General features: G+C 55.1%; 47 protein-coding genes and 1 pseudogene. 24 read left to right on the forward strand and 24 right to left on the reverse strand.

Going from position 1 to position 48116, the window contains the following annotated elements; all coding sequences use genetic code 11:
• Positions 1–199: 199 nt before the first annotated feature.
• Entirely contained in the window at positions 200–1366 is a 1167-nt protein-coding gene (locus ACR0NJ_RS19490; RefSeq protein WP_480818762.1) for a hypothetical protein, read from the reverse strand.
• Here ACR0NJ_RS19490 and ACR0NJ_RS19495 point away from each other — a divergent pair.
• Positions 1328–1951 carry a hypothetical protein gene (locus ACR0NJ_RS19495; RefSeq protein ID WP_480818763.1) on the forward strand — a complete coding sequence of 208 codons (624 nt, stop codon included), beginning with the start codon at positions 1328–1330 and terminating at the stop codon, positions 1949–1951. The two genes, ACR0NJ_RS19490 and ACR0NJ_RS19495, sit on opposite strands and share 39 nt — an antisense overlap.
• On the opposite strand, the gene ACR0NJ_RS19500 is transcribed toward ACR0NJ_RS19495, so the two are convergent.
• The 4 genes and pseudogenes from ACR0NJ_RS19500 to ACR0NJ_RS19515 form a co-directional block, all read right to left on the reverse strand.
• Positions 1948–2622, reverse strand: coding sequence for a M35 family metalloendopeptidase (locus ACR0NJ_RS19500; RefSeq protein WP_480818764.1), 675 nt, complete (start codon positions 2620–2622; stop codon positions 1948–1950). The genes ACR0NJ_RS19495 and ACR0NJ_RS19500 overlap by 4 nt on opposite strands.
• 55 nt (positions 2623–2677) lie before the next feature.
• Positions 2678–3682: a hypothetical protein gene (locus tag ACR0NJ_RS19505; protein ID WP_480818765.1), complete on the reverse strand. Its 1005-nt coding sequence runs from the start codon at positions 3680–3682 to the stop codon at positions 2678–2680.
• A gap of 358 nt (positions 3683–4040) precedes the next feature.
• Positions 4041–4259, reverse strand: a pseudogene (locus ACR0NJ_RS19510) (c-type cytochrome); the annotation flags it as partial.
• Between the two features lie 279 nt (positions 4260–4538).
• Entirely contained in the window at positions 4539–5462 is a 924-nt protein-coding gene (locus ACR0NJ_RS19515; RefSeq protein ID WP_480818766.1) for a LysR substrate-binding domain-containing protein, read from the reverse strand.
• A 675-nt stretch (positions 5463–6137) separates the two neighbouring features.
• Between ACR0NJ_RS19515 and ACR0NJ_RS19520 the strand changes: the two genes are divergently transcribed.
• Positions 6138–6623: a helix-turn-helix domain-containing protein gene (locus ACR0NJ_RS19520; RefSeq protein ID WP_480818767.1), complete on the forward strand. Its 486-nt coding sequence runs from the start codon at positions 6138–6140 to the stop codon at positions 6621–6623.
• A gap of 334 nt (positions 6624–6957) precedes the next feature.
• Here ACR0NJ_RS19520 and ACR0NJ_RS19525 read toward each other — a convergent pair whose 3' ends face one another.
• Positions 6958–7725: an MEDS domain-containing protein gene (locus tag ACR0NJ_RS19525; RefSeq protein ID WP_480818768.1), complete on the reverse strand. Its 768-nt coding sequence runs from the start codon at positions 7723–7725 to the stop codon at positions 6958–6960.
• Between the two features lie 357 nt (positions 7726–8082).
• Here ACR0NJ_RS19525 and ACR0NJ_RS19530 point away from each other — a divergent pair, with 357 nt between their 5' ends.
• Positions 8083–8895 (forward strand): glutathione binding-like protein, encoded by an 813-nt coding sequence (locus ACR0NJ_RS19530; RefSeq protein ID WP_480818769.1) that lies wholly within the window; start codon positions 8083–8085, stop codon positions 8893–8895.
• Positions 8896–9045: 150 nt separating this feature from the next.
• On the opposite strand, the gene ACR0NJ_RS19535 is transcribed toward ACR0NJ_RS19530, so the two are convergent.
• The 4 genes from ACR0NJ_RS19535 to ACR0NJ_RS19550 form a co-directional block, all read right to left on the reverse strand.
• Positions 9046–9774: an SDR family NAD(P)-dependent oxidoreductase gene (locus ACR0NJ_RS19535; protein WP_480818770.1), complete on the reverse strand. Its 729-nt coding sequence runs from the start codon at positions 9772–9774 to the stop codon at positions 9046–9048.
• 29 nt (positions 9775–9803) lie between these two features.
• On the reverse strand, positions 9804–10790 hold the full coding sequence (locus ACR0NJ_RS19540; protein WP_480818771.1) for a CmcJ/NvfI family oxidoreductase: 987 nt from the start codon (positions 10788–10790) through the stop codon (positions 9804–9806).
• A 365-nt stretch (positions 10791–11155) separates the two neighbouring features.
• Complete coding sequence (locus tag ACR0NJ_RS19545; RefSeq protein ID WP_480818772.1) at positions 11156–12034, reverse strand: alpha/beta fold hydrolase; 879 nt, start codon at positions 12032–12034, stop codon at positions 11156–11158.
• Between the two features lie 22 nt (positions 12035–12056).
• Positions 12057–12731: a class I SAM-dependent methyltransferase gene (locus ACR0NJ_RS19550; RefSeq protein ID WP_480818773.1), complete on the reverse strand. Its 675-nt coding sequence runs from the start codon at positions 12729–12731 to the stop codon at positions 12057–12059.
• A 159-nt stretch (positions 12732–12890) separates the two neighbouring features.
• Here ACR0NJ_RS19550 and ACR0NJ_RS19555 point away from each other — a divergent pair, with 159 nt between their 5' ends.
• Complete coding sequence (locus ACR0NJ_RS19555) at positions 12891–13607, forward strand: alpha/beta hydrolase (RefSeq protein ID WP_480818774.1); 717 nt, start codon at positions 12891–12893, stop codon at positions 13605–13607.
• Positions 13608–13659: 52 nt separating this feature from the next.
• Here ACR0NJ_RS19555 and ACR0NJ_RS19560 read toward each other — a convergent pair whose 3' ends face one another.
• Entirely contained in the window at positions 13660–14367 is a 708-nt protein-coding gene (locus ACR0NJ_RS19560) for an IS6 family transposase (RefSeq protein ID WP_480818775.1), read from the reverse strand.
• Positions 14368–14487: 120 nt separating this feature from the next.
• Between ACR0NJ_RS19560 and ACR0NJ_RS19565 the strand changes: the two genes are divergently transcribed.
• From ACR0NJ_RS19565 to ACR0NJ_RS19575, 3 genes are all read left to right on the forward strand, one after another.
• Positions 14488–15066, forward strand: coding sequence for a sulfurtransferase (locus ACR0NJ_RS19565; protein ID WP_480818798.1), 579 nt, complete (start codon positions 14488–14490; stop codon positions 15064–15066).
• A 65-nt stretch (positions 15067–15131) separates the two neighbouring features.
• Positions 15132–15671, forward strand: coding sequence for a GNAT family N-acetyltransferase (locus ACR0NJ_RS19570; protein ID WP_480818776.1), 540 nt, complete (start codon positions 15132–15134; stop codon positions 15669–15671).
• 7 nt (positions 15672–15678) lie between these two features.
• On the forward strand, positions 15679–16422 hold the full coding sequence (locus tag ACR0NJ_RS19575; protein ID WP_480818777.1) for a CPBP family glutamic-type intramembrane protease: 744 nt from the start codon (positions 15679–15681) through the stop codon (positions 16420–16422).
• Positions 16423–16569: 147 nt separating this feature from the next.
• Here ACR0NJ_RS19575 and ACR0NJ_RS19580 read toward each other — a convergent pair whose 3' ends face one another.
• From ACR0NJ_RS19580 to ACR0NJ_RS19600, 5 genes are read right to left on the reverse strand one after another with little or no spacing between them, the layout of a single operon-like run.
• Positions 16570–16920, reverse strand: a complete 351-nt coding sequence (locus ACR0NJ_RS19580; protein ID WP_480698874.1) for a hypothetical protein — start codon at positions 16918–16920, stop codon at positions 16570–16572.
• Complete coding sequence (locus ACR0NJ_RS19585; protein ID WP_480818778.1) at positions 16896–17360, reverse strand: phosphate-starvation-inducible PsiE family protein; 465 nt, start codon at positions 17358–17360, stop codon at positions 16896–16898. The genes ACR0NJ_RS19580 and ACR0NJ_RS19585 overlap by 25 nt, the downstream gene beginning before the upstream one ends.
• Positions 17361–17409: 49 nt before the next feature.
• The gene (locus ACR0NJ_RS19590; protein WP_480818779.1) at positions 17410–18198 is read right to left on the reverse strand and encodes a transporter; all 789 of its coding nucleotides are present in this window, start codon (positions 18196–18198) and stop codon (positions 17410–17412) included.
• Between the two features lie 40 nt (positions 18199–18238).
• Complete coding sequence (locus tag ACR0NJ_RS19595; RefSeq protein WP_480698878.1) at positions 18239–19249, reverse strand: DUF1254 domain-containing protein; 1011 nt, start codon at positions 19247–19249, stop codon at positions 18239–18241.
• A gap of 17 nt (positions 19250–19266) precedes the next feature.
• Positions 19267–20322 (reverse strand): DUF1214 domain-containing protein, encoded by a 1056-nt coding sequence (locus ACR0NJ_RS19600; RefSeq protein WP_480818780.1) that lies wholly within the window; start codon positions 20320–20322, stop codon positions 19267–19269.
• Between the two features lie 478 nt (positions 20323–20800).
• Here ACR0NJ_RS19600 and ACR0NJ_RS19605 point away from each other — a divergent pair, with 478 nt between their 5' ends.
• From ACR0NJ_RS19605 to ACR0NJ_RS19615, 3 genes are all read left to right on the forward strand, one after another.
• Entirely contained in the window at positions 20801–21874 is a 1074-nt protein-coding gene (locus tag ACR0NJ_RS19605) for an AraC family transcriptional regulator (protein ID WP_480818781.1), read from the forward strand.
• Between the two features lie 68 nt (positions 21875–21942).
• On the forward strand, positions 21943–22689 hold the full coding sequence (locus ACR0NJ_RS19610; RefSeq protein ID WP_480818782.1) for an outer membrane protein: 747 nt from the start codon (positions 21943–21945) through the stop codon (positions 22687–22689).
• A gap of 26 nt (positions 22690–22715) precedes the next feature.
• Positions 22716–24119: an alpha/beta hydrolase gene (locus ACR0NJ_RS19615; protein WP_480818783.1), complete on the forward strand. Its 1404-nt coding sequence runs from the start codon at positions 22716–22718 to the stop codon at positions 24117–24119.
• A 209-nt stretch (positions 24120–24328) separates the two neighbouring features.
• On the opposite strand, the gene ACR0NJ_RS19620 is transcribed toward ACR0NJ_RS19615, so the two are convergent.
• The 3 genes from ACR0NJ_RS19620 to ACR0NJ_RS19630 form a co-directional block, all read right to left on the reverse strand.
• Positions 24329–24961: a tyrosine-type recombinase/integrase gene (locus tag ACR0NJ_RS19620; protein WP_480818799.1), complete on the reverse strand. Its 633-nt coding sequence runs from the start codon at positions 24959–24961 to the stop codon at positions 24329–24331.
• Positions 24962–25136: 175 nt separating this feature from the next.
• Positions 25137–25763, reverse strand: coding sequence for a LysE family translocator (locus tag ACR0NJ_RS19625; protein ID WP_480818784.1), 627 nt, complete (start codon positions 25761–25763; stop codon positions 25137–25139).
• 550 nt (positions 25764–26313) lie between these two features.
• Positions 26314–26868, reverse strand: coding sequence for a cupin domain-containing protein (locus ACR0NJ_RS19630; RefSeq protein WP_480818785.1), 555 nt, complete (start codon positions 26866–26868; stop codon positions 26314–26316).
• Between the two features lie 155 nt (positions 26869–27023).
• Between ACR0NJ_RS19630 and aptA the strand changes: the two genes are divergently transcribed.
• The 11 genes from aptA to ACR0NJ_RS19685 all read left to right on the forward strand — a co-directional run bounded on the left by aptA (position 27024) and on the right by ACR0NJ_RS19685 (position 37901).
• Positions 27024–28346 carry an omega-aminotransferase AptA gene (gene aptA, locus ACR0NJ_RS19635; RefSeq protein ID WP_480818786.1) on the forward strand — a complete coding sequence of 441 codons (1323 nt, stop codon included), beginning with the start codon at positions 27024–27026 and terminating at the stop codon, positions 28344–28346.
• A 34-nt stretch (positions 28347–28380) separates the two neighbouring features.
• A complete protein-coding gene (locus ACR0NJ_RS19640) occupies positions 28381–29892 on the forward strand; it encodes a CoA-acylating methylmalonate-semialdehyde dehydrogenase (RefSeq protein ID WP_480818787.1) in 1512 nt (503 codons plus the stop codon).
• A 25-nt stretch (positions 29893–29917) separates the two neighbouring features.
• Positions 29918–31027, forward strand: coding sequence for an alanine dehydrogenase (ald, locus tag ACR0NJ_RS19645; protein WP_480818788.1), 1110 nt, complete (start codon positions 29918–29920; stop codon positions 31025–31027).
• Between the two features lie 104 nt (positions 31028–31131).
• Positions 31132–32121: a TRAP transporter substrate-binding protein DctP gene (dctP, locus tag ACR0NJ_RS19650; RefSeq protein ID WP_480818800.1), complete on the forward strand. Its 990-nt coding sequence runs from the start codon at positions 31132–31134 to the stop codon at positions 32119–32121.
• 71 nt (positions 32122–32192) lie between these two features.
• Positions 32193–32807: a TRAP transporter small permease gene (locus ACR0NJ_RS19655; RefSeq protein ID WP_254429826.1), complete on the forward strand. Its 615-nt coding sequence runs from the start codon at positions 32193–32195 to the stop codon at positions 32805–32807.
• Positions 32804–34096: a TRAP transporter large permease gene (locus ACR0NJ_RS19660; protein WP_170511078.1), complete on the forward strand. Its 1293-nt coding sequence runs from the start codon at positions 32804–32806 to the stop codon at positions 34094–34096. Before ACR0NJ_RS19655 ends, ACR0NJ_RS19660 begins: the two co-directional genes overlap by 4 nt.
• 142 nt (positions 34097–34238) lie before the next feature.
• Positions 34239–34649 carry a universal stress protein gene (locus ACR0NJ_RS19665; protein ID WP_170511082.1) on the forward strand — a complete coding sequence of 137 codons (411 nt, stop codon included), beginning with the start codon at positions 34239–34241 and terminating at the stop codon, positions 34647–34649.
• A gap of 231 nt (positions 34650–34880) precedes the next feature.
• Entirely contained in the window at positions 34881–35513 is a 633-nt protein-coding gene (locus ACR0NJ_RS19670) for a tyrosine-type recombinase/integrase (RefSeq protein WP_480818789.1), read from the forward strand.
• Positions 35514–35749: 236 nt separating this feature from the next.
• Positions 35750–35905 (forward strand): DUF5993 family protein, encoded by a 156-nt coding sequence (locus ACR0NJ_RS19675; protein WP_480480247.1) that lies wholly within the window; start codon positions 35750–35752, stop codon positions 35903–35905.
• A gap of 9 nt (positions 35906–35914) precedes the next feature.
• On the forward strand, positions 35915–36496 hold the full coding sequence (locus tag ACR0NJ_RS19680) for a disulfide bond formation protein B (RefSeq protein ID WP_170687411.1): 582 nt from the start codon (positions 35915–35917) through the stop codon (positions 36494–36496).
• 79 nt (positions 36497–36575) lie between these two features.
• Positions 36576–37901 carry an amidase gene (locus ACR0NJ_RS19685; RefSeq protein WP_170689460.1) on the forward strand — a complete coding sequence of 442 codons (1326 nt, stop codon included), beginning with the start codon at positions 36576–36578 and terminating at the stop codon, positions 37899–37901.
• Positions 37902–38306: 405 nt separating this feature from the next.
• On the opposite strand, the gene ACR0NJ_RS19690 is transcribed toward ACR0NJ_RS19685, so the two are convergent.
• The 4 genes from ACR0NJ_RS19690 to ACR0NJ_RS19705 are packed head-to-tail and all read right to left on the reverse strand — an operon-like array spanning position 38307 to position 42929.
• Positions 38307–39827 carry a tripartite tricarboxylate transporter permease gene (locus ACR0NJ_RS19690; protein ID WP_480818790.1) on the reverse strand — a complete coding sequence of 507 codons (1521 nt, stop codon included), beginning with the start codon at positions 39825–39827 and terminating at the stop codon, positions 38307–38309.
• Positions 39828–39833: 6 nt separating this feature from the next.
• Positions 39834–40325 (reverse strand): tripartite tricarboxylate transporter TctB family protein, encoded by a 492-nt coding sequence (locus tag ACR0NJ_RS19695; protein ID WP_480818791.1) that lies wholly within the window; start codon positions 40323–40325, stop codon positions 39834–39836.
• 1 nt (position 40326) lies between these two features.
• Complete coding sequence (locus tag ACR0NJ_RS19700) at positions 40327–41319, reverse strand: Bug family tripartite tricarboxylate transporter substrate binding protein (RefSeq protein ID WP_480818792.1); 993 nt, start codon at positions 41317–41319, stop codon at positions 40327–40329.
• Positions 41316–42929, reverse strand: a complete 1614-nt coding sequence (locus tag ACR0NJ_RS19705; RefSeq protein ID WP_480818793.1) for a sulfatase — start codon at positions 42927–42929, stop codon at positions 41316–41318. The genes ACR0NJ_RS19700 and ACR0NJ_RS19705 overlap by 4 nt, the downstream gene beginning before the upstream one ends.
• Here ACR0NJ_RS19705 and ACR0NJ_RS19710 point away from each other — a divergent pair.
• Positions 42895–43923 (forward strand): LysR family transcriptional regulator, encoded by a 1029-nt coding sequence (locus ACR0NJ_RS19710; protein ID WP_480818794.1) that lies wholly within the window; start codon positions 42895–42897, stop codon positions 43921–43923. The genes ACR0NJ_RS19705 and ACR0NJ_RS19710 overlap by 35 nt on opposite strands.
• Before the next feature lie 72 nt (positions 43924–43995).
• On the opposite strand, the gene ACR0NJ_RS19715 is transcribed toward ACR0NJ_RS19710, so the two are convergent.
• Positions 43996–45213 (reverse strand): MFS transporter, encoded by a 1218-nt coding sequence (locus tag ACR0NJ_RS19715; RefSeq protein ID WP_480818795.1) that lies wholly within the window; start codon positions 45211–45213, stop codon positions 43996–43998.
• A gap of 378 nt (positions 45214–45591) precedes the next feature.
• Between ACR0NJ_RS19715 and ACR0NJ_RS19720 the strand changes: the two genes are divergently transcribed.
• Positions 45592–46509 carry a DMT family transporter gene (locus tag ACR0NJ_RS19720; protein WP_480818796.1) on the forward strand — a complete coding sequence of 306 codons (918 nt, stop codon included), beginning with the start codon at positions 45592–45594 and terminating at the stop codon, positions 46507–46509.
• A gap of 93 nt (positions 46510–46602) precedes the next feature.
• A complete protein-coding gene (locus ACR0NJ_RS19725) occupies positions 46603–47991 on the forward strand; it encodes an SLC5/6 family protein (protein ID WP_480818797.1) in 1389 nt (462 codons plus the stop codon).
• The last annotated feature ends 125 nt before the right edge of the window (positions 47992–48116 follow it).

The following is a 48116-nucleotide window of genomic DNA, read 5'->3' on the forward strand; positions in this document are numbered from 1 at the left end:
ACAATCTCTTCGGGCCTCGGTCGCTTGTTTGCCATTCGTAGTCCTCCGTCTCCTAAACATAACGGTGGACCCGTTCAGTTGGGGAGGCTCATGTTGCTGGAAATTTTCAGGCGTAATTTGTTGCCAATCAGCCCAAGAACCCCAACGTCTTTGAGCAAAGCCTGCATCTTCCAGTCAAATTCCAACAACGCATCAAATACTAACAACCAGTCCTGGCAGATTTTGAAAGGCGGTCAAATAGGTGAACGTAGTTTTGGGGGTTTTTGCGGGCTCTCCTGGGATGTTTTCGCGCCAGCGATATACAATCCGAAGGGGTTTTAGCACCGGCTTTCGTGCAGCGCACCCTGCCTGTCTTGGAATAGTGGCAAAAGCCGATTTCATGCACCATTTCGTGAATAATCGTACGCGCCATGCTCTCCGGACTCTTCAGAAGAAACTTCGTGCAAATATAAAGCTTTCTTATACCGCCTGCAGCACGGACAAAGGCCGAATTTCCCCGCTTGCATTGTTTGTCGTCGTACGCGGCTCTGACGAAACGGATTCTCCGCTTCCTGAGCGATCTTTCGATACGCTTGACCCGACGATGCATCCGCCGGATTTCACCTTGCGTTACGGCTTTTCTGCCGAAAAACATGTAAACGAAAGGCATTTTGAAATAGGCCGAGCGACGGCGTCTTGCCCGTTTTAACAAACCGCCGCGTTGCTTGGCGATTCGATCAAACACACATTTGGCTCGTTTCGCCTGTTTCTCGGCAATTCTCAATGCTTTGCGTATGTCATTCTTCTCTTTTGATGAAAAATATCCTTTCCAGACAGGCTCGCGCGCGTCCTGATCGTCATCCATCTCGACTTCGTCGAAATATTCAAAACCGCCGTCGTCAAAAGCCTCTTCATCGTCGACCGCCTCGGAATCGTCGGTCGCGAAGTCAAGGTGCCGGCTTTCATCCTCATGGTCATCGGCATCATCGATGTCGAAATCGTCTTCGGCAATCGACTCGAAATCCTCGCCCCAGCCATCGGCGTCATCAAGATCGTTATCTTCGAGGTCGCCCTCATCTGCGTCTTCGTCGTCGTAGGCGTCCTCCTCGGCGTCTTCGTCGTCCGAGCAGTCAGCCTCGAAGTCTTCGTCGTCGGCGTCCTCCATCAGGCATTGGGGACAGTTACAAGGCGCGTATCTGCGGCGCCTTCCGCGACGACCGCGCCGGGCGTCCAGATCCTCGTCGCCATCATCATCGTCGTCTAAGTCCTCGCCCGCCCAATCCAGTTCATCTAGATTTTCGTCATCGAAATCGTCGTCGTCATCGTCGTACTCGTCTTCGAACGCGTCGTGTTCGTCATCAAAATCTTCTCCCGCATCATCATCCATCAGGCATTGGGGGCAACTGCAGGGCGCGTATCTACGACGTCTTCTTTTCCTGCCGCGCCGCGCATCGTTATTCTCGTCTTCGTCGTCGTCAAGAATGTCGTCCCATTCACCGAGCGCGAAGTCTTCGCCATCGTCAAATTCGTCGTTATCTTCGAAGTCGTCTTCGCGATCTTTACACGCACAGTCACTATCGTCTTCGTCATCATCCATCAGACATTGCGGGCAGCTACAGGGGGCATATCTGCGGCGTCTCCGTCGGCGCCTGCCACGCCGGGCGTCCATGTCCTCGTCTTCATCATCGTCTTCGAAGGCGTCATCCCAACCGTCCAACGCAAGATCGTCATCGTCGTCGTCGTCAAATCCGTCTTCGTGTTCACCCTCGACAGTCACATCGTCAAAATCGCCATCGTCAAAATCTTCATCCGCATCGTCGTCATCCATCAAACATTGCGGGCAGCTACAAGGGGCATATCTGCGGTGTCTCCGTCGGTGGTGCCTACGCCGCCCGCGACGGGCGTCCATGGCCTCGTCTGCATCGTCGAGACCAAAGATGTCGTTCATGTCCTCCGCCACAAGGGCATTTAGTTCGTCGCGGTCCATGGCATCCTCTGAGCCAGATAAATTCCTCTTGCAAAATATACGTAGTTATCGTTGTTGCGCAGGGCCTTACGCAAGTTGCCCGCCCGCACCAACTTGCGTGCGCCGATGCGGTAGCACCGGGCGTCGGATCCCCGGTTACAAACGCGATCCCTCTGGTCGCCGATACTGAGCCGCTGGTGCAGCATCTCATGCAGGATCACCAATGCTCCTTCGTTCAGGGATTTGCGCAGCGTCCGAGGGCAAACCCGAATTGTCCCGTAGATCGAAGCATTGGCAAGCAACGAACTTCGGCACCGGCCCGTGGCCTCCATAAGGCAAGCGAATTTGACCGGACGTTTTTTGCCGCCAAAATCATAACCTTTTTCGAAACGGTCGGTGACACGTTTGAATGTTATACGAACAAATCGAAAGTTTGCCTCGGCGTAGCGCCCAAACCAGTGACTTGGCGCACCGCTGTATTCGTCGAAAATATCGTCGGTTCTAACTTTCTTCCGCTCGTTCCAAATGTGGCGACGGTCCGGTGCCGGGTACGAGGCGAGCCGGTTCATAAACAACTCGGCGGATTTTGCGTAAAGATAGGCGCAAGCATAAAAACCTTCCAGTTTCTTGCGCTTGAAAGAAGAGCAGCCTTTCAAGATGGCTGGACGGCGGGGCAACACCCCCCCTCCCCTGTCCGACGATATGTCAGCATGCTGATAGGACATTGCACGCCTACCCGTTTACATTCCAGTCGGCCAGTTCAATGAGGCCGTCATTCGTTTCCGAGACACAGGCCGCGAACAGGCGCGCCTGGTAGGCTCGAGTCGGATCAGCAGAATTCACCACGGCGGTAAACCGGATACCCGATGGCCGCCATACTACGCGCCCGCGCTTTTTGCCACGGCGGATCCTGACCCGCCGCCGTGGAATAATACCGTAGACGCCATTTTGTCCCCGCGTGAGGAAGAAGACCGACGTCGTGCCGTTGGTGCTGGTTGGGATGTGATCACTTCGTACAATCGGTACACCGTTATAGATTGCTATTCTCGAGCCGCGCAGCTTGCGGCTTTGGCGAATAATTGGCCGAAAACCGCTATCGCGTTGAAGCTGCAGCAGGCGTCGTACGGCGCGAGAGTTCATAACGATAAGGTCGCACCGTCCGGCCCGCGAGCGGATATCGAACATTGCTTCATCCAGCACATCCAATCGATCCCCGGGGGAGGCGTTGATCTGCCGTCCCATACCGATATCCACCAGCCGTCGCAGGCCATCGAATTCTTCCGGATTGGTCGCGCTGTTGCCGTTAATAAGCGCGTCTTCCAGCCGGTTGCAGATAGCAAATGCAGAAGCCCGTTTCATGAAGCGGGTAAAATTGATGTTACGCTGCAGCAGTTGCTGGCTGATCAGCCTGACATCGAAATGGGTGGCGATTTCCTTGAGAGCATATTCCTGACTCGGCGCGTTTGGAGGCGCGGCGAATTCGTAAAGTGTCTCGGGGACCGGGTTGATCGTCGAACTTTCATGATTATAAAAATCAGCATTCACAGCCGATCTTGAACCCTCGTGGCCCAACACAAGGTAACGCTGGCCGTATCGAATTGGTTTCCATGGAAGAAACATCCGCAACTGACCGATTACCCGGTTGATATTCCCTGTATCTTCGCTGCTGTATCGGCGTGGGTTTGCATTGAGCGTAGGGTTCGCAATCAATGAAACGGAGGAGAGGCTCTCTGCCATAACAACTCATTCCAATGCTAAGATTGAGGCCAAAATTTTTGCGGCCAATGAGAAAAAATAATTCCAGATTGTAACACAGAGCTACATTTCAATCCAGTGGTGCGCCGTACCGATCAAATTCCTGGCGTTTCTGAGCGCGCCAAGTTTCAGTTTTCAGTACGTCTCATATGGCCGAAAAAACGGTCCTTTATCGGACTTATGTCGACTTACACAGGCTACCTGCCGACACCCCTAAATTGGTCGTTCGTGCGCTTGCAGCAATTTGCGTACACTTATTCGACAACCCGGTTTGTGAGTTAGGCAACCGCCCTGCCCGCCTCAAGCCAAGTTCTTCTGACAAGACCTCCACGACATTGCGTCACTGATGCGGCGGGTTGCGGCCCGCTTGAATTTCCTGCACACGTTCAGGCCAAGTTGAACGGATATAGGCGAGAATGTCCCAAATATCGTCGTTGGTGAGGGTATCCCCAAATCCGGGCATGCCACTCGCAAAGCCGTCGACGCCGCGCGCGGCCAACGCGGCCTCGCCACCTAGTTGGGTGTATTCGAATAAAAGCTGGTTGTCGTGGTGCCAGGTATCACGCAAGCTGACCTTCATGCATAGTGCAACATCGGTCAATGTGGGCTCGATGCAGACCTCCGAGCCAGTGCAGCATAAACACGTTCGCCGAGATAAAGATCTTCAGGTCGGCCCATACCGGCCATTCACCCGATGATAGCAACGCTGCGGTGCGGCCCGTCGAACCAGCCATTCGCTGCAAACGCGAAGTCTGAGTTCTGGCCAACTCACCCAATGCGGACAAAAGCCGCCTTTGAGGGCCATCGGTTAAATGACTGCTTTCGGTTTGCATGGACACTACCCATGCAAGAATTGTTCAGCAGCAGACCGGTCCGCCTCCGCAATCTCGTAGGCCCAAGATCGAAAAGCCTCAACCTTGGGAGAGTGCCATTTATGACGTCCGGCAAGGAGGCAGATGTCACCGTCAGACGATTTGCACACCATGTCCGGAAACGGGGCAACCAACGTTCCCGATTGCAATTCTTCGCGACACAGGACAAGGTCGGCCATCACAACTCCAACACCCATGACCGCCGCCTTGGTTGCGATGTCAATGTTGGGAAAATCCTGACCTTTAGCCGGGTCTACGCCTACGTTCCGGAAAGCACCGACCCATGTCTTCCAGTCGGAGTGACTTCTTGTTTCGTGCAGCAATTCACAGTCGGCAAGCGCCTCAGGAGATTTCAGCGACTTATTGCGACGATAGTCCGGCGTACAGGCCGGGGTGAGAATGATCGGAAAAAGTGTCTGCACCTCAAGATCATGCGAGCGGTTCGACAAGTTGGATATAGAGAAACCTATATCAGCATTGATTGGGTCGAAGCCGCCATCTGGATAAAAATCTGTTATCAGACTCACATTGAACTCTGGATGAGCTTCTCTGAAACCTTCCAATTTTGGCAGCAACCACCTGATTGACGTCCCCGGCGGGCAAACGATGCGCAACTCGTTGGCATCCGCGGAAACTTCTTCCGCTGCGCGCCCGATCATGCCAAAAGCTTCCGATATAGTGGGCAGAAACGCGGTGCCCGCTGGCGTCAACCGGACGCCCTGAGCCAGCCGCTCAAAGAGCTGAACGCCCAAATGGTCTTCCAGCAGCTTGACGTGCCGACTGATCGCGCCGCGCGTCACATTGAGCTCTTCGCTTGCACCCACAAAGCCGCAGTGACGTGCTGCGGCTTCAAAGGCCCTGAGGGCGTTAAGTGGTGGTAGTCTTGTCATGTATAAGGCTCATTTTTTCTAATCCTTTGGATGCAAAATCTTGGTTTGCTAGAAAGTCTCCACTCGCGGTATCCCTCAGTCAAGCTAGAAAGCATGAGGAAAATTCTATGTTAACCGGTCTGCTCGGGAATGGTTCGTCGATTAGGAAAGTCACGGATGTTTTAGCTGTGTGCAAAAAATGTATGCCTATGTCACGGGTAGAAACACCTGACTCGCGGCTACAAAAGCAACTGGAGCATCTTGCCCTGAGCGCCCCGCACATGCTGGCGGACATAGGGTTTGAGCGCGACGTCGAAGCGAGTTCCAGCGAAAAGGCAGTGTGGCGCCGGGGCGCTCACAGCGTGATCATCTTTAGCCCCATACATGCCTCCGCCTTCATTTGAAGTCTTTTCAAGCAAATTAACAGAAAGTTTTGCGCCAATGCCATCTCTTGGTTGACGTAAAGAACCAGACATTCGAACCGGTTGCAGGGTAATGTCAGAGGAATCACATTCTGCCGTCCTTCTTGGCACTCTCTTCGAACGAGAGCTCGCAAGAAACTAATCTGTAAAGAAAAAGACTTTGCAGAGCGGCGCGAAACAAAAGAACAGGCAACTTAAACGGTATCAGATCAATTTAATCTGACAAGACCGCGACGAGGCCAAGCAACTTGGGCCCAACTCCCGAGTTGTGGCCATGACGCCGCTTTTGGATGCATTGTTTGTTGCCGCAATGCCCGAGGTCACAAATACGCGCACGAACGATCACAACACTGCCCTGCACACCCTTCTAAGGCACGAGCTGCTCGCAGCGAAGGACGTACCGCTCAGTCTGGTTTTGCCGAAAGACGCGCGACTTCAGCGGCCTGCTCAAGCTGCCCTTGACGACCCTGGCAACGTTCGTTCGGTGGAAGCATGGTTGTCAGATGTGCCTGCCAGTCGAAAGACCATTGAACGCCTTTTTATTGCAGAAACGGGCATGCCGCCGTCAAAATGGTTGCGGCACGTGCGGGTTCTTCATGCTGTCTCGCTGCTTGCATCGGGTGCCAGCGTAACCTCGGTAGCGTTCGACATGGGATACGAGTCGACAAGCGCGTTCAGCTATATGTTCCGACAAACGCTTGGCGTAAGTCCAAGAGAGGTTCAAAAAGACAGAGTTCTCGTACCAAATACGGCTAGGTGATTGCGGCCCATACCGGTCATTGACCGTCGGCAACCGATGCTGCGACACGCCCATCAAGGAGACGTTCGCTGCAAGAGAGAGGCTGGAAGACGGACACTGGTCCGAAGAGCCCGGACAAAGTTGCCTCGCAACCTTCCCGCCGCGCTAAGGCGTTTCACTCACCCAAGAACACTCCAACCTGACTAGCAGCGCCGACTGCCACCCGATCTCAACACAGAAATTCAAACAGTGGTTCAGTCTCCAACCAGGCATCGAAACGAACCCAAGCCTAGGCAACTCGCAAGACTTTTGGTCTAGAAACGTCGTCCCAAGCTTAATCTCCCAAAACGCACATTCACGACGCTAGAAATCGCGACAATGGGAACTTAAATGTATCTTCATGGCATTTCAGCGCATTTAACACCGCGGGTCCGGTGAAATCGCGCGTGTCGTATTGGCAAACACTGACCAACGGGTGACGGTGACCGACCTCATGATTGAATTGCCGCTCGTAGGCAAACAAATCAGCATGGCTCATTCCCAAGTCCAAGCACCAACTCATGTCGCCCAGCAACCGAAAGCTTCGCCATCCAGCGCGCGTCGACGTAAATATATTGCGTTCGATATAGCGGCACATCTCTTCCCCATCGGGCAGACCGCTGCTCTGGACCAGCTGGCCGGTTTCAATCGCATTGGGCAACCCGTCCCAGGCCTGACCGATATGGCCGAGAATTTCAGCACGCACCTTTTCCGTTGCGATCAGAAAGCATCCGTCGCCATTGCGAAGACCATCGGCGAGAAACGGCACCGACCACTTCAGCCGCCCCAGATCGTTTTCATAAAGCGTGCAGATGTGGTTGCCATACTCAATGGCCACACCTTCCAGCAAAACCTCGCTCGGGCGACCAGTCTGAGAGGTGTCGCCATCCGCCATGGCGTTACCGTCCAGAAAGGCCATAAGGTCCTCGCGGCGAAAACGGCGCTCTTTCTTGATACCGATGCGCTGACAAACCAAACGACCTGAATTGGTCCAGCGGCGCAGCGATGCCTCGCTGACCTTCAGGATGGCGGCGGCTTCCTTGATGTTCAGAAGCTCAGAGCCTGGATCGGTTTGCGGTTTCACAGTCGCTCCTTCTGACATGTTTTCCGGTTCCGATACCGGACCGGGTTTTGCGCGGGCACGTCCCACAGTCTGTTGGACTCAAAGGCAATTTCTGCACGGCCACAGCCGTATTGGCCCCACTATATCCGAAGGGTCAAGGCGGACAAGACCTAACGACCCCAGATATACTTAATTGTACTTTTCTATCTTTTAATAGATTTTATTGACACATTGTCGCAGTCAACGCTAACGTTCAACACCAGTGAATTCCGAAGGAAGCCCATTTGTCTGATCTTCGTTCGGTAAACACGTCCGGCACCGATGCCCTGGCTGAACCGGGCCCGAAAAGCCGGACCTTCAACAGAGAGGACACACCAGGTGACAGATAAAGTCAGACTTTTGCACCATCCGGCGTCACAGCCCTGCCGCACGGCTCTGCAGTTCCTGATCGAAAACGACATCCCGCATGATGAAGAGGTCGTGGACATCACCACCAACATCAACGAACGGCAGGAGTTCAGGGATGAATACAACCCAACCGGTCAGGTGCCGATCTTGTGTGATGGCGACCTGCGGGTCTGGGAAAACGTCGCCATCGGACGCTATCTGAACGAGAAATACAACTGTGCCGATCACTGGTTCGGCGGATCGCTCCACGCGCGCACGCGGATCAACATGTTCGTGCAATGGTACGCCTACACGCTGCGTCTGGGCGGGGGCGCGTTCCACTGGACGATCTTCGCGCCGATGATCTACGGGGCGGACAAGGATTTCACCGCCGAAGTACGCAAAGGGAAGCACCTGTTGTACGAGGCCATGGACCTGCTGGAAAACTACTGGCTGAAGGACACCGAATATCTGTGCGGCGACCAGATCAGCTATGGCGATCTGGCCGCGTTCCACGAATTCGTCTCGCACGAGGCCGGCGGAATTATTCCCGACACCGTCTGGGCCAAGCACCCCAAGACGCGTGACTGGTTCGAGAAAATCTCGGAACGCCCCGCCGCACAGCAGGTCAGCGAATGGCAATATGAGACGATCCGCCAGGTTCTGGGCGGTGAACTGAAGGTGACGTTCACCCGGCGTACCGCGGTTCTGAAAGGCACCGAGGCCCATGGGGGTCACAACACCGGTCTGGTGCACACCGGCGACAAGCGCGACTATATCGCCGAGGTTGAATCAGCAGACTGATCCCCTGTCACGGGTTGGAATGCCGCCCCGAAGATCCCAGCGGCATTCCGCTCTGCCCCGCCATCCGGACATGCCTGTGCGGCGGGCAAACCTGTGGACGTGGCAAAGGGGAGCCCGAAGGCCCCAAACCCGACGGATGAGCGCGGATGCTCAGAACGTCCAGGTTTCCGAATAGGGGCGCAGTTCAATCTCGTTGCTCCAGGCCGAACGCGGCTGCAGATATGTGTGCCAATAGCTGAGCGCCACATCGTCCGGCTGCGCCAGTGTCTCGGGATCGTAGCGGTCGCCATAGCGGTCATGCATCACCGGAACATCCAGATCGCAGTCCAGTCGCACATGCACGATATGGACACCATCCTTCGCATAGGCGCGGGTCAGGCTTTGCGACAGCGCCCTTAAGCCGAATTTCCCGATCGCATAAAGCGGCATCTTGCCTGACCCCCGAAACGCGGCGGTCGAGCTTGAGAAAAACACGCTGCCCCGGCCTCTGTCCCGCATCGCGGGCAGAACCGCTTTTGCCGCGGCAAAGGCACCGACGACCTCGAGCCGTAAAACCGCTTCCAACGCGTCATAGCTCATGTCCAGCGGGTCGATGGCGGTGAAGGTGTCCCGCACGTTGTAAATCAGCACGTCGATCTGACCCAGTTCACTGGCGGCGTCCGACAAGGCCTGTTCGACCGTCGCGGGGTCGGTGGCGTCAGCGCGGTAATACTGCACCCGCGCGCCCGGTCGCGCCTGCAGAGCGGCGGCCTTTGCCGGCGCGCTGCCCTCTGCACTGCGCGAGATCAGGGCGATGTCCAGCCCTTCGCTGCAGAATTTACGCGCCAGCGAGGCGCCAAGACCTTCTCCGGCTCCGACGATTGCACAGACAGGCGGCATAGCATCCCTCAGGTCGAAGTTATCAACTGTTACGCGTCGTACAGGACGGCGCAGCGCACCTCGATACTCCACCGGTCCGGGGCGTCGTCTTCGACGGACGGGTCGGTAAAGGCGCTGTGAAAACTGAAGGTCGAGGCACCATCAGGCTGAGAACTGTCCGCCCTTGCCCCCCTGGAGCGGGACAGTTCACCGGCAGAGTCCCATTGTTTGATCAGCAGCGCCTCATCCCGCGTCATCTCGGGGTAAAAGAGCCACTGATGCTGATCCGAGTATTTGGCATAGTAGTTTTCGCCGACCCGGTCCGCATAGTGGATTTCAAACACCACTAGATCCTGCGGGCTGACAAGCGCGGCGTCACACAGGGCTAAAGGATCGGTCATGACCGGTTTGTGGTCGATGTTCCGCCACAAGTTGATTATGGCATAGCGCCCTGTGCTGATCGCCGCTTCCACCGCGTCGGGGTCAAGCAGCGCCATCCCCTCTGCCAAAACGGACCTGTAGGTGTCATTGCCGGTCGGCGACCGGGTCAGATCCCGCAACCGCTGGGGCGCGCTGGTCATAGTGTAGTCTCCGTGGACCATATGCAGCGGCGGCTGTACCTGCTGTCCACCAGCAATCCGCTGCCTGCTTCGATTACCCGAAACCGAACGGACATTGTGATCGAATGCCGCCACGACATTGGCACCGGTAACCTGGCGAATGATCTCCTGGCACTGCGGGTAGTAGCGTCGCACCACCTGCCGATTATCAAGAAAGTCAATGTCGGCACCGTCCAGAGACCGCTGCAATAGCTCGAAACCGTTGGGGTCTAGTCGGTGCCGCGCTACACCGTCAAATGCACGGGCATCGCTCACGCGTACCTCGCGCCTATCGAAGGTGGTGCCAACCCATTGATCATCCGACCCACTGTTGTCGCGCCGTGTGTACACTTTGCCGTTGCGCAGCAAAGACGTCTGGGTTGCGGCATCCAGATAAGTGAACTCTCCAACCAGCTCAGCTTGTGCAATCAAGCTCATTTGTACACCCTTTCAAATAACGGCCTTAAAGGCATCACAGCCGTATGCTTTATTGCCAGAGTATTAAGCTTGTGTTTCGATCAGATCGATATTCTTTATAGGCAAAACTGGAATAATTATACAGCAATGTACATCAAAATATATTAAAACTAAGAAACGGCATACCTTCTTGCGGAGTTCCTTGTCTACCGACATTAATGACGAGTTCGGTGTCCCGGCATAGATTTCGACAGTGCCGGGGAAAATCGCTGAAACCAATTAGATCTACGCTTAAGAGGGTTGCCCACACAGGCCGCCCTTAACTGATTTAAACGTTTTGCGTCATCGGAGTGATACGGGTCCAATGCTGTCACTCGACCCATATCTCAGATGCTGCGGTTGCAACTCGCATTGCCAACGTTCGCCTCGGTTGCAAAGTCTAGCATTTTTTTGGGACCCGGATGAAGCAGGCTGTCCAACCAGCACAGGAAAGTCATTGGGTCTTTTGCCGGCAAAATGTGATCGGCTTCGGGAATTGCATAACCGCACACATTCGTGAGTTGGGCCGCGGCCTTGCTTGGGATCGTCCAGGCATCGCCTGATTGCTCACCCCACGCCACGTGAATCGGCATCGATAGCGTTTCAAGTTCGGCGGCCGTCACCGAAGAAAACCGGTGCTTTGAACGGAGTAAGGGGATCAGCGTATGCGCGTTGTCTGAACAAATTTGGCGAAGGTTCGGCGGAAGCTTTCCGAATCTATCAGGCCCACCCACAGCGCCGATAAAGGCCTTCAAGACTGCAATCCCGCCGCCCGATGCGGCGGCCTCCGTGACAGGGAAGAAGGTTTCCTGCATGCTCAATTGATGCATTGCGATGCCCAAGGGAGTGCCTACAAGACTTGTAGAGCTGGGCTCATAAACCGCGACGCCCGAGATCAGGTCGGGTCTGTCGACGCTAAGGCGCAGTGCGACGTTTGCACCATAGGACCAACCCACAACAAAGACCGGGCCGCAATCGAGATTTTCGATGATGGAGGCAAGGTCAACCGCGTGGGTTTTTTCGTTGAACTCCAACGTACTTTCGGGCCAGTCGAACTGCCCGAACCAGCGTAAGGTCGGAGCAATGCATCTGTACCGCCGCGACAGGTTCTGTACGTGAGGTTCCCAGATCCGGTGATCGCAAGCCGCGCCGTGGATGAACAAAATGGGTGCTCCGGTTCCGCAATCAATGCAAGGAAAATGGTCGATTGATACATGTTTGGTCATGAAATTCACTCCGATTGAGGGATTAGATAGACAGACGAAGATCGGGGCCTGTCGGGCAGCGGTCAGGGCGCTCACCTGGCCTCAGGGGCCTTGCCTGACCGGTTGTTTGCCAAGCGATTGGGAATGGCACACCGCTCAACTTATGGGTGTCTGCATCGACACGGAACTTTGCGCGGCGAAGGGCAGTGGCCGCGCGGCGGTTCAACTGACATCCGCCAAGCAGTGAGGCCCAGGGACGCTGTACGATATCCTGCACACGTGACATCCAGGGCGTTGGCGCGTTGACATGCTCGCAAAACAGTACGTCTCCATTTGGATGCAACACACGCCGGACCTCGCTCAGCACCGCTGATACATCCTGAACCGTGCAGAGCGTGTATGTCAGCACCACCGTATCAATGCAGCCATCCGCAAGAGGGATGTCCTCGCCAAAGCCCTGTACGAATTCGACAGAAATGTTCGAACGATCAGCCAGCTTCTGCGCTATGTTGAGGCTGCTTTGGCAGGGGTCCAACCCTATGAGTTTGGTGACGCGGTCCACATCATAGAGCGGAATGTTCAACCCCGTGCCAATTCCCAAATCCAGAACGACGCCTTGCGCCTTGGGAACGATGCGTTTGCGTTGCCCTTCAAAGGCGCATCCGCCACAGCCACAATCGACAATTCGGGGAAGGATATGTTTATTATAGAAAGACATAGTTTTGCTTTCTCCCAAGTGAAGATGCAGAAACCATGTCCGGGATTGACGTTACACACTTGGTGGAGTTCTGGAGAAGCAATGAAGAAACGCTGGATATTGAGGTCTCTTGAACACTCTGCGGAGGGCTGCCCCACTGAAGTTTGAGGTTGAGAACCAGTGATCTACACCTTTTCCAACTGCATTCTGGACCTCGACCGCCGCACGCTGGTGCGCGATGAGGTTGAGCAGCATATCGAACCTCAGGTCTTTGATCTGCTGGTTCTTTTGGTACGGGCCGAAGGTCGGACCGTCACCAAAGACGAGATTGTCGCGCAGATCTGGGGTGGGCGCGCTATTTCGGACGATGCGATTACCAGCCGTATCAAGAGCGCGCGAAAGGCAATCGGCGACGATGGGCGTTCGCAGCGATTTATTCGCACGCTACCGAAGATCGGGTATCGCTTTGACGGGCAGATGGAGTCGCCGTCCGGCGATCCTCAACAGCCCACACCCATTGCTGTGCCCGCCCCCATTGATGCACAGGCTACCGAGATAGGTGCGCCTGAGATTGGCTATATAACAGATCGAAAAGGCCGCTCTATCGGATATGCGGTTCACGGCGACGGCCCGCTGGTCATAATCCCTCCATTTTGGGTCACCGCATCTGATCTGTGGCACGATTATCCGGATATTCAGGAGTTCTTCCTGACCCTGGGCAAAGGGTTGCGTATTTTGCGCTATGACCGGCCTGGCTCGGGCCTCAGCCGTGATGCGTATCCAAACGAGACGCTCGAGGACGAGGTCCAGCTACTGGAGGATATGGTTGCAGCGCTCGGTACTGATCGTTTTTCGCTTCTGGCGATCTCGGCGGCGGGGCCAGTAGCCATCCGATAGGTGCTGTCAGACGAATTCGAACCAGTCTCAGTTTGCCGTGGAAGCCGCGAACCTATCCCGAACAAAGCTGACGCCACTCGCTAAGAGCGGCGGTGCGGGTCAGCTTGAAGGTGTCTCGACTGGCTTGCGATCGTTCCTGGTTGAAGTGATTGTAGACGGAGGAATGGACGGACGCGAATTTCTGTAAACTTCGCATCCGTCTGAAACGCTGCATAGCGCGTTCTCTTCGTCGGAAAGGCAGGTGCGAATTCTCGGCGCGGTTGTTGAGCCAACGGCCCGTCTGTTGTTTTTCGAGCGCGCCCATTTCTCTAAGCGCAGCCTTGTAGGAAGCGAAGCGATCTGTGACGATCTCTTCGGCGCAACCGTGCCGCTTCATCAATTTCTTGAGGAATTTCAATGCTGCAGCTTTGTTTCGGCGTTTGGTGACAACGGCTTCCAGCACCTCGCCTTCGTGATCGACGGCCCGCCAGAGGTAGTGTCTCTTGCCATTCACCTTCACGAAAACCTCGTCCACATGCCACTTCCATTTGGAGAACGCGCGCAGCTGCTGAACACGCTTCCGCCTTATCTCAGCAGCAAACATCGGCCCGAACCTGTTCCACCAATACCGGACAGTTTCGTGACTCACGTCGATGCCTCGCTCGTGCAACAGATCTTCAACGTTCCGAAGCGATAGCGGGAATCGGATGTACAACATCACCGCAAGGCGGATGATCTCGGGGCTGGTTTTAAAGTATTTGAAGGAGGCAGGTCTGGTCATGGGCAAAAGCTACGCAACCACCCTGCCCCGCTCAAGCAAAGTTCTTCTGACAAGACCGTCGTCGCGCCCCACAGCCCGATCGACGGATCCCTTCGATCAGTCCAAGAGATCGAAGCCATTATTGGCAACCTTGGCATAGATGCAGACAGCATCGTTGTGGTTTACGATGATCGCGGCGGATTTCACGCCGCTCGCATGTTTTGGCTCCTTGAATATCTCGGGCATCAGAATGTCTCCATTCTGAATGGTGGGTGGACGGCGTGGCAAGTCGCTGGCGGACCGAATTCAACGAAAGCCTCAATACCGGAAAGTGTCATTTTCCAGGCTGCACCGAGCCCCCGGCGCCATGCAACCGCCGAAGATGTTTTAGAGCATCGCGGTGCACCGGATGCGGTACTTATCGATGTCCGTCCAACACATATGTTTGATGAGGGTCATATCCCTTGGGCTCTGAATGTGCCTTGGGCGAAGAACCTCGACGAGGATGGAAAGTTCCTGCCCGCCGATGCGCTGATGGCGCATTTCGAACGCCACGGTATTGCGCCTGAGAGCAATGTGATCATGCATTGCCAGAATGGCCTCGCTTCGTCGCACAGCTACGTTGCGCTGCGTCTTTTAGGGTTCCCACGAGTACGGGTGTACCATCGATCCTGGGCGGAGTGGGGCAGCGATCCCTCCTTGCCGAAAGCCACATCCTGACAAAGTGCGCGCCCATTCCAACGGGCGTGTACAACGGATAAATTCACGGCGGAGGAGTTTGCGCAGTGAAGACGGTATTGCCATGTGGATCAAACTGCCTACGTCCGGTAACAAAGGCGGATGCTGGGCAGGTACTGACCCTCTTGACGACGCCCGAAGTGCGACGATTTCTCTGTGATGACAGGATTCTGACGCCACCCGAAATCGCTGCATTCCTTGCAGACAGCAACCGTCGCGACCCGGAAGGTCTGGGACTGTGGGTGATTGAAACGGAGACGAAGGAGATCGCGGGCATCGTCGGCCTGATGCCAGTGACTGGCCCTCTTGAAGATATTCCAGAGCTGGCGGGTGGCATTGAGCCAACCATTGCGCTTGGCCCCCGATTTTGGGGGCAAGGGTTGGCCCACCGCGCCTTGGCCGCCGTGATCGACCATGCTCGCGATACCCTTTGCATTTCCAAGCTGGTTGCATCCGTTGATGTGCCAAATAAAGCGTCGCACCGTTTGCTTCAATCTTGTGGCTTCCAAAAGATCGGCAGGTCCAAGGGCGTCGCCTATGAGTTAATACTCTACGTGCTCCCATTGAAGCAGCCCGTGGCAGACTAAGCCCGCGATGACACCCGCAAGCCCCTTTGTGTTCTTCGTCCTAACCGGCGTCGTGAGCCTTCCTTTTTGGGCACTTGGCCCACTGACCGATATTCGGGTGTTACCTACGCTTCCGCTAAGTTCACTTATGGTGGTTGCTCCAGCCATGGCGGCCTCCGTTCTGGTTCTGCGTTTCGGCGGAGTTCAGGCGCTCAGACGATTCTGGAGAAGGTCGGTTGACGCCACTGCGATGCGGCCATGGGCATGGGTTGTCGCAGTTGGTACGATGCCATTGGTGATGGTCCTATCTGGCGTCTGGCTTCTCGCAACGGGGCAAGACCTGCCAGCCCTTCAGTTGGATCCGGGCAAACTACTAGTTTTGTTTGCACTGTTTCTGTTTGCGGCGACGGTCGAGGAACTCGGTTGGACGGGCTACGCCGCCCGCGCGCTTTATGTTTCGCATGGCTTGCTTGCTGCCGGTGCTATTCTTGGTGTCGCGACTGTCCTGTGGCACATCATTCCCCTGTCGCAGGCAGGGCGCACATGGGAATGGATCGCGTGGTGGACCGTCGGCACGATCTCCCGCAGAATCATCATCCTTTGGCTTTTCGTCCACGGCGGCCAGAGCGTGTTCGCAACCTCGCTGTTCCACGCCATGAGCAATCTGAGCTGGATGGCGTTCCCTGTCATGGGATCCCATTTCGATCCGCAGAGCGTCGCGGTAATAATGGTCTTGATCGCGACACTGATCTTGGTTTGTCACTGCGATTAGCAAGCCGCTGGCGGCTTGCTGACGGCCCAGAGCCGACCTTGAACACGACCTTTTGTTGCTGCAACAGCAGCCCGCATTGCCGACATTCGCGGCGACTGCTCAACCTCGAAGGCTCTTAATATCTTCAGGGCGGGACAAAGCCGCAGTTCACTTTCTGGACGGTGCTGACGCAGCATATTTTAGCAGTCGCGGCACACACCTTGCTGCGACGCAGCGCATGTCACCGAAGCAGTCGTTAACTGGCACCAATTTGGACCGAACCGGCACCTCGTTTTCGCTGCTGGTGGTACAGACGTTCGAGACGCGGACGAAGCGATCTTTCGTCGGACAAGTGCCAAGGTCTGCTTTCGGATTTTTGGGATTGTCGAACGTTTTTTCTTTGGCTGAATAAGTAGCAAATTGCAGCTTCAAAAAAACACCAATGTCGACGATTTCGCTTAGGCTAGCATCGATAAAGGCGTCCTTGGAAATTCCTACTTGCCACGCCACAACAACCAATACGTGACTCCAAACGCCAGACCGAGTCCAGAATACCCAACGAAATAAAGCGGCTCCAGGTCCGTCGTGTCGAGTGTGATGACCTTTCTGGCAACGGCCATCAGGGCAGTTGCAACTACCAGCTTCACATGTATGACATCGGCCGTCAGGTAAAGCGTGACATTCGTGTAAATCTCGATGGCGATCAGTACGACAAGCGCGGCCGCAAAAACCTCCAACAGATCACTGACGTCAAGAACCAGGACCGGCGGACTTATAAGCTTGATGTAGAACGAGTAGCCGGCGTCGATGACGGCAAATCCGATTACAACGACCATGAACAAAGACATCACACGAACGGCATGTCGAATGAGCCGATTGCAGCTTCTGACAATCAGATCCTCATGGTCTGGGTCAAGCTCGACATGCGCTTGCGCATTGCTTTGCATCTGATCGGCCATCAAGACCTCCCTATTTTCGACGTTTCATGAACAATCCTTCAGCCAAACGTCAGCGGCCTCTGGGCAAGACGACCTGAGCCTGCAATCGTAGGCGAATGCCCTCGGCACCCACCTCGGGCGCTTCCAGCCAGTAGCCCGCCCCCGCTTGCAGATTGACTGGCAGCGCCCCCCATTGGACCAGCTTGGAGATCGAAGCGTTTATAGGCACAGCCCAGGCTTCAGTTTCCCAGTCATAGGTGCTTTCGCTTTGCAGCGAATAGGTCCACGCGCCTTCGGTGGAATAAGCAAGAAAGGGCTGAAGAAAACTCACATTCGTAGGGGTGTCGGGGTTGCTTTCCAAGTCCCACAGATGATTGGCCAGCGCACCATAGGTCCACGGCCCCGTCTGCCGCAGGGCAATCCCGGTAATCCCAGCGGCCCATGTATCACTCGATACGTCGCTAAAGGTTGGAAAGCGCACAACGGGACCAACGCCCCACGTTACGTCCCCGGTTCCGATTGGCGAGAACCAGGCAGAGAACAGGATATCTCCTAACCCTTCCTGGCGTGTGCCCGGCACAACGTCTTCCTGCCAGATGTATGGAATGATAGTTCGTGTGATCAGGTTAAGGTCATCGTTCAGTTGAAAGGGCACGACTGGTTGAAAGTTCAGCGTGGTGCGCGAGCCCTGATCAGAGACGCCCAGATTTTCATCATAGTTCAATTGAAACGGAACCGAGACGATTGCCGCAAGTGGATTGGCTAGTTCCTGGGCCAGATCGGATGCCTCGTCTGCAACGGTTGTGGTTCCGGCACTGGCTGCAAAAAGCAGCCCCAAAAGAGTAGGGGATCGACGCATAGCCGTGTACTCCTTTTGAAATGCGGGTTGGGCGAGTGGCCTAGTTGATCGGCTCTAACTTCGGGAAGGCCCAATTACCGTTCAGGATTGCATCCTCCGGCTCATAGAGGCGGATCGCGTAGTTCCAGCCCGGAGTAATCGGTAGACAGTTCACGCGGCCATCGTCGCACCCGCCGAAATGCAACGTGACCGAGCCGTCCTCTGCCGCTTCGGCTGTGTAGCCGTTATAGCTGTTTACGCCCAGATCATTGGCTTCCAGAAAGCCGTCACCGTTATAGACAGTCACCGACCAGAACGCCCGAACCGGCACATCCTTGACCGTTACCGCATGTGGTGTCTCGCCGTCATTCTGATCGACCGCGTCCAACATGTAGATCGCGGCCTCAGGCGGAAGCCCGCCCCAGCCCGAGAACGCGCCGACCAGAAACTGAACCGGATCAATATCGTCTTTGGTTCTGCCAAAGGCCCGTGCTGTATCGGTGCCCAGCAAGGATAAGTCGTTTATCGCCTGACGCGCAGTGGCAAGCTGTTCGGTGTTCCAGTTGGGCGCATCAAACGGGCCCGTTCCACCGCCACTGACGATAATTCCATCCTGTGCCGCTTGCGCGGCGGCAATATCATCCGGGTCGGTCACATCGACGAATGTGCGAAACGCGATGAAACCAAATTGTGTGCCTAGGTCTTCTTCAGTGATCTGGTAGGTGCCGGGCTCTGCCTCGGCATACATGAAGTGGTCCTGATTGATGACATGCATCGAGATATAGCGGCCATCCGCCTCGGGGAGCGTCACTTCGACGGGTTTGCTCAAATCCAGCAAGATGCCGGAGTAGAGCGTGTCCTGATTCATGCGGATAACCGGCTGGTTGTCCGGTGTGGTGGCTTCGCGCATATGCCCTAACTCGCCAACAGCGAGGCCGAGATTGGCCATGTTGGTGCGAAACATGTGATCTGTCTCGGCACGCACAAGCGTGTCGACGGTCACATCGACCATGTCTTCGGCCCAAACGCCTGTCGGGAGTGTAAGCGCGACTGTCAGAAGAAGCTTTTTCATCGTAAGCATCCTGTTGTTCAGTTTGCGGGTTCTACGGAGGGGAAGACCCAGCTTCCGTCGATGACCTCTGGGCCCGGCTGATAAAGGCGCACGGCATAGTTCCAGCCATCCATGATCGGGAGACAGTTCACGCGTCCGTCGTCGCAACCGCCGAAATGCACGGTCACACTGCCATCATCATTCTTGGTGCCAGAGACCGAATTGACCACATACGAGTCGAGGGAATTGAGTTCAAAAAACCCGTCTGCATTATAGAGGCTCACGGACCAGAACGCGTTCACTGGCACATCCGCTGGGACCTGGATTTTGTATTCTCCAAGCGGCAGGCCGGGCTCGATATTGAGGTAAAAGGCCTCGTCTTCGGGCAGTCCACCAAAGCCGACTGCTGTGCCAAGGAAATGGCGTAATGGGTCTATATGATCTGCCGTGCCAAAAGTCCGGGCGCTGTCTGTGGCGAACCTGCCCAGCTCAACTGCGGCTTGGCGCAGGGCCTCAAAGCTATCCGCGTCGTAATTGGGCATCTCGAAGGGTGTCGCGGAGGCAGCATCAATGGTGAAACCGTCCTGAATTGCATTGACCGCCGCAACATCTTTGGGGCTCTCAGCATCCACCAGTATTCTCATGAAAACAAGCACGTAGGGGGTATGGAATGTACCCATGTCAAGCTGGAACACACCGCCACCGTCGAACACTTCATTAATAAAATGATCTTGATTGACCACCATCGTCGTCATGTATCGGTCGCCCACATCGGGCAGAGTCAAGGTTGCGCCTTTGCTGATATCAATTACCGCAACGCTGTAGAGCGTGTCGCGGTTCATCCGAATGGTGGGCTGATTGTCGATGGGGGTGGGTTCTTTGAAATGAAAGAACTGATTTACGCCTCCGGCCAGGCCATTGTACGTCTTCAGTTCGTTGTCTGTAGCAGCCCGAACAAAGTTGTTTATGGTAATGGGCACTTCGTATGTCTCTGCAAGTACATCGACCGTGGTATCAAAGCTCTGAGCGGTCGCTGTGCTTCCGATCAGAGCAGCTAAAGCAGCAAGTTTCCAGTGTTTGTGCGTGGGATTCATAGTTTGTCCGCTCCACTAGCCAATTACAGAAATGTATTGCTTGATGGTCCCGGCAGCTGATCAAATGCGCACTCTCGCGCCTCTCATTTTGTTGTTTTTGAAACGCTACAATTGAAGCCGTGGCCATCTCTCTCCAACAAACCACAAAGTTGGAATGTATGCCCTGACAGATTGGAGCGGCCACCTCCGAAAACTGGCCCAAAATGACAGGTAGCGGCAGCGCGCCGGCCAGCAACTAGATACTCTCTTTGTGTATTGACCCAGCGGCGGGCCTATTATTCATGTTGTGATGTCAGCCTGTTAGAGCGTACTCTCTGCGGGTAGCGTGGTTCCATTCGGTTGTGCCTCTACCAGCGGGCACCTGACCTTTTTACCTCAAAAAGTGACTTCAGCTTTGACGCAGGTCAGGGACACTGAGCCGCGCTGGTCTATGCTTGACCTGCCCGGCCTTTCAGTTGCGATACCTAAGGGAGTTATGATGACAGGGCAGGACGCGCATGCTCAACACAGAACACCACCGCTTACACGCGGGCGGGTCATCATCCCGCTTTTGCTTGCGTTTCAAGAATCCGGTCAATCTGTAGAAAATCTCCTTGCGGAATTCGATCTATCCTTCTCGGAGTTGAGCGCTCCGAGTTGTTTCATTCCGCACGACACTGTCTATGCCGTGTTTGAAGCCGTCGCACAAAAGACATCCCCAGACTTTCCAGCACTTGTTGGTCAAACTTCAGATCCGACGATTGCATCCCCATTCGGACAGGCCTTTCGCGTCGCAAAATCGCTGGCTGATTTCATTGCCAGGTTCTGCGTTCATGCGGGAAACAATACAAATGCGGTCACCATAACACTTGATGTCTCTGGCGAGTTCGCCGTGCTGTCCGCCAAACGCAGGTTCACGCCATGCTGTTCGCCCGCCTATATGGATGCGTTTCAGATCAGTCGATGGGCTACGTTGCTGCATGAAACCGCAGGCCAACGTTGGGAGGCGAATAAGGTTCTTGTGCGGGTGAACCGTCCTGATCTGCTCCCGTCTTACTTCTACGGTATCCGGGCGGTAGGCGCGGGCACAGACGGGTATTCCATCCGCTTCCCAAGTGCCTGGCTTTTGTTTGAACTGGTTAACCGAACTGCGACCGATTATGTGTCGACCACTCAGGACGACAAAAACCCTGTGCCTACAGACCTGTTGAGTTCGATCCAAAGCGTTGCCAATTCAATGGTCGGACGCACGGACTTGTCGGTTACAACCCTCTCCAAAGCATGCGGTTTTCGAGGCGCGGTTCTCAACCGACGGCTTGCTGCCTATGGAACATCACTGTCTCGCATCGTCATCGAAGCCAAATGTGACCAGGCAAAATACTTGCTTTCCAAGTCTGAATTGTCGGTGGGCGATATCGCTGCTCAGTTGGGGTATTCTGACGCTACCGCAATGACACGGGCCTTCAAGAAATGGACGGGTCAGACACCGTCGGAGTTTCGCGCCCGTGAAATGAACTTCGCTAAGGCATCTGTTCCGATACTCGACCCGGTCGAATGCAATTGTGAAACGTAACAGGAATACGACGCGGCTCATCTTTTTGCCGCGTTTCAAACTTGGGATTGAAATAAGGGGAGCAGGTCATGGAATTCACACAGGTAAGGAGTTTCTTGGGCAGCTTTCTGGTTGCGTCGACTACGCTGCTCTACGGATCTCCAGCAGTGGCTCAGGACTCTAGTTGGAGCTTCTACGGCAGCTTCTACATCTATGGCGCGGATACCGAGACAACCATTGGCCCCTTGGAATCGGAACTGAGCTTCAGCGACGCACTTGAGAATCTGGACCTCGCCTTTATGGGCACAGTTGAGGCGCGACACGGTCGATGGTCACTGATCGCAGACTATATGCGCACATATCTGACATTTAAAGGCGACACCCCTGGCCCGGTGTTCAGCGGCGCAGAAACCAGCCTGAAGACACAGTTCTTCAGCGGGTATGCGGCGTACACGGTCTATCAGGACCAAGCTCTGGGTGTGGATCTCGGGGGTGGGTTTCGTTGGTTTGATACCAGCAGCACAATCACTCTAGTTGGTGGCCCGACCACGGCACTAAGTTCAAAATCCAGCGGCGATTGGGTCGACCCCCTGATTGCAGCCCGTATCCGGTATCAGATCAATGACCGCTGGTCGGCAATTGCCTTGGCTGACCATGGCGGATTTCGCTCAAATCGCGAAACGGCGCAATTTGTAGCTACCATAGGTTATGCCGTCACTCCAAAGTGGAATTTGCGCGCAGGTTATCGCTACATCATGGTCGACAAAGGTGAAGGTGACAGCAGTTTCAAGCTCTCACAATCCGGACCCGTGTTGGGTGTGACATACAGCTTCTGAGTAAAGGTATTATGCGAAAGGTGGCCATGCCGAACACAAACAGGTCTGAAGTGTCGAAGTTGCGCCAAGACGCGAGCAGCGATTCTGACATGTTGGGGCCAGGCAATTGCAGCCGGATGCGAACAGTCGGACAAAGGCAATTGAGGCAAGGAACGACGAGGCGACTGATTGCCAGAGCTTTACCTGCGGCAACCGTGTGTTCGTTCTGTGTCCTTGCGGCCTGCGGGCCAAATATCTATGACGAAATTGAGCTGATGCCCTCCCCAACGGTCTATGCCGAAGCTGCTTTTGACCCTTACACGGACATCACGGCAGACAATTTCGTGCAACGTTCGCAGCTATTCTACGCCACAGATCGGCTGCCGGCGGTTCCCGGCGACCCACAAGCCTATTACAACAATGAGCGCGGTCACATTCTGCGCACCGGCGTTGCCGATGTGCAAAGCAACCCCCCGCTGGCGACGTTGGAAAAGCTTCGCCACGTTACTATGACGCGCGACCGCGCTAAGGACTACACGCTCAGTTTATCTGACGTACAAGAGATTGGTATCATGCCGTTCAGCGTCACGCGCTACATGAACGATCCACCTTCGCAACAGGAGATGAAAGCGGCCGGTCTTCGGTTTGCCCAACGGGTTGACGATCAGCTTGCAGCTTCTCGCAACAAAGACGTTTTCATCTATATACATGGCTACAATGTCGATTTCGATTACTCGACCCTTGTTTCCAAAGAGTTGCAGCACTTTTTGGGCTATCAGGGCGCTTTCATCAGCTACAACTGGCCCGCTACACCCAAACGCCTGGCGTATTTTCGGGATCAGGAATCTGCATTGGCGACGCGTCGCAATTTGCGGTCTCTTGTCGAATACCTGTCGGCAAACACCAACGCCCGACGCATTCACCTTATAGGATACAGCGCTGGGTCCAGGCTCGCATTTGAAGCCGCCTATCAGATTGCTTTGCAGCCTGAACCAAAGCCGCGGCTGGGACGGCTGATCCTGATCAGCAGCGATCTTGATCGAAGCTACTTTTTGCAATCGATTGAAGACGGCCTATTGGATGCCGTTACAGATGTGACACTCTATCAATCGCAGACCGATTCAGCGCTGGCGATGTCGCGGTTGGTCTTCGGTCGCGACCGTCTGGGTCAGGTTTCCGATGAAGCCATAAATGGGTCTCTGTTCCAGCGTCGACTGTCTGAGATGAAAACCCTACACATCATCGACGTGACCGAGGCCGAAGCGGCCGATACAGGAAACGGGCATTGGTACTTTCGGTCTTCGCCCTGGGCCAGCAGTGACCTGTTCATTTCTCTGCTTACGGAGCGAGATCCTAAAGCGCGCGGGCTTGTGCGTGCTCCCGGCGAAGCTGTCTGGAGTTTTCCACCGAATTACCCTCAGATACTACAACGTTATCGAAATGGCAGATAGCACTTTTATTCCAAGGGGTTAGAACCACTGGAACCAGATTTTGATTATATTTTATGAGACTCACAACGCACCTAGAATGCTCAGCGCAAAGCTGACGTTTGAGTAACGCGCAGCACCGGTGGAAGTGGGGCTTGCCACCGACCAACGCCGCGCGATAGACGGACACCCGCTTTGATATGGCGAACGGCAAGGCCGTTCGCCAAGGTGGCTTAGATATCGGTGCGCTCAGCGATGCTCAAAGCATCTTCGAGTTCAACGCCCAGGTATCGGACAGTGCTGTCTACCTTGGCGTGACCCAGTAGCAGTTGTACGGCCCGGAGGTTGCCAGTTTTTCGATAAATCTCCGCTGCCTTTGTTCTGCGGAGCGAATGCGTACCGTATCCGCTCGGCTCAAGTCCGATTGCCGTCACCCAGTCGCGAACGAGCCGTCCGTACTGGCGGGTCGAGATGTGCGGGCGGTCATGGAAACGGCTGGGGAACATGAAACGACACGCAAACATCTCGGGCGATTTGACCCAAACCAGGACAGTTTCGCGCGTGTTTTCTGTCAGTTCGAACTGGACCGGTCGCTTGGTCTTGCTTTGGATGACAGAGACGCGTTCGCGAACGCGACCATCCTTCACCAGATCAGACACAGCCAGTTTCACCAAGTCACAACCGCGCAGCTTGCTGTCGATGGCGACGTTGAACAAACAAAGGTCGCGCAGGTTACTGGCTAGTTCGAGCCGTGCCCGGATCGCCCAAACCTGTTTAGGCAACAGGGGCCGCTTCTGACCGATGATGCGGCCTTTGTTCCATGCTTTTCGTTTGGGGGTGACTGCGGGTAGTTGGACTCTTGGCATGATTTGCTCTCCGATCCCCCCTCCGCGCCCTTCATCAGCACCGCGCTGACGGGACAATTTTACAGTTGGAGCGAAGCGCTGGAGTCAGAGATGCATGAGGTTTGTCATCGCCGCTGGATCAATAGACAACTCAGAGCCCAATGTATCAGATGCCGCGCGTTGCATGAGTACCCGCTTACTGACTCAAAATACGAACTCCCAACGCACCCAGAAAGAAACCAGCTATGCGATCAATGATCTTTGATGCCTTAGCATAGAGTTCGCGGATACGTCTGATCGAAAACATGGTTGCAACCAAGCTGTACCAGATGAATTCATTTAAGAAGATGACTGCCAAGACCAATGCAAGCAGCAAGGGTGATGGAGATTGGGGAAGAAGCGTTGTCAATATCGAGCCCATGAATATTACAACTTTTGGGTTCGAAAGCTGGATCAAGAGCCCCTTGTTGAATGCTCCCAAGCTGGTCTTCGCCGCGACCGTGTGGTCTCCGACTGTATCAACAATCCCATCACTACGAAGCAGTTTGAACGCAAGAAAAATTAAGTACAGCGCTCCGGCTGTCTTTACAATGACATACACCCACGGCACCGCTGTAAAGAGAATTCCTAACCCAAAGATTGCAGCGAACGCCCAGATAATTGAGCCGACGCCGAAACCGAGCGCATTGGCAACACCTGCTTGCCGAGATACGGAAATTGATGTCTGAGTGACTACGATGAGACTTGGGCCAGGGCTGATGACAGCGAGCAGATGAAACAGCCAGAAACCACCCAAAACCGCTACGATGCTAAGACTGTCCAAACCGAAATCCTCTGATTAACTCAATCCGAACATCGCACCCGCCGTACAATGTGTCCACTGCCCAAAGCAGACCTTGTTCGCAGTACATTGAACGGTAGCCTCGTCCGCGTATCGCGCATTGCCTGATAAAGTTTCGCTGCGCTCAGCACAAATGGTCGCCCTTGTCGCCGCAGCGCCGTATTCAAGATGATGCCAGTGCGGCAAAACTCGCGCTGCGAGCGCGCGCAGCGAGAAAATCGAATTCTCAGGTTGGGCTCTTTGCGGCCATCGGAGCGAATGCAGCATCTCGGACGGGTAATCGCCATGCACTCCGGAGGACGGCCCTAAGCCGACTTTGAGCACTTCATTAGATTTCGCAGCCGCAGCCCGCATTCCGGCCATTCGCTGCACGCGCGAAATCTAAAAAGCCCGCCGACGGGGATCGCGTAAGAAATTCGACAAATGGCCTCTGGTTGTGAATGCCGATTGCATTTGTACATTCTAAATTGGTCGTCGAGTTTGACTATCCCGAGAAATATCGAAGCGCTCACAGAAGAGCTCTTTCATTTAGTCAGAACGACGAAGGAGTGCATGCGCTAATGACTTTGCAGGGTGCGTCTCCAGCATTTCGAAACCTGTGTGGCAATATGCTTGAGAAGTAGTACGCGTCCCCGGGACCCAGAATCCTGGACTGCCCATCTACCGTCACTTCAAGACGGCCCTCTATCACAACCGCACATTCCTCTCCTTCGTGCGACAGTTCAGATCGACCCGAGTCGGCACCGACATCGTACTCTTCTATGAGCATCTGGAGCTTTCTGTCTCGGCGCTCACCTGCGACAAGTAAATAGGAGACTCCGGGTGATCCTAGGTCGCGCATTCTTTCGTGCGGGTAAAAAAACGACTCCTCGTTTTGCAATTCAAAACTGAAGAAAAAGCCCAAATTGACGTCTACTGAGGCAAGGATCTTCTTTAGCAACGCCACAGATGGTTGGGTCGAACCGCTTTCGATTTGAGAAATCGTTCCGCTACCCACTCCCGCGCGTTTGGCCATTTCGCGTTGACTGAGGCCTTTGGTCGTCCGAATCAGCTTTAGACGACGGGCTGTTTCGAGATCTGATGACAAAACCGTTACTCTAGTGCTTTCTTGCTTTGGATCGAAAGCATTCTAGGGGTGCAATGATTTTTTTCAATAACTTACAGATTAAAATAAAACCGGATGTGCGGAAGGTCTTAACTCTGCAAGGATTTGTCATCAAATGAAAATCTTCTTCACGAGGAATGAACGTGCTCGATCAACCCAACACAATGTCATCGTTTTGGATGCCGTTTTCGGCCAATCGTGATTTCCTTCGCGAGCCCCGAATGATCCAAGCAGCCGAGGGGATGTACTACATCAGTTCTGATGGTCGGAAGGTCATGGATGGCACCGCTGGACTGTGGTGCGTCAACGCGGGTCACCGTGATCCGCTGATCGTTGAAGCGGTACAGAAACAGGTGCACGAGCTGGATTACGCACCAAACTTCCAGTTCTCCCACCCTCAGGCATTTGAGTTGTCGGTCAAACTGACCGCGATGATGCCCGAGGGGATGAACCACGCATTCTTCACCAACTCTGGCTCCGAGTCTGTCGACACGGCGCTAAAGATAGCGCTGCACTACCATCGAATGCGCGGCGATGGGGCGCGTACGCGCTTGATCGGGCGCGAGCGTGGTTATCACGGCACAGGGTTTGGTGGCATCTCGGTTGGCGGTATCGTCAAGAACCGCATGCATTTCGGCGCGCTTCTGACCGGCGTTGATCACCTGCGTCACACGCATGATCTGGGCAAGAACGCATTCTCCCGCGGCTGCCCACAACACGGGGCAGAGCTGGCAGACGATCTGGAGCGTTTGGTTGCTTTACATGACGCCTCGACAATTGCGGCTGTGATCGTCGAACCAATGGCCGGTTCGACCGGTGTTCTCCTGCCGCCGAAAGGATACCTAAAACGACTGCGTGAGATCTGCGACCGCCATGGCATTCTGCTGATCTTCGACGAAGTTATCACTGCATTCGGTCGCTTGGGGGCAGCGACGGCGTCAGAGTATTTTGATGTAAAGCCAGACATCATCACGACCGCCAAAGGCCTGACCAACGGTGTCATCCCGATGGGTGCGGTCATTGTATCCGACAAGATCTATGACTCGGCGATGGAAAACGCCGATGCGCCGATTGAGCTGTTCCACGGTTATACCTATTCTGCCAATCCGGTGTCTTGCGCCGCCGCGCTGGCAACGCTGGAGAGCTACAGGGAGAACGATCTGTTCCGCCGCGCTGCATTGCTGTCGCAGCCCTGGGAGGATCAGCTTCACAGCCTCAAAGGTCTGCCGAACGTAATCGATATCCGCAATCTGGGATTGGTGGGCGCGGTCGAGCTTGCACCACGAGAGGGCGCGCCTGGGGCACGGGGTTATGATGCAATGAAACGAGCCTGGGACGCCGGAATAATGATCCGTGTCACAGGTGACATCATCGCCTTGTCTCCACCTCTGATCATCTCGGAACCCGAAATAACAAAACTTTGTCTAACACTTGGAGAGGTATTGGCGGAACTGCCATAACCCCTGACTTCTAACCCCAAAAAGGACTGACATCATGAAAGATGCATCCCCGATCGCTTTGATCGGCCACTACATTAATGGCCAAATCACTGCTCCATCCGGTGAGAATACTCAGCCGGTTTTCAATCCCGCAACCGGTGCGCAAACCGGCGAGGTGTCACTGGCGAACGTCCAGACTGTCGACGACGCAGTAGCCGCTGCCAAAGCCGCGTTCCCGAAGTGGTCAAACACACCGCCAATCCGCCGCGCCCGCCTTATGAACAACTTTCTGGCCCTGGTGCGCGAGCATAAGGACGATCTGGCACGCGCCATCACGGTTGAGCATGGCAAAGTGTTCACCGACGCCCAAGGCGAAGTTGAGCGTGGTATTGATATCATCGAGTTTGCCTGCGGTATCCCGCAACTCCTCAAAGGCGATTACACCGAGCAGGTCTCCACCGGAATGGACAACTGGACAACGCGTCAGGCGTTGGGCGTTGTGGCTGGGATCACTCCCTTCAACTTCCCGGTCATGGTGCCGATGTGGATGTTCCCGATCGCCATCGCCGCAGGCAATACCTTTATCCTGAAGCCGTCGCCGACCGATCCGTCCGCAGCGCTGCTGTACGCGGATCTGATGCAGAAAGCCGGTTTCCCCAATGGTGTGTTCAACGTCGTACAAGGTGACAAGGTCGCCGTGGATGCGTTGTTGGAGAACGACGACGTCAAGGCCGTGTCATTCGTCGGTTCGACCCCGATTGCGAACTACATCTATGAAGTTGGCGCGCGGCACGGCAAACGCGTTCAGGCTCTGGGTGGCGCAAAGAACCACATGCTGGTTATGCCCGATGCCGACATGAACAAGGCAGCCGACGCCCTGATCGGCGCAGCCTTTGGCTCGGCAGGCGAACGCTGCATGGCTATCTCGGTTGCTCTGCTGGTTGGTGATACTGCCGACAAACTCATGCCAGTTCTGAAAGAGCGCGCCGAAACTCTGAAGGTCAAGAATGGCCTAGAGCTGGACGCCGAGATGGGTCCGATCGTGACGGCTGCTGCGCGCGACCGGATCAAGGGCTATATCGACTCTGGCGTTGCAGAAGGTGCTGACCTGCTGGTCGATGGCCGCGACTATATCGTCGAAGGGCATGAGCAAGGCTTCTTCCTGGGCGGCACCCTTTTCGACAACGTCACACCCGACATGAAGATCTACAAGGAAGAGATCTTTGGCCCCGTCTTGTCCTGCGTCCGCGTCTCGAACTTTGCCGAAGGCCTGCAACTGATCAACGACCACGAGTTTGGCAACGGCGTGTCGTTGTTCACCCGCGACGGCAATGCTGCACGTGAGTTTGGCAAGCAGGTTCAGGTCGGCATGGTCGGCGTGAACGTTCCGATCCCGGTTCCGATGGCCTGGCACGGCTTTGGCGGCTGGAAGAAGAGCCTGTTCGGAGACATGCACGCCTACGGCGAAGAGGGTGTGCGTTTCTACACCAAGCAGAAATCCATCATGCAGCGCTGGCCCGAGAGCATCTCGGAAGGTGCCGAATTCGTCATGCCGACGGCAAATTGATCATCCGATCCAAGGAGTGAAGAACATGTTCATTGGTGTTCCCAAGGAAATCAAGAACCATGAATATCGGGTTGGCCTGACCCCCGAAAGCGTCGCGGAACTAGTCTCGCATTGTCACAACGTCATCGTAGAGACCAATGCCGGGACTGGCATTGGCGCAGATGACGACGCCTATCGCGCTGCCGGAGCCGAAATTGCTGCAACTGCAGCCGATATCTTTGCCAATGCAGAGATGATCGTGAAGGTGAAGGAACCTCAGGCCGTTGAGCGCGCCATGCTGCGTGAAGGTCAGATCCTTTATACCTATTTGCATCTGGCCCCCGACCCGGAACAGACCAAAGATCTGGTCGACTCGGGCGCTGTCTGCATCGCTTATGAGACCGTCACCGACGACAATGGCGGTCTGCCCCTGCTGAAACCGATGAGCCAGGTTGCCGGTCGCATGTCAATCCAGGCCGGTGCCAGCGCTTTGGAGAAAGCCAAGGGTGGTCTGGGCGTATTGCTGGGCGGTGTGCCCGGCGTGAAGCCCGGCAAAGTTGTGGTCATCGGTGGCGGTGTTGTTGGGTTCAATGCGGCCCAGATGGCCGTCGGCCTGCACGCGGACGTGACCATTCTGGACCGTAACCCTGCAGTTCTGGAGAAGCTGGAAAACCACTTCGAGGCCTCGGCCAAGGTTGTCTATTCAACCAAAGCTGCGCTGGAGGAAGAAGTCACCAATGCGGATCTGGTTGTTGGCGCGGTTCTGATCCCGGGCGCTGCTGCGCCCAAGCTGGTCTCGCGCGAGCTGATCTCGAAAATGAAACCCGGTGCGGTCGTCGTGGACGTGGCGATCGATCAGGGCGGCTGCTTTGAAACGTCCAAAGCCACCACTCACGCAGAGCCTACCTATGTTGTCGACGATGTTGTTCATTACTGCGTCGCCAACATGCCTGGCGCAGTCGCCCGAACCTCGACCTATGCACTGAACAACGTCACGCTGCCGCACGCTCTGGCTATTGCCAACAATGGCTGGAAGCAGGCGCTTGCAGACAATCGTCACCTGATGAATGGCCTGAACGTGGCCCACGGGAAGGTGACGTACAAGGCTGTGGCCGATGACCTTGGATACGAGTTCATCGCCCCGGAACTTTGCTGAACTGAAGCAAAGAAATGTCCCGCCGCGCGTAATGCGGCGGGACACACACCACTGAGGAGGAAACCTAAATGACTACGAAGATTAACCGCCGCGCCCTCGGCGCGATGGGTGGCGCTGTTTTGCTTGCTGCAACCACGATCTCAACAGCAGCCGCAGCGGAAGACATGACACTGCGCTTTGCCGGCGTGTTCCCGATTGACCATCAGGGCACGAAAATGATGGAGCAGGTCGCAGCGGATGTCGCTGCAGCAGACGTCGGCCTGAAGATCGAAGTATTCCCGGCAAACCAACTGGGTTCGGGTGAGGCGCTGTTCGAAGATGTTGCACGCGGCAATATCGACCTGGCATCGGCGTTCATCTATGCCGATACCGATCCACGCCTGGAATTCCTGTCCATGCCGTTCCTGCTGGGCGGCTGGGATGACATGGAAAGCACGCTTCTGAACATGGATTCCGAGTTCAACACCATCCTGCAAGAGATCACCGACGAATATGGCGTGCGCGTCATGGCGCAGAATCCGGAAGGGTTCATCGGCATCGTTTCGTCGCAAGAGCCCCAGAACTGGAATACTTTTGACGACAAGGGCATGAACATTCGCGTCTGGTCGTCCAGCGTTGTGAAGTCGATGGTCGAAGAACTGGGTTACCAGGCGACCACCATGGCATGGGGCGACATCTTCCCCGCGCTTCAGGCCGGCATTGTCGACGGAGCAATCTGCTGCACGAAGACCGCGACTTACTCGATCTTCGCCAAGTCGGATGTTGGCACCCATTTTGTCGAGTACAATTCGATCTCAGAGCTGACAACCTTCTATGCGTCGCAGCGGACACTCGACAAGCTGAACGACGATCAGCGCGCCGCGCTGCAAGCCGCGATGACCAAGGCGTCCGAAGACTTCTTTGCCTACAATCGTGAGAACGACGAAGTGTTCGGCCAGAAATTGCTCGACAAAGGCTACACCATCCTGCGCCTGAGTGACGAAGAACAAGCTGCGATGGCCGCTCATGTCCAGGAAACGGTCTGGCCAGCGATGGCACAAAACGTCGGTCAGGACATCATCGACCGCCTGCTGGCTGCAAGAGAACAGCAATAATCACTGAGAAAAGGGTCAGCTAATCAGTTGGCCCTTTTTTCGTCTCTGGCTCAACAAAGGGAGGGAGAAAGATGTCTAGCACTGAAGCTGAGCGTCCGTTGGTCGTCGAAAGTGCAGAAAAGAAGAGCTCGCAAAAAATCACTGACGAGTTGCCAGTCATTATTGGGTATCCGCTGAAAGCAGTGGCTTTTGTCATGAGGCAGATCGTCATGTTTGCCGGTTTCCTGATGGCTTTCACATTTGGGGCAGTCGTTGTAATCCGGTATGGATTTGGCGGTGATCTGTTTGCCTACGAAGAGTGGCTTTTGGGCATTAGCATCATCGGCTTTTTTGCAGGTGCTGTTCTGGCCTCTGCCCGCAACCTGCACATCAACGCAGACATTCTTGGCATTGTGATCCAAAACCCTCGGTTGATTTGGTGGCGCGGCTTTGTCGTCCTGACAGTCGAGGTGCTGGTGATCCTATTCCTCATGTACGCCTGCTATGTCTCGCTGCTTGATGACTTCTCATTCCCGCGACTGCGCGCAACCCCGGTGCTGCGCATTCCGTTTGTGACCTGGCGGATTGCGATCATGATTGCCTTTGGCCTCATGGCGACGTTCACGGCGGCGTATCTGTACGTGCATATCCGCAAGGGGCTCGGGCTTCCCTTGAGATCAGAAATGCAAAAAGGAGAAACCCAATGATCATCGGAGGAAGTCTCCTAATCGTCTGCTTTATGCTGCTGTTGGGCGTCAGCGTTTATGTAGCATTCGGATCGGTTTTGATTTTCATCGCCCTTGTCGGAGATCAATCCATCACCGGCTACTTGCCCACCGGCTCTACAGGTATCCGCTCACTTGTACTTCTGGCGATCCCACTCTTCATGATCGCCGGAGGCATAATGGAGAAAGGTAAAATCGCGGCCCCTCTTGTCTCTCTGGCTGAAATGTTCATTGGCCATATCAAAGGAGGACTGAGCGCGGCTGGGGTGTTGGCCTGCGGTGTGTTTGGCTCCATTTCCGGTAGTGCCAATGCAACGCTGACCTGTATCGGCGGCATCATGATGCCCCACCTGAAAAAGGCCAACTATCCGGGTGGGCAATCGGCGGCTCTGATCGTGGCGGCCAGCCCCTTGGGTCTGTTGATCCCACCAAGTTCGTCTCACATCCTTTATGGCTGGGTTGCACAGCAGCACGTACTGAAGTGCTTTTTATCCACGGTCATTCCGGCGATCATCCTGATCACTCTTTTGATCGTCGTTAATCAGTTCATGCTGCGGAAGTATGACGACATCAACCTAACGGAACGTCCTAAACCGTTCCTGCCGACATTCGGAGTTCAGGCACGTTTGGCCGGGCCTGCGCTTATGATGCCGCTGATCATTCTGGGCGGGATCTATGGCGGCATAATGACGCCAACCGAGGCTGCGGGTATCGCAGTGGTCTACTCGATCCCGATCGCGATTTACTTCTACCGTGGCCTGACCTGGAAAACACTGGCTCAGACCATCCAGAATTCCGGTGTTACGATTGGCGTGGTCATGGTCATGATCTTCATGGTTCTGATCGTGTCGGACAATTTGATCTCGCAGGGCGCCCCTCAGTTGGCCAAGGATCTGGTTTATTCCGTGTCGGACAATCCGGTCGTCATCCTTCTGATGATCAACGTCGTGATGATCCTTATCGGGATGCTCATGGATGATATTTCGGGTCTGCTTCTGGCGACGCCGATCTTGCTGCCCATCGCGCAGAGCACTGGTATGGATCCGATCCACTTTGCGGCCGTGATTGGCGTGAACCTTGGCATGGCGAACATCACCCCTCCAACTGCGCCGCTGCTTTACCTCGGAGCTCAGGTCTGTGATGAGCCGGTTTCGCGCATGCTATGGCCCACTTTGATCTTCATAGTTTTTGCCTGGCTGCCGACACTGATGCTGACAACTTTTGTACCAGAGTTGGCCCTGTTCCTGCCCGACCTCCTGCTCAGCAGGTAGCGGCAAGAAAGCGCAAAAACCTCAAGACGAAACAACGCGCACCCCATTCTTATGACTGGGGTGCCTGAGCACCCTCCTAAAGATGAAGTGGGAGAGGCCAGTCAGCAGCAGATAACCGAAAACCCAAATACGGAGGTTTGAAATGTACAAAAATGTCTTAGTCGCGCTGTCTCTGGAGCATGGCATCAGTGAGCACGCGCTTGCGGCGGCACATGCCCTTGTATCCGAAGGTGGAAAAATCACTGCCGCGCATATCCATGAGCCCCCAAATAGACAAATAATGTACTATATGGATGAAGGGATCGCAGAAAAATCTCTTCAAAAAGCAAAGGCGCGCTTGGCCGAGCGCCTAACAAGTGAGACCGACGTGTCGTCTATCTTGCTCGAGAGCCAATCGGCAGGTCGCGCAATCACCGAATACGCCAACAAACATGGCTTCGACTGTATCGTCCTCGCTTCACATAAACCTGGGATGAAAGAGTTCTTTTTGGGTTCCACGGCTGCTCTCGTTGTTCGCCATGCTCAGTGTTCGGTGCATGTACTCCGTCTGTGACGCTGGTACCCGCAACATGTTAGCAACTTTGCTCTGCGAAATCTGCGGCGATAAGCACGTCTGACGGCGACCTAGGTCTAATTTTGGCGTACCTAAAAGAGTTTCAATTTGCGGCATTTGGGAGGTAGGACTCGCAGCCGACCTCGGCGGCAACGCGCCATCCTGTGATACCCTCTTTCGTCAACGTCGGGTTGTCGTTGTGGGCGGGAATGGCGGAAAGGAGGATCAGTTATGGAAACACCAAATTTACCTGCCATTCGCGCGCTTCGCCCTGCTTGGAACAAGGGACGCATCGTCGGTCAAAAACGGCCGTTAAAACCCAAACACGTCTGGGCAATTCGAGTAAGATTGGAGCTCGCAGAGAACCATCGCGACCTCGCTCTCTTCAATATGGCCATCGACAGCAAGTTGCGCGGCTGCGACTTGGTTAAGATGAAAGTCGTTGACATCATGGCCTCTGGTCAGATCAAGGAGCGGGCTTCCGTGCTGCAAAGTAAAACTCAGAAACCCGTCCGCTTCGAAATTTCTGAAGGTACTCGGACCTCCGTCGAGAAGTGGATGGAAGATGAACTCATGGTTGGGTCTGAATACCTTTGGCCAGGGCGTTTCCATGAGCGTTTGCACATTTCAACGCGCCAGTATGCCCGGATCGTGCGTGATTGGGTCACGTCTATAGGTTTGGAAGCCAGCGCATATGGCACACATTCGATGCGGCGCACAAAGGTTACTCAGATTTACAAAAAGACGGGCAATCTGCGCGCGGTGCAACTCTTACTTGGGCATACTAAGATGGACAGTACCGTTCGGTATCTCGGTGTTGAGCTTGAGGATGCACTTGCCATAGCAGAAGCCATTGAAATCTGACTACTATGGGCCGCTTTCGTTAGCGGCCCAAACCGGTCACTCGTCCTTACTCATAGATGCTGCGGTTGCAACCTGCTTTGCGGTCATTCGCTGAGATTGCAATTTCAACGCGTAGTCAGTGTCGATAATATAGTGCGACTCAAACGATCGCTACAGGCTTGATTAAATCTCTGGAACCGGTTCAGTTCATAGACATTGGTCACCACGGACACCTTCGATCCGGTAAGGAGCATCTAATGATTGCTTTGCTTTTTGCACTTTTTGCCAGCGCGATGGCACTTGCGTATTTCAAGCTTGTAAGGTCGTCATACGCCATCTTCGTGCTTGCACTTTTGATAAGCACGTACTGGCTTAAGTTTCACGCTACGACCCCACTTTCTATCCAACTGTGAGGTCTTTGCATGTCACCTGAGTTTGCTCGAAACATGAACGCGCTTGGTGCCCTTGCGGTTTGCCTTGTTTTGGTTCTTGCATTTTATTTTCAACTCGTATTGTACGAGCTGCCTTGTCCACTGTGTTTGTTGCAACGTGTTGGGTTTGTGGCCGTCGGGTTTGGTCTGGGGCTGAACCTGTTGTGGGGTACGCGCGCAAGAAACTATGGAATAGTTCTTGTCGCGGCGATCTTCGGCATTAGCGTTTCGATCCGCCAGATTCTGCTGCATATAGTCCCAGGCACAGGTCACTATGGCTCGCCTGTACTTGGTTTACATTTCTATACATGGGCCGGAATAGCCTTTGGTCTGGTGATCCTTGGCACCGCGATCATGCTGGTTTTCGAAAAGCAATACGACCTAGCGTCGGACGTGAGAGCAACCGAAAGGTTCGGCGGCAGCCAGTTGGCCAAAGCGGTGTTTTTCCTGATCCTACTTTTGGCTGCGCTCAACGTCGGTTCAGCACTTCTGGAATGTGGACCGGGCATTTGTGACGATCCGCCAACAGATTACAAGCTGCTGGATGAGCTTGAAGGCACGGCTGATTCATAAGCGCCTAAATAGACTTAGGACCGAATAGCGATTTGCTTAGTAACTGAATTGATTGCCAACAAGGAGCTGTGGAAAACCCATGTCCGTTACCACCAGCAGTCAGCTCTCAGACGCACTGGACGCATTGGCTCGCACTGATGACAAAGTACACGCATACAGACATCTGCTGATTTCTGGCGCTCAGGCCGGTGCGGCTGACATCCATGTTGGCCCTCAAGAGCCCCAGATTGAAGGATGGCCATTCGCGGTAAAAGAGGTGTTCGACGTGACGGGCGTGGTTACATCCGGAGGTTCAAAAGCTTATGAACACCGTGTTCCCTCAAAAGACGCTGCAGTGGTTGAACGGCTTCGCGCCGCAGGAGGTATACTGGTCGGAACGCAAATCGCGCACGAGTTGACTTGCGGACTGGATCAGCCACCAACACGTAACCCATGGGACCTAACCTGCTATCCCGGTGGATCGAGTGCAGGCGCGGGCGTCTCGGTGGCCGTTGGATCTGCCCGCTTTGCGCTTGGCACCGATGCTGCAGGTTCTGTTCGCATACCGGCAGCCATGACAGGAACAACGGGCCTGAAGCCAACCTGGGGCTTGATCAGCTCTCAGGGCGTAATGCGTCAGGCGTCAGCCCCATCGATTGACCATGTTGGCATCATCGCCAGGTCCGCCGCCGAAATCACCCGGATTCTGCCCATACTTGCAGGGCCAGATCCTTGGGATAAAGCAACCTTGCAGAGCCGAGCGGCATATGGCGATACACCACGCCCCGCAGACAATATCGCAGTTCTTGGAACGGCGACACTAGAGGCGATTGCCCAAGCCTACGACCTCGACTCGGAAACCAAAGCCGCATTTTCAGCGGCGTGCAACGTTTTCCACCAAACAGGCGCGGAAGTTGTTGAAATTGACGTTCCAACGCTGCCATTGGCTGTGGACGCAATCGTCACATTCTTTGCGACAGAGCTGGCATGTGCCAATGCTGACGCTCTAATGAAGCGTCGAGATGATTTCTCGCCAGCGGTCGCGGAAATGATCGATTCTGGTCTGGAAATTCCCGAGGATCAATTGCTGAGCGCTATAGAAATCCGATCGCAGTTGCGGCAGGAACTAACTCACGCACTCAAGGAAGCTGACGCGCAGGCTTTGCTGACACCGACAACACCACGCCCTGCGATGCCTCTGGCAGACTTCGACCCAACACAGGAACTGGCAAGTTTGATACCCTTTACATGCGGGTTTAATCTTACAGGCCACCCAGCAATTAGTCTGCCCTGTGGCCAGACACAAAAGGGTATGCCGATTGGACTGCAAATAGTGGGACACCATTATAAAGAGACCTCACTGCTGAAGCTTGCAGACGTGTTTCAAAAACTTACTCATTGGCACGAGCTGCGCCCACCGGTCTGAGGCTTGGGTGGTTGGATTGCCGGCCCAAAGCCGACCTCCACCACCTGGTCGAGATACTGCGGCGCGGCCCGTTGAACCGGCCATTCGCTGCAAACGCAAAATCTCGAAGTCTGCGAAATCACAGGATGCGGACAGAGCCGCCTTTTGCCGATGCCGCTTTTGCTGACGCAGAAAACACTCGCCGGCGCGGAAAGGTTTTCGCTGTGAAGCAGCAGGCGCCGTGAGAGCGGTCGTTGAGTGGCACAAATTTGAGCGGATTCCGAAATGCACATTCGCTGCGGCTGGAACCGGCAAACAAGACGCGGACATAGCGCTAATTCGCTGCGCGTGCGCCAACGACCGCTTCTGCGTAGTTGTCTTGCAAAAACCTACACCAAAATTCGACTTGAACATAGACGAAGTGATTTAGTCATCTGTTTGCGTTTCTAAGTCGAACGATCGCTTTGTTGCGCGCCAACTTCGAAAAGCGATGAATGCAATTCCGAGTACGATGGCCAAATCGATGACGATCAGCGCGACTGCGACCGGACGGTCAAGGAATATCCAGTAGCCATCTCGGGATATCAGCAACGAGCGGCGTAGATTAGCCTCAAGGATTGGACCCAAGATCAATCCCAACACGATCGGAGCAAGCGGGTATTTCGCCAAACGAAACAGAATGCCGACCAACCCAAAGCCCAGCATGACCCACAGGTCAAACAACGAACCCTGCAGGGCATACGTTCCGATACAACACAAGATGAGAATTGCCGGGATCAGGTAGAGTTTCGGGATCAACAAGACTCGAATAAAAAATGGAGCCGCGAGAATGCCGGCAAACAGCAACATGACATTCGACGCCATATAGACGAGAAACAGGCCCCCCACGAACTCTGGATTCATCGTGAACATTTCGGGGCCCGGGACGAAGCCAAGGATCAAAAGCGCACCCAACAGTATTGCCGACGAAGCGTCCCCAGGAATGCCAAGAGCAAGCGTGGGAACCAGCGTGCCGCCCACGGTTGCGTTGTTGGCTGCCTCGGTCGCAATGACGCCGCCTTCTGCGCCTTCGCCATATTTGTCATCCGGTTTGGCGAATGACTTGGCGATTGCATAAGAACTGAACGAACTGATGTCGCCGCCCGCACCAGGAAGAGAGCCGAAGAAAACACCGACGAAAGATGACCGCAGCATATTCTTCCAGTGACTCAGCACCAGAAGCACAGATCTGAAACTGGGTTTGGCGATCTCGATCGTAGGTCGAGCCAACAGGCCGCCCCTTGCGACTTGAAAGACCATCTCGGAGATCGCAAAGAGCCCGACGACTACGGCAACTATGTGGAACCCATCAAGCATGTGGTGAGACCCGAAGGTGAACCTGTACCCCGTTGAGAATGCGTCGGATCCGATGGTTGACAATAGCAGACCAAAGCAACAGGCCATCAGGCCCTTTACCAAAGTGCCTTCGGAAATCAGCGAAATGGTCAACAGCCCGGTGACGGCCAGCATTGTATATTCGGGCGGTGCAAAATTACTGGCGAAGGACGCCAGTACGGGCGAAGCGGTAATCAAAACAACGCCGCCGACAAGCCCACCTAATGAGGATGCCGCGAGCGCAAGGCCAATAGCTTTGGAGGCCTGACCCTTTTGAGCCATTGGGAAACCGTCCAGCAACGTTGCCGCTGCAATGGGTGTGCCAGGTATTCGAAGCAAAATTGCTGACACGGCACCTCCGCAGGAACCCCCAACGAAAATGGAAATGAGGAAACCCATCCCTGCAAGGGGCGGTAGGCCTATGGCCACCGGTAGAAGCAGAATGATACCCATCAAGGGTCCAAGCCCAGGCAAGGCTCCGACAAGCAAACCGATCAGGATGCCCGCGAAGGTCAAAGCAATAGCAAGAGGCGAGAAAAACAGCTCAAAGCCGCCGAGAAGGGATTCAAACATCAAAGCTCACCAGGGGATATTCAGACCGAAGATGCCGCCCGGCAGCACAACATTCAGGACCTTTTCAAAGACAAAAGCCAGAACGAAGGCCAATGAAAGCGCAAATCCCACAGTTTTAGCGGCATTGCGGGCTCCGCAGAGCATCATGACTGCCGCCACCATGGGCGCAGTTGACAGGTGGTATCCCAGCCAACCGAGGCAAATCAGGTAGATTGTAAAGATGACAAGCAAACCGACCGACCGCCGCAAGGCTGTAGGAGATGTAGTTTCTGATTGGTCCGCATCGCTTGAGGTGAAATTGCGGACCAATTGGACCGCAAGAAGCCCCAACATAAGTATCGCGATGCTGCGCGGATAGCTGGCTGCGTTGTCATATGGGCCGCCAGATGCAATCCCTTGCTCGGCCATGGACGTCGTAATCTGTTGGAAAACCAGCGCGCCGAGGCCCGCGAAAAACGCGAGCCCCGTCCATTCTGCAAGCTTGGCCGACAGCTTCATCTTACTGCAGCTTCTTGAGCTCTTCTTCTTCCCATTCCAGCGCGCTGCCCATAGCCCCGAGTTGGTCTTTCACACCGCCGACAACTTCGTCGTACATGGTGTAGTCATAGGGCAAAGGCACGAAGCCAACTTGCCGGATCGCTGCTTTAACATCGTCTCGTGCCATTGCTGCAGCCATTGCTTCGCGAAGCTTGTCCACGACGTCCGCTGGTGTTTCCGGGTGAACAATCCACCAAGTCCAGCCCATCGGGCCCAGTTTGGATAGACCTGTGTCAAACTCAATGTCATCCAGTCCGGGCGCGCCGTCGAATGCCGCTTTAGAGTCTTCCAGTTCGGACAGAACCAGCATGATGTTGAACGCGGATGGATCGGACTTGTAATTGCCGACATTTACAAAAGAGAAATCCAGAACGCCAGATTTCAAGTCTTTTGCGGCGTTACCGTCCTGCGTGTAGGGCACGTTCTGGGCAACACAGTCATGCGCCTGAAGCACCTTCGAGATCACCATGTGCGGCAGGTTGTTTCGCGAACCAGAGGAATAGCGAAGCTCTCCACGATTGGCCGCGCAGTATTCCATAAGCCCGGCAAAGTCGTCCCAGCGGCTCTCCTCGGTGCGCCCGCCAATTGCGAAGGCGTTCGAATGAGCCGATTGCAGTGGCGTGAATTCTGTGTAGTCCCATTCGGCTTTACCCAGGATCGGTGCGAGAACCAGCGGAGCCACGTAAGAATCCATGATGGTGTATCCATCCGCCGGTTTGCTCATGGCGGTCGTCTGCGCCTTGGTGCCCGGTCCACCCGTCACCGACAGAACGGTCATGTCGACGCCAAGCTCTTCGCCCATTGCCTTGGCAATGACCTGGCTCACCGAAGAGCCTGTGCCGGGTCCCCAGGGGTGAATGACTTCGATGGTGCGCTCCGGGAATTCGGCCATAGCAGCGGTCGCCGTAAGCCCAGCTACAGCCGCGGCGGTCAGCGTTTTGAGTGGTTTTTTCATGACTTGGATCTCCTCCTGTCAGTGTGTTTGTCAACGTCCTTGATGGGGCGTTTCTTGGAATTCGGATCGGACAGCCCAAACCGATCATAAATTTCGAGCGGTGCGTCGTGCCTCTGAAAATGTGCGGAAATGTGCGCCGAAAGCCGGGCGACGATGGCAGAGTCGCGAACAGGCTGCGTCTGACCCGGGTCGGCATCGAGATCGTAAAGCGCAGTTTCGCAGTCTTCGAGCGTTTGACCGTCTTGCCCGACTTGGCTGTTCTTCGAATCGAGCGTGAGCTTCATAAGCGGGACGCCCTTAGTGAAGTCGAATGGCCCTGCCAGCTCCGCCGACCGCAATTCGCCGACGTCGAAGGGACCTGTCATGTGAGTCGGCATCAGCGTGTATATACTGAGTTCGGAGCCTTCCTCTTCCTCGGGATATCGGAAATAGCTATAGCGCCCGTCTGTTACACAGACCGGCCCGCCAAACATGCCAAGTGCGACGGAGGCGTGCCCCGGAACATCACTGGTCAGGGAGGGGACCAGCGACGTTCCGGTGACACCAGGAGGAACCTTGCAACCATGAATGTCGAGCATCGTCGGCATCAAGTCGGGTGTCTGGCATAAAGCGGCCCGCCGGGTCCCTCTTTCGCCATCCGGATGCGCGATCATCAGGGGAATGTGCGAGATTTCCTCGTAGTAGGGCATTCGGTTCTTGCCCCACCAGTCGTGTTCGGACAGTAGAAACCCGTGATCTGTCGTCAAGATCAGACAGGTATCGTTCCAGAGCGCGTGTTCATCGAAGTAATCCAGTAACTTGCCGAAATACTCGTCGCACATGGCTACAAGGGCAGCGTAGTTACCTCGGATTTCGGCGATCTCTTCAGCGGAGTTCGTTGCCTTTTCGTAAATTGGCCAATCAAGGATCTTGCCCTTGTATCCGCTTCGATAGGCCTCCTTGAACCGCTCCGGCGCAACGAAGGGCTCATGTGGGTCAAAGCATTCAAGTTGCAAAAACCAGTCGTCAGACTCGCGGTTGAGATCAAGGAACTCGAAGGCGGCAGAGAAACACTTTGCAGTTGGGAAATCAGCTTCGGTTTCGAGGAACTGGGCGTTGATTGCTGCGCGGGATTTCTTCCAAGCGACTTTTGAGGAGTTTCCGCGTGTTGCCGTGCCATTTGGCAGTCCGTCCAACGGATAGTGCCGCGCGTCAAATGCCTCCCTTAGTCGGTCGACCGGCGGTGCCACGAGAACCTTCAGCGGATCGTATTCCTGGCCCCGTATGTAATCCCAGCTATCGAAGGCATTCGCATAGCCCCAACCACCATCCTCGAAATAGTGCAAATGGTCCGAGATCAGATGCGTGTAGGTGCCGTTCTGGCTGAGAATGCGGGCATAAGAGTCATCGAATGGCTCCAGCGGCCCCCAATGTCGATGCATGAAGTTCAGCCGTCCCGTGTGCATGTCACGCCGCGCAGGCATGCAGGGAAGGCTACCTACATAGTATTTGTCGAAGGTCACAGCTCGCCGTGCGAAACGGTCGAAGTTCGGTGTTGCGATGGCCGTTCCGCCATAGGCACCAAGTGCCAGGCGGTTGAGCGAGTCGAATAGAACGAAAACGGTCCGCATCGCCCCTCCCAAAGCAATTCCCACGGCTGAAGCATACATTGCGACATTCAAGGAATTCTGTAAAATCGAAGTATCGACTATATCCATTCTAAAAGTGAATAACTTGGAAAGAAACCTCGCCGCCTTTCTCGCAGTCGCCGCGCACGGATCGCTTACCGAAGCTTCGGATGCGCTCGGCGTTACGCAGCCGTCTGTCACCAAGCGGATCGCAAACCTTGAAGCAAGCTACGGCACACCGCTCTTCGAACGGGATCGGCGGGGGATGCGTCTTAACGAAGCGGGCAGGATGCTTCTGGAAAATGCCGAACGGATTGCACTAGAATACCGGCTGTCACGCGAGAAGATCGGTGCCATCGCATCGCCGGGCCTTTCCGTCTTGCGCGTTGGAGCGGGTCCGCTTTTTCACCTCAGCTGTGTCGCGAGCCTTTTCACCGAACTCAAAACCCGTTTTCCCGACCTTCGGCTCGATCTGAAAACCGATATGACACAGCATGCGCGCGAAGCATTGCTGAGCGGCGAGATCGACCTGTATCTCGGTGTCCTTGACGGCGTTGGCCTGGAGACCGAACTCTCATCCACTACGGTGACCGAGGTGGAGCACGGTGTCGTTATGCGGCCGGACCATCCGGCAGCAGGCCAAGCCGCCATCGATATCCGCGAGCTTGCAGGACAGCAATGGGTCATATTCGGCAACGATCCCGAGACCGAAAGCAGGTTTCGCACATTGCTTAAACCCACGACCCCCAGCCAGGATGTCATCGACATTCGGACAACCTCGTTCACGACTGGCTTACAACTTGTCCGTGAAGGGCCATTCATCATGTCGGCTCCGCTGCAACTGGCTTTTCGTGTCGCAGAAGAGGGTTTGATCATACGTCCTATCGAGCAAGGCCTGCCGAGGAGACAGGCTGGTGTCCACTTGCGTCGCAGCGCGCTCAACTACGGTGTGATGAAGGCATGTCTGGCGTTCTTCGAGCGGTTTGAGTTTGGATAGCGGGCATTCGTTGCGACCGCCATGCGGACGAAACGGCCATAGCCCGTTACGCTAATTTGGTCTGCTATGCCTTTAATCCAGGCGCAGTTTTAGCAATGCGTAAGCCAGCAAGAAAGCACAAGTGAGCCCCGCCAGTAGGAATGTTGAACGCAAGGCGAGTTCACGGCCAAGCTCAATTTCCAGAACAGATACAGCGACCCCGCCAGCCAAAGCCCCTAAAGGCATGGAACCCCAACCGAAAAAACGGTAGATGCTGTTGACCCGGCCAAGCAATTCAGATGGGATACGCCGTTGTCTCCAAGACACGGTAATCACATTCCAGAGCATCGCCCCTGCCAAAACAAAGAACAACGCAATGCTCATCGTGACAACTGATTGGCTTATTCCAACCACCGCATAGCCAAGACTCCAGGCTGCAATTGATAGATACAAGCAGGCCTGAGCTCCAAGCAATGAGATAAATCTGGCTGCAAGTAAACTACCAGTTATCGCGCCAGCGGCTTCTACAGACAACACCCAACCGTATTGGAACGACGAAAGCGCCAAGACTTCCTGCGCAAAGAGAACCTGAACCGTGATTGTTGCGGTCGCAATGAAATTGGCAATTCCCAAGACAATCGCCAGTCGAAGCAATAGCGGATCACGTCGCATGTACGTGATCCCTTCGATCAGTGCTGTACGAAAGCTAGCGCTGACCCTTGGTTTGGGTCGGAGCGAAATCATCCAGACGAGGCCTGCCGCCAATACGAGCAGTGCAGCGTCAATGCCAAAAGGAATAGCAATTCCAGCGGCAATCAAGAATCCCGCCAACGGAGGGCCAATAAACTGACCGGTGAGTTGCTCACTGCTCCAAAGTTGACCGTTCGCACTTTCGAGGTCTTGTGAGTCCACGATGGATGGGAGCATGGTTTGGGCGGCATTGTCCCGTAAGACCTCTGCTGACCCCAGCAAGAAGGCAAGACCTGCAAGCACCCAGACAGTCCCTTGCGCTTGTTGGTTCATTGCCAACATCATAATTGCCAGAATGATGGCCGCCCGCAACAAGTCGGTACGCGCTATGAGCTTGCGATGATCCGCATTATCAACAATGACTCCGGCCGGAATTGAAAACAGCAACCACGGTAGCCGCCCTGCAGCCGCGACAGCAGCAATGGCTATCGGGTTTTGCGTCATCAATGTCGCGAGCCAAGGCAGCGCAAGAATAACCAGCCCGTCGCCCAAGTTGGTCAGTGTTCCTGCGCTAAAAAGCAGGCGAAAGTTACGGTTTCTGGCGAGCAGATATGCGGCCACTGTTGGGACTCCAGACATGCGGGAAGAACTCTTGCCCAGGGAAGATACGAGCGCAAGTTTGTTATGCAAATTAAACCTGATAGCTGTCATTCGTGTTCCGTGCAGTATCCGGAACCAAGGGCTCACAGCCGCCAGAGAGGCAAACGCAGCATTCGATCAATAGGTCCAACTGTTTCAGATGGAGACAGCCCTTTCCGGACTTTGCCGATGTAACCAGATGCGGCGGCGCGGCGTCACCGTTGCAGCAATTCGTAATTCACGCAACAGCCGCGATGTCCATCGCCGAATTGGGCAAACCGCGTGAATGTCGCAAACGACTGGTCGAAGCTCTCACCAAGTCGTTAACATTAGCGGAGTTACGTCATTGATCAGACCAACATGACACCCTTAGCGCCATCATCTTTCGACACAAATGCCCACAAGTACGGCGTGCTCTTCGTCTTTGCGGCAGGGGTTCTGTGGTCAACAGTCGGTCTTGGAATTCGCCTGATCGAAGACGCAACAGTCTGGCAGATACTGCTCTACCGGTCGATTAGCATGTCGCTGTTCTTGTATGTGTTCATCAGGGTGCGGTCCGGCGAAAGCCCCTTTGTTCAAATCCGCCTCATCGGCACCCCGGTCATAACAGCGGGACTTTCATTGGTTGCAGCCTATTCCGGTGGGATCTACGCGATCCAGAATACCTCGGTTGCGAATGCCATGCTTCTATTTGCGACAGCGCCTTTCATGGCTGCCGCACTCGGATGGGTCGTTTTGCAGGAACCCGTTCGCATCGTAACGTGGGTGGCGATCGCGGTGGCGATCGTAGGAATTGGGATCATGTTTGCCGACAAGTCCGGCAGTGTGGCTCTGAAGGGCAGTCTTGCGGCGCTCGGATCGGCTTTCGGCTTCGCGGTCTTCACCGTGTCCCTGCGTTGGGGCCGCACAGGGGAAATGCTGCCCGCAGTTTTCCTGTCGGGCCTTTTCGCGATCGTCATTACTTTGGTGATATGTCTTAGCCTTGGGCTGTCCATCGTATTGAGCCCCAATGACGGCGGCATCGCGATGGGCATGGGTGTTTTCCAAGTTGGCGCAGGTTTGATCCTATACACGCTGGGCTCCCGCAGCCTCCCGGCAGCAGAGCTCGCTTTGCTATCTCTGGCCGAAGTCCTACTCGGACCGCTCTGGGTCTGGCTGTTTCTTGGGGAAACCGCGAGCCTGTACACCTTGATCGGCGGTACTGTTCTGCTAGCTGCCATCGCCGGAAATGCGTTGTCGGCAAAGCGACGAGAGCCTCCGCCTATCACTGCTCCTTAGAACCGAACCTTCACAAGCAATTTCACGTTCAATTGAATGGTCGTTGTCGCACCCGCCTGCTAGCTGCGCCACAAGACAGCAGTAGGAGAGTCCATGCAAGTTTCAGCTATTATTGTCCTATTCGGTGCCGTCATTCTGGCAAGTCTCTTGGCCTCGCCCCGACGTGCCTCGGTTTCGGGCTTCTTTGGTGGGACAACCACCGAAGGAGCCGCGCCGGGCTTGTGGACGTTGGTGCTGAGCCAGGTCACAACTTGGATTTTTGCCCGCTCGCTTATGAATTCTGCCATTCTGGGCTATTTCTATGGCATTGCAGGGGTGCTGGCTTATGCCGCCTATTATGGCTCATTCCTGACCGGCGGCTTTGTGGTGCAACGGCTGCGCGCGCGTGGTGCGCGGTCAGTTCAGGATTGGCTGCGGGACAGTTTCGGGGCCATGGGAACGGGGTGCTATAACCTCGTGATAGCTCTCAGGCTCCTGTCTGAGGTCTTTGCCAATCTGATCGTAGTTGGTCTGATCTTTAGCGCCGTCTCACCTGATAGCGCCAATATCGGCACGTATTCGATCCTTGTGGTGGGTTTGTTGGCGCTGGCATATGCAGCCTGGGGCGGGCTGCGCGCGGCGTTGCGGACGGACGTTCTGCAGATGGCAGTTTTTCTTGTGGTCTTTGCGGTTGCCTTTGTTGCGCTAGTGCTCAGCCCTGGTTTTGATCTGGGTGCGGTTCTGACCGCCAAGGGCACTTCCGGGCCGTATAATGGCTGGGTATTGCTGGTCGTCGCCTTCCTTCAGGTGTTTTCCTATCCCGTGCATGACCCGGTCATGATGGATCGCGGGTTCCTCGCGGACCGCGACACTACCCGGAAAAGCTTCTTGCACGCATTTTGGATTTCTTCGCTTTGCATTGTGGCCTTTGGGTTCTTTGGCATTCAGGCGGCGCTGGATGGTGCGCCTTATGAGGGCGAATTGATCGGCACCTGGGAGCAAGCCCTGCCGGGCTGGGTCTTTTTGGCGCTGTTGGTTTCGCTGCTGGTGTCGGCGCTCTCGACGCTAGATTCAGCGCTGTCTTCGGCTGCACGGTTGGTGGTCGAGGAACTACGCCTGGCCCCCCGCAGCCTAGCCGGCGGGCGCATTGCCATGGCCATGTTCGCAGTCGCGGGTGCGGCGCTGACGCTCTGGGGTAACCAGACACTTTTCGATGCCGTCGCGGTCTCGGGCACCGCCTCGATGTTTTTGACGCCGATCCTGCTGGCCGGGCTTGTTGCTGGTCGACAGGTGGCGCTCTGGGCGTATCTTGTCAGCTTTGCCGTCGCCATGCTTGGCGCGATGGCTTACTTGTTCCGGGGGCAGGCCTTTGTGGCGCAGGTCCTCTTTGATGGGCACAAATACGAGCAGCTTTTGCAGATTTGCGTCTGTGTGCTGGTCGCGGGATGCACCGCCGTCTGGATCGGGTCGCAGCGCGCAGCGGGCAGAGTTGCGAGCGAATAGCTGACCCGCGCGAGGGCTTGAACACGGCACAAAGCGGATGAGGTGGATGGCTCCTGCTCCACCGGTATCGAACGTGCCAAAGTGCAGTTGTTATCGACTGCTGGGAAAGGAGCCACCCAATGACA

The sequence above is a fragment of the Ruegeria sp. F11 genome, from assembly GCF_056533855.1.

Coding starts and splice junctions, on each gene's coding strand:
- ACR0NJ_RS19700 (WP_480818792.1), bottom strand. CDS start 41,319: ATGAAAAAACCACTCAAAACGCTGACCGCCGCGGCTGTAGCTGGGCTT.
- ACR0NJ_RS19560 (WP_480818775.1), bottom strand. CDS start 14,367: ATGACCAGACCTGCCTCCTTCAAATACTTTAAAACCAGCCCCGAGATC.
- ACR0NJ_RS19535 (WP_480818770.1), bottom strand. CDS start 9,774: ATGCCGCCTGTCTGTGCAATCGTCGGAGCCGGAGAAGGTCTTGGCGCC.
- ACR0NJ_RS19665 (WP_170511082.1), top strand. CDS start 34,239: ATGTACAAAAATGTCTTAGTCGCGCTGTCTCTGGAGCATGGCATCAGT.
- ACR0NJ_RS19490 (WP_480818762.1), bottom strand. CDS start 1,366: ATGGATGATGATGCGGGAGAAGATTTTGATGACGAACACGACGCGTTC.
- ACR0NJ_RS19545 (WP_480818772.1), bottom strand. CDS start 12,034: ATGACCAAACATGTATCAATCGACCATTTTCCTTGCATTGATTGCGGA.
- ACR0NJ_RS19670 (WP_480818789.1), top strand. CDS start 34,881: ATGGAAACACCAAATTTACCTGCCATTCGCGCGCTTCGCCCTGCTTGG.
- ACR0NJ_RS19520 (WP_480818767.1), top strand. CDS start 6,138: ATGACGCCGCTTTTGGATGCATTGTTTGTTGCCGCAATGCCCGAGGTC.
- aptA (WP_480818786.1), top strand. CDS start 27,024: ATGAACGTGCTCGATCAACCCAACACAATGTCATCGTTTTGGATGCCG.
- ACR0NJ_RS19515 (WP_480818766.1), bottom strand. CDS start 5,462: ATGACAAGACTACCACCACTTAACGCCCTCAGGGCCTTTGAAGCCGCA.
- ACR0NJ_RS19540 (WP_480818771.1), bottom strand. CDS start 10,790: ATGAGCTTGATTGCACAAGCTGAGCTGGTTGGAGAGTTCACTTATCTG.
- ACR0NJ_RS19725 (WP_480818797.1), top strand. CDS start 46,603: ATGCAAGTTTCAGCTATTATTGTCCTATTCGGTGCCGTCATTCTGGCA.
- ACR0NJ_RS19705 (WP_480818793.1), bottom strand. CDS start 42,929: ATGCGGACCGTTTTCGTTCTATTCGACTCGCTCAACCGCCTGGCACTT.
- ACR0NJ_RS19640 (WP_480818787.1), top strand. CDS start 28,381: ATGAAAGATGCATCCCCGATCGCTTTGATCGGCCACTACATTAATGGC.
- ACR0NJ_RS19605 (WP_480818781.1), top strand. CDS start 20,801: ATGACAGGGCAGGACGCGCATGCTCAACACAGAACACCACCGCTTACA.
- ACR0NJ_RS19695 (WP_480818791.1), bottom strand. CDS start 40,325: ATGAAGCTGTCGGCCAAGCTTGCAGAATGGACGGGGCTCGCGTTTTTC.
- ACR0NJ_RS19550 (WP_480818773.1), bottom strand. CDS start 12,731: ATGTCTTTCTATAATAAACATATCCTTCCCCGAATTGTCGATTGTGGC.
- ACR0NJ_RS19620 (WP_480818799.1), bottom strand. CDS start 24,961: ATGCCAAGAGTCCAACTACCCGCAGTCACCCCCAAACGAAAAGCATGG.
- ACR0NJ_RS19600 (WP_480818780.1), bottom strand. CDS start 20,322: ATGAATCCCACGCACAAACACTGGAAACTTGCTGCTTTAGCTGCTCTG.
- ACR0NJ_RS19615 (WP_480818783.1), top strand. CDS start 22,716: ATGCCGAACACAAACAGGTCTGAAGTGTCGAAGTTGCGCCAAGACGCG.
- ald (WP_480818788.1), top strand. CDS start 29,918: ATGTTCATTGGTGTTCCCAAGGAAATCAAGAACCATGAATATCGGGTT.
- ACR0NJ_RS19505 (WP_480818765.1), bottom strand. CDS start 3,682: ATGGCAGAGAGCCTCTCCTCCGTTTCATTGATTGCGAACCCTACGCTC.
- ACR0NJ_RS19685 (WP_170689460.1), top strand. CDS start 36,576: ATGTCCGTTACCACCAGCAGTCAGCTCTCAGACGCACTGGACGCATTG.
- ACR0NJ_RS19690 (WP_480818790.1), bottom strand. CDS start 39,827: ATGTTTGAATCCCTTCTCGGCGGCTTTGAGCTGTTTTTCTCGCCTCTT.
- ACR0NJ_RS19585 (WP_480818778.1), bottom strand. CDS start 17,360: ATGGCCGATCAGATGCAAAGCAATGCGCAAGCGCATGTCGAGCTTGAC.
- ACR0NJ_RS19720 (WP_480818796.1), top strand. CDS start 45,592: ATGACACCCTTAGCGCCATCATCTTTCGACACAAATGCCCACAAGTAC.
- dctP (WP_480818800.1), top strand. CDS start 31,132: ATGGGTGGCGCTGTTTTGCTTGCTGCAACCACGATCTCAACAGCAGCC.
- ACR0NJ_RS19590 (WP_480818779.1), bottom strand. CDS start 18,198: ATGCGTCGATCCCCTACTCTTTTGGGGCTGCTTTTTGCAGCCAGTGCC.
- ACR0NJ_RS19575 (WP_480818777.1), top strand. CDS start 15,679: ATGACACCCGCAAGCCCCTTTGTGTTCTTCGTCCTAACCGGCGTCGTG.
- ACR0NJ_RS19680 (WP_170687411.1), top strand. CDS start 35,915: ATGTCACCTGAGTTTGCTCGAAACATGAACGCGCTTGGTGCCCTTGCG.
- ACR0NJ_RS19610 (WP_480818782.1), top strand. CDS start 21,943: ATGGAATTCACACAGGTAAGGAGTTTCTTGGGCAGCTTTCTGGTTGCG.
- ACR0NJ_RS19675 (WP_480480247.1), top strand. CDS start 35,750: ATGATTGCTTTGCTTTTTGCACTTTTTGCCAGCGCGATGGCACTTGCG.
- ACR0NJ_RS19655 (WP_254429826.1), top strand. CDS start 32,193: ATGTCTAGCACTGAAGCTGAGCGTCCGTTGGTCGTCGAAAGTGCAGAA.
- ACR0NJ_RS19660 (WP_170511078.1), top strand. CDS start 32,804: ATGATCATCGGAGGAAGTCTCCTAATCGTCTGCTTTATGCTGCTGTTG.
- ACR0NJ_RS19595 (WP_480698878.1), bottom strand. CDS start 19,249: ATGAAAAAGCTTCTTCTGACAGTCGCGCTTACACTCCCGACAGGCGTT.